Below are 56775 nucleotides of genomic sequence, written 5' to 3'. Positions count from 1 at the left end.
ACTAGCGGTCACTGGTCGTTGCCTGAGCTGTACTTGTTTTTATAAAAAGCAAAAATAGGCTGGTCATTTCTTGGGATGGCTGGTTTTTTGATGCCGCTCGAATAAAACGTTAGTATCTATCGTCCCTAATATGCGGTGATATTTGCTAGTGCGATGGTGGGTCTTCGGCCGTGTACGCCCCTAAAGCTCTCCAACTGATCCGTAAACAGATCAACGACCTGCGCGAGCGTGCTACACTTCCGTGGTCGAAAAAGGTGGGCCGGCGTGGTGAGCCCCGGCCAACTCCAACCATGGAGCAAAATTTTCCCAGCCACCGAGGTTGGGGACCACGACGAGAGCGGACGTGCGCCGATTTCTCGTGGACTTTTTTGACTTGGCAACGCCGGTTCCCCGGCCGCGCCGGCGTTCCCGCGCGATCGACACACGTCCTTTGATGAGCTATTCGGCAAAAAAGGACGTTTCTTATGCATACTCCCATCCTCATCGTCGGCGGGTCCCTCGTTGGACTTTCCACCTCGCTGTTCCTCGGCTGGCACGGCGTGCCCCACATCCTCATCGACAAGCATCCGTGCAGTTCGCCCCATCCGCGCGCCATGGGCTTCACGGAAACCACGTTGGAGCATTACCGCGCGGTCGGCATCGCCGATCAAATCCCCCAGGTGCCCGCCGGCACCCGTCTGCGACGCGTGACGGTCGCCAGCCTGGTCGGCGAGTGGCAAAGCGAGCAAGCCTGGACGCCGGGCGAAGCGCCGCAGCGCCCGCTTGAGCAATCCCCGTGCACCGGCGCAGCCATCGCGCAGGACAAGCTGGAGCCGATATTGCGGGCGGCGGCTATCGCGCGTGGCGCGGAGCTGCGCGCCAGCACCGAGCTCATCGGTTTTCATCAGACCGAAGCCGGCGTGCTGGCACGGGTGCTCGACCGCTCCAGCGGCCACCGCTACGAGATCGGCGCGGACTACCTGATCGCCGCCGACGGCGCCAACAGCCCGGTCAGGGAGGCGCTGGGCATCACGCGCAGCGGCGTCGGCCATCTCGGCGTGCTTCGCAGCGTGCTGTTCCGTTGCCCCGAAGCGGATGCCTTCCTGCGGCGCGGCGCGCAGCAATTCTCCATCGAACAGGAGGGCTTCCGCGGCTTCCTCACCACGTACGGCGACAGCCGCTGGGTGCTGATGCTCGACGGCGACGAGGAGCGCACCGAAGCCGCGCTGAAAGCGGCGATCCGCCGCGCGCTCGGCGCCGACATGGCCTTCGACATCTTCACAACGGGGCGCTGGGAGATGGCGGGCCGCATTGCTGATACCTACCGCCAGGGCCGCGTGTTCCTGGCCGGCGACGCCGCCCACCAACTGCCGCCCACCCGGGGCGGCTTCGGCGCCAACACGGGGATCGACGACGCGTGGAATCTTGCCTGGAAATTGCAGCGGGTGATCCAGGGCGCGGCCGCGCCGGCCTTGCTCGACACCTACGACGCGGAACGGCGCCCGATCGGCTGGCTGCGCCACCAGCAGACCTTTTCCCGTCCCGACTACGCGGCGCGCGCCGGCGCCGCTTTCGTGCCGGAGGCGCTGTTCAGCAACGATGCGCTGGAGTTCGGCCAGCTGGTCCGTTCGCAGGCGGTGGCCGGGGCCGGGCCTGAGTTGCCGGCCGCCGCCACGCCCCGGCAATGGGCCGGCCAGCCCGGCACGCGGGCGCCGCACGTTTGGGTGGACCAGGCGGGACAGCGAAGGTCGTCACTGGACCTGTTCGGCCGGGAGTATGTGCTGCTCACGGCAAATCCGGACTGGCGGGCGGCGGTAGGGCGCCTAGGGCTGCGGTCCATCGATGTCGACCGCGAGCTTGTTTTCCCGCCGACGCAACCGTTCGCTGACGTCTTTGGTGTTCCCGCGTGCGGCGCGACATTGGTGCGGCCGGACGGCGTCATCGGCTGGCGTAGCCTTCCCGCGCCCGACGGGGAGGGCTTAGAGAGCCTCTCGGCCATTCTGCTTCGCACTTAAAATTTCCCACACCTTGAGCCGATATACACGCCCGATAGGTATGTCCTATCGGGCAAATAGATTTAAATTGATTGCGATTAGATCGTGCACTATGTAAAGTACACACATCGGCTCGCTGCGAACGAAACAGGTCACAGAAAGATCGCTAGCGATTCAATCGCTGGTTATCCAACGGTTATGCAGTGAGCCACCATCCAAACAATTTAAGGAGCCTTACCATGAAAAACGTCGCCATCGCCATGACCATCGCCCTGCTGTCCTCCTCGGCCGTGTACGCCCAGGAAGCTCCCCAACTGACCCGTGTCCAGGTTATCGCCGAATACAAAGCCGCCATCGCCGCAGGCCAGTTGCCGAACTCGGGCGAACTGTATTCAGGCTCCAGCCCAGAGGCCGTCTCGACCAAAACCCGTGATGAAGTGCGCGCCGAGGTGCGTCTGGCCCAGCAACGCGGCGAAATCGTCAGCGGCGAACAGTATCCGCGATTCGAGACCAATGCCGCCGCGCCGGCAGTCAGCCGCGCGCAAGTTCGCGCCGAGTTGGCCGCCTACCTCAAGGCCAACCCGCACCCTGTCGGCGAAGTTACGCTGTAATCGCGCTTAGTCATCGAACCGCTCCTCGGCGCGCAGCCTATTGCCGCGAAGGCAGCGCATAGCGCGCCAGGATGCGCGAGTAGGTCTGGTCCTTGCGCATGTCGATCAGCGCGCGGTTGAAGGCGTCGCGCAGGTCGCGGTTGCGGAAGCCGACCTTGAACCCGGTGGTGGCGTCGAAGATGGCATGGTAGTCGAGCGCCACCTGCGTGTTGAACTCGGCGCTGAACTGCTTGCGGTACCACTCGAAGACTTGCTTGTCGACGACGATGACGTCGACCCGGCCGAACCAGAACATCTTGTTTTGCGCTTCCTGGTTGGAGGGCTGGAAATAGTTAGCGGGGAAGCGGCCGGTGGCGCCCGGCCGGTAGCGCGCTTCAAAGGCCGGACCCAAGTCGCGCCAGCCGTTTTGCCAAATGGCGAAGGTGTAGCGGTCCAGGTCGCCGATCGTCTTGAGCACGATGTGCCGGTCGCGCCGCGAGATGGCGACGTTGTGGAATGTAACGAACTCGTCCGAGAAATACACGCCGCGTCCATCGCTGCCGCGCACGCTCACCGCCAGGTCGACGCCGTCGCCTTCCCTGAACGGCAGCAGCCGCACATTGGGCGTCTCGCGGAACGTCACGCGCCGGCCGGCGCGCCGCAGCGCTTCGGTGACCAGGTCTGCCTCGATCCCGCCGGCCTCGCCTTGGGTGTCGCGGAACGAGAACGGCGGCCGGCTGCCCTGATAGACCGCCACGAGCTCGTCCGTGCGCGCGAGGGCGCTCAAGCTCGCGAAGGCGAGCAGGCACAGTGCTGCCAGTCTTTTCATAATCCGCTCGTGTTGCAATTTTGCATTGTGACAATTAGAGATTTTTCACACCGACCCCTAATGGTACGATAATTCCTGCTGGCAATTCCGATATCGTTGTAGTCCCGACCTTTCCGCGTGCGGAAGTAAGTTTCTAGAGAACGGAATCATGAGCATTACTGCAGAAGTGACACGTCGTACTTTTTTAAAAATACTGGCCAGCGGCGCGACCGTCGGCCTGTCGGTGACCAGCCTGCCCGGCATGGCGATGAACGCCTCGCGGCCGCGCTTGACCGAGGTGCCGGCGTGGGCGCCGGAGCCGGGCCGGGCCCGATGGCGCATCGACGGCCTGCCCAAGGTGCTGGGACAAAAAATCTACGCGCGCGATTTCAAGGCGCGCGACTTCAAGGACTGGCCGCAGAACGAACAATTCCTGTACGCGGTACGCTGCGACCGCTACGACCAGGTGGTGACCGGGTACGACCTGGGCATGCTACCGGCCGGCTTGCGCCCGGTGGCGGTGATCGACGCCCAGGCCCTGGTCGACAAAAAGCTCAAACTGGCGGACGGCATGAACAGCCCGTTCCTGGCCACCATCGGCAAGCCGGCCGACTTTTTCGGCCAGCCGGTGGCGATGCTGATTTTCGCTAATTTCGACGCCTACCGCCGCGCCGTTAAAATCCTGCAATTTAATCCGGATGTGATCAAGTACGGCGCGCCGGCCGCCGCCGCGACCGGCACCTACACGCCGGTCACCAGCTATGTCCGCGACGACGCCAAGAACTTCAACTACGTCTACACGCCGAACTACGCGGCGGGCAAGGACGCCGTCGCCGCCGGCATCTCGGCGGCGATCGACGCCAAGACCTGGCCCACCTTCACGCGCCAGTTTTATACGCAGACCATCGATCCGATGTTCATGGAACCGGAGTCCGGCATGGCGTGGTACGACCCGGCCACCCAGCAGTTGAACCTGGTGTTGGGTACGCAATCGCCCAGCGGCGACCTGCGCAACGCGGCCGACATCTTCGACGGCAGCGCCTACCCGGTCAAGGACATCGATCTGCTGTCGTGCTACCCGGGCGGTGGCTTCGGCGGGCGCGACTCGTCGCTGTTTTCGATGTATCTGGCGCTGGCGGCGCCATTCTCCAGCGGGCCGCTGCGCTGGGCGCAAAGCCGCTTCGAGCAGTTCCAGGTCGGCCTGAAGCGGTGCGAGACGGATTTCAGCGAGACCCTGGCGGTCGACGCCAACGGCAAGATCCAGGCGCTGCGCTGCGACTTCACGCTCAACGGCGGCGACCAGATGAACCTGACGCCGTTCGTGGCGCAGCTGGCCGCGCTCAGTTCGATGAGCTGCTACAACATCCCGCGCGCGATCGCCAACGCCAGGTCGATGCAGACGCCGCAACTGATGGGCGGTTCGCAGCGCGGCTTCGGCGGGCCGCAGGCCTTCATGGCGATCGAGACCTTGCTCGACGAAGCGTCGCAGGCGCTCAACATCGATCCGTTCGAGCTGCGCCGGCGCAACCTGCTGGGCAAGGGCCGCGGCGCCACCGTGACCGGCGCGCCGATACTGCAGGACCTGCAACTGGAAGAGATGCTGCAGCGCCTGGAGCGCCATCCGCTGTGGCAAAACCGCAAGCTCACGCAGCAGGCCAGGCAGCGCCAGGGACTGTTGTACGGCGTCGGTTTCGCGCTGTCGAACGAAGCCTACGGCACCTCCGGCGACGGCATGTTCGGCGCCGTGCAGATCGAGCCGACCGGCACCATCACCATCTACACCCCTTATATCGACATGGGCAACGGCGCCGCCACCGCGCTCGGGCTGGCGCCGGCGTCCTACCTCGGACGCAACGCCAACAGCATCAACATGGGCGAGACCCAGCTGTTCGATGCACTGAACCTGACCACGACGCGCCCCAAGCCGCCCGCGCCGGTGCCGCAGAACTACGTGATCAAGGCGTCCGGCTCGGCCAGCGCCTGCCTGGGCGCCTTCTACCAGTACCACGTGGTGGAGCAGGCCGGGCTGGCGCTGGTGTTGCAGACCTTGCTGCCGGCGGCCAACGCCATCTGGGGCAGGGAAGTGCCGGCCGCCGCGCTGAGCTGGAAGGACAACCGGCTGCACGCCGAGGGCGTCAAATCGCTGCCGTGGTCTGCGCTGGTCAAGCAGGCCACGCGCATGCGGCTGCCGATGGTGGCGGTGGTGCACGCCAGTTATGTCGGCGGCTTCGCCACGGCGCCGTTCACCTTCCGCAGCGGCGCGGCGACGTTGCCACTCGACTATGTCGCCATGGGCCTGACGGTCGATACCTTGCAGCCGATTCCGCGCGGCGAGGTGGCCAATCCGCCGACCATCAACTTCCGCTTCGGCCGCACCACCTACGCGCCTTGCGGTTCGCTGGTGGCGGCCACGATCGAGCCGCGCACCGGCGTGGTCGCGGTCGAGTCGGTGGTGTCGGTGCTCAGCGCCGGCGTCCAGCATTGCCCGCAAATGGTGTCCGGGCAGTCGCAGGGGGCGATCGCGATGGCGCTGGGGAACGTGTTGCTCGAGCATTGTCCGAACGACCGCACCGGGCCGGGCAACGGCACCTGGAACCTGCACCGCTACGCCATCGCGCGCTCGACCGATATTCCGCGACAGGAATTGATCGTGCTGCCGCCGGCGCCGGGCGAGACCACCGCGCGCGGCATCGCCGAGGCGGTGATGTGCCCGATCGGTCCCTCCATCCTCAACGCGCTGGCGATGGCCACCGGCGGCAAACGCTATACGACGACGCCGGTCACCGCGCGCGCCGTCCTGGAGTCCCTGAAATGACGCAGCCCATCCGCTTCCACATCAACGACAAGCCCGTGCAGGCCGACGCCGGCGACGCCGACATGGCCCTGATCGACTTTTTGCATGAACGCCAGGACCTGACCGGCACCAAATTCTGTTGCGGCATCGGCGTCTGCCGCGCCTGCACCGTCGCCACCCGCGACGGTGCCGACGATGTGCTGGAAAAAACGCTGTCCTGTTCGACGCCGGTCAGCGCGGTCGAGAACATGTCGATCTACACCGTCGAAAGCCTGGGCTCGGAACAAGCGCTGGCGCCGTTGCAGCAAGCCTTCCTGGAAAACTTCTCGTTCCAGTGCGGCTACTGTGCGCCCGGATTCCTGATGGCCGCCACGGCCATGCTGTCGCACCTGAAGCGCGCGCCGGTGCCGGCCTCGCAACTCGACGAGGTCATGGAGACCTGGGTCGGCGGCAATCTGTGCCGCTGCACCGGCTACGTGCGCTACATGGAGGCGATCCGCCAGGTGGCCTTGCCGTACACGCAGGGCGGCGGGGTGAAATCATGAACTTGCTGTCTTTGATTCCGGCGCTGTTGCTGGCCGCCACCGTGGGCATGGCGCAGGCCGCACCCAAGGCCGCCGTCAGCAAGTACAGCAAGCAAAGCGCGGTCGAGTACGGCCAGGTGTGCGCCGACATGATCGGGCAGATTCCGGCCTTCAACTGTCTGGACGGCACCATCGTGCCGATCACCGTCGACGGCAGGACGCCGACCGAATACAAGCCGGGCATGACGTGCGACCGCCCGGCGCTGCTGCCGTATGGCGGCGATTCATTCGGCCAGTGCACGCGTATTCCCGCTTGCTCAATCTGTCGTACGGCAAGACGCAAATCTCGGCCATGTGCCGGCGCGAGCAGTTGCGCGATCCGAACAGCAAGTTCTTCGACGAAGTCGACATCGTCGCCCACAACGTCGACACCGGCGACACCTGCTGGTTCCATGCCGAGGGCAAGCCGGGCCAGAAGACCGGCTTCGACGCCTCGCGCGTGCCGCCGCCCAACGAAAAGGCGCCGCCGCCGCAGCGCATCGCCGCCGGCCAGTTCTGGTGGGCGCCGGCGGCCACCGCGTCGAAAAACTGCCTGAGCTGCCACGACGCCGATCCCTTCATGTACAGCCCGTGGATCGGCCAGCTGAAATACCTGTTGCCGGCCGATCCGCTGGGCCGCTATAGCAACATCGGCAAGGAATTCGCGCAGTGGCATTCGAACAGCATCAGCACGCGCGACAATACCTGTGTCGGTTGCCACCGCATCGGCGACCAGGCCAGCTGCTCGCAGTTCGTGCCGATGGCGGCCGGCAGGATCCCGGCCAAGGGCGGCAACGCGCTGGCCAACAGCTATCCGTTGAGCCACTGGATGCCGGTCAACAACGATCAAAGCAAGGAGTTCTGGGAGCAGGCCAACCTGGAATCGCTGAATCAGTTGCTGACCTGCTGCGCCGATCCGAAGAATCCGATCTGCACGATCAAGCCGATCGTCACGCCGCCCAAGCGCTAGCCTGAAACACGTTTTTCCGATTGTTCGATAATTTGGAATAGTGAGCTTTATTTTACCCCCATTATCTTCTTCGTTTTCGCTGTCATAGTGTGTGCACGGCGCCGAATTCACGGTGGCCACCTACAGGAGAAACTTCATGACAGCAGCAAATAAAGTAGCCATCGTTACCGGTTCGTCGCGTGGCATCGGCGCCGCCATCGCACAACGGCTGGCCAAAGACGGTTTCTCCGTCGTGGTGAACTTCGCCGGCAGCGCCGGTGCCGCCGATGAGCTGGTTCAGCGAATCGAGCAGGCGGGCGGGCGCGCGATCGCGGCGCAAGCCGATGTCAGCGATGCCGCCGCCGTGGCGCGCATGTTCGACGCGGTCGAAGCGGCTTATGGCGGCATCGACGTGCTGGTCAACAACGCCGGCATCATGAAGCTGGCGACCTTGGCCGACAGTGACGATGCGCTGTTCGACAGTCAGATCGCGATCAATCTGAAAGGCCCCTTCAACACCCTGCGCGAAGCGTCGCGGCGTTTGCGTAGCGGCGGCCGCATCATCAACTTGTCGTCGAGCGTGGTGGGCATGTATCAGCCTGGCTACGCGGTCTACGCCGCCACCAAGGCCGGTGTCGAAGCGATGACGCATGTGCTGGCCAAGGAGCTGCGTGGACGCGACATCACCGTGAACGACGTGGCGCCGGGCCCGACGGCCACCGCGCTGTTCCTCGACGGTAAGCCGCAGGACGTCGTCGATCGCCTTGCCAAGCTGGCGCCGCTGGAACGCCTCGGCCAGCCGGAGGACATCGCGGCGGTCGTGGCGATGCTCGCCGGCCCCGACGGCGCATGGATCAATGGCCAGACATTGCGGGCCAACGGCGGCATTATTTGACGCTGCGCTTTGCGGTCCTCGATCGCTTGCGTGCGGAGATGTTGCATCGCGTTGGCTTGTTCGACCTGTTGCAACCCCGGGTACTGGTCTGACCCGGGCCGCAAGCCCCCGCAACGACACCCCGGAGCATGCCCTGGAGTAACATGTGCGTAGGGGACCGTCTTATTTCCCCTACGCACGGTTGGAGTGGCACGCTGGCTAAGCTTGTATTTGAGATAAAATCTTGCTTCTCCAGCTATCTTGGTCCGCACCATGCCTAATAAAACGCTCGACGACGTCGGTTTCCGTCGTATTCTCGCCCGTAACATCACTTTGCCGCTGGCGGCCGGCGTCGTCAGCGCCGGTGTGTTCGTCGTGCTGCTGGTGTACCTGGTCACGACCATGAACTGGGTCGAACACAGCGAACGCGTGATCGGCAACGCCAGCGAGATCAGCAAGGAAATGGTCGACATGGAGACCGGCCTGCGCGGTTACATGCTGGCCGGCGACGAATCCTTCCTGCAACCCTACGTGCTGGCCAAGCCGAAGGTGGTCTCCAGCCTCGACAGCCTGGCCAAACTGGTGGCGGACAATCACGCCCAGGTCGACCGCCTGCGCCTGATCGAGGCCCAGCACAAGCAGTGGGACTTGTATGCGCAGGAAATGATACGGCTGCGCGCCGCCAACGGCGATGTGACCGGCCCGGTCAAGACCGGCCGCGGCAAGAACCAGTTCGACGAGATCCGCCGCCAGATCGACGCCTTCATCGAGGTCGAGATGCGCATGCGCCAGGACCGCAACGCCTCGGCGCGCACCGTGACCATCCTGGTGGCCGTGGTATATCTGCTGCTGACCTTGGGCGTGGGCGGCGCGCTGGCCTGGTTCGGACGGCGCGAGCTGCTGGGCCTGTCGAAAACTTATAACGAGGTGCTGCGCCAGCATACCGAGCACGCCGAACTGTTGCAGCAGCAAGCCTGGCTGCGCACCGGCCAGAGCGAGCTGGCGCAACAGGGCATCGGCCAGATGGCGCTGCCGCAACTGTCGGCGGTGCTGCTGCAATTCCTGGCGCGCTATATGGACGCGGTGGTCGGCGCGCTGTATTTGCGCAACCACGACGGTAGCCTGCGCCGCGTCGCGTCCTACGGCTTCAGCGCCGAGTGGGAGCGGCGCGACCAGCAACTCAGATCCGGCGAGAGCCTGGTGGCGCAGGCCGCGCTGGAACGGCGCCTGATCCGCCTCGACAAGGTGCCGGCCGATTACATCCAGGTCGCCTCCGGCCTGGGCGCCGGCACGCCGGCCAGCATACTGCTGGCGCCGCTGGACAACGACGGCCAGACCAACGGCGTGATCGAAATCGGCCTGCTGCGTCCGATCACGGTGCGCGACATGGATTTCCTCACCTTGGTCAAGGGCAACATCGGCAACGCCATCGAGGCCAGCCAGTCGCGCCAGCGCCTGCAGGAAGTGCTGGAGGAAACCCAGCAGCTCAACGAGGAATTGCAGGTGCAGCAGGAGGAATTGCGCACCGCCAACGAGGAGTTGGAAGAGCAGTCGCGCGTGCTGGAGGAATCGCAGGCCAGCCTGGAGAACCAGAAGGCCGAGCTGGAACAGACCAACGAGCAGCTGGCCGAGCAGGGTACCGCGCTGGACCAGAAGAACGCCGCGCTGATCAAGGCGCAGCTGGACCTGGAGGAGCGCGCCCGCGAACTGGAGCGCGCCAGCCAGTACAAGTCGCAGTTCCTGGCGAACATGTCGCACGAGCTGCGCACGCCGTTGAACAGCTCGCTGATCCTGGCCAAGCTGCTGTCGGAAAACACCGCCGGCAACCTCAACGACGAGCAGGTGCGCTTCGCCAACACGATCTACTCGGCCGGCAACGACCTGCTGAACCTGATCAACGACATCCTCGACATCTCCAAGGTCGAGGCGGGCAAGCTGGAGCTGGTGCCGGAGCAGCTGTCCTTGCGCCACGTGGTCGAGGGCATGGCGATGGTGTTCGAACCGCTGGCCCGGCAAAAGAAACTGGCGTTCCACGTGCAGGTGGCCGACGACCTGGCCACGCACATGGTCACCGACCGCCAGCGGCTGGACCAGATCCTCAAGAATTTGCTGTCGAACGCGCTCAAGTTCACCAGCAGCGGCCAGATCACGCTGGCCGTGCACGCCGCCGGCGAGGGCGCGGTCGGCTTCTCGGTGCAGGACACCGGCATCGGCATCCGCCAGGAAGACCAGCAGGGCATTTTCAACGCCTTCCAACAGGCCGACGGCACCACCAGCCGCAAGTACGGCGGCACCGGCCTGGGCCTGTCGATTTCGCGCGACCTGGCGCACCTGCTGGGCGGCGCCATCAGCCTGGTCAGCGAGCCGGGCAAGGGCAGCTGCTTCACCTTGACGATGCCGTTGCGCTGGACCGCGCCGGAGCCGGGCCCGCGCGTCGGCAGCGCCAGCGCGCCGGCCTCCATGGATGACAGCGGCGGCGTCGGCGCCTACGCGGCCACTTCGCTGGGCCTGGCCATCGCCGCGACCTCGCCGCCCGCCGCCCACGGCCACGGCCACGGCCACGGCCACGGCGCCGATGCCGGCGAGCAAACAGCGGCGCCGCGCGTGCGCGCCTTCGACGACGACCGCGAGCACCTGCCGCCCGGTGTCGACAACGCCCGCTCGGTGCTGGTGATCGAGGACGATCCCACCTTCGCCCGCATCCTGTACGACCTGGCGCATGAAAAACAATACCGCTGCCTGGTCGCCTTCGACGCCGACGAGGGCCTGGAGCTGGCGCGCCTGCACCGCCCCAACGCGATCCTGCTCGACATCCGCCTGCCCGACCGCTCCGGCCTGTCGGTGCTGCAAATGCTCAAGGACGACGCCCAAACGCGCCACATTCCGGTGCACGTGGTGTCCGGCTCGGACGCCGGCGAGGCCGCGCTGCACCTGGGCGCGATCGGTTTCGCGCTCAAGCCGACCACGCGCGAGCAGTTGATGGAAGTGTTCCGCCGCATCGAAACCAAGCTGACGCAAAAAATCAAGCGCGTGCTGCTGGTCGAGGACGACGACCGCCAGCGCGACAGCGTGGTGCAGCTGATCTCCGACGACGACGTCGACATCGTCGACGTCGGCAGCGGCGAGGAGGCGCTGGCGCTGCTGCGCACCACCATCTTCGACTGCATGATCATCGACCTCAAGCTGCCAGACATGCAGGGCAACGAGCTGTTGCAGCGCATGTCCGGCGAGCAGCTGGCGGCGTTCCCGCCGGTGATCGTCTACACCGGCCGCAACCTGTCGCGCGCCGAGGAGGCCGACCTGCACAAGTACTCGCGCTCGATCATCATCAAGGGCGCCCGCTCGCCGGAACGCCTGCTCGACGAGGTGACCTTGTTCCTGCACAAGGTCGAGGCCGACCTGTCGTCCGAGCGCCAGACCATGCTGCGCACCGTGCGCTCGCGCGACCGCGTGTTCGAAGGCCGCCGCATCCTGCTGGTCGACGACGACGTGCGCAACATCTTCGCGCTCACCAGCGCGCTCGAGCAGAAGGGCGTGCTGGTCGAGGTGGGCCGCAACGGCTTCGAGGCGATCGAAAAACTGGACCAGAATCCGGACATCGACCTGGTGCTGATGGATGTGATGATGCCGGGCATGGACGGCCTGGAGGCGACGCGCCACATCCGCGCCGACGCCCGCTTCGCCCGCCTGCCGATCATCGCCATCACCGCCAAGGCCATGAAGGACGACCAGGAGCAATGCCTGGCCGCCGGCGCCAGCGATTACCTGGCCAAGCCGATCGATTTGTCGCGCCTGTATTCCTTGCTGCGGGTGTGGATGCCCAACGGCGAGCGCGGCGCGTGATGGAAGTGAGAGCGTATGCAACATAGCGACACCGACATCGAGCTCAAAGTGTTGATGGAAGCCATCTACATGAAGTACAGCTACGATTTCCGCGACTACACGGGCGCCTCGCAAAAGCGCCGCGTGCTGCATGCGCTCAAGGAAATGGAATGCGCCAGCATCTCGGCGCTGCAGGCGCGCATCATGCACGAGCCGGCCGCGTTCAGCCAGTTGCTGCAGTACCTGACGATCCCGGTGACGTCGATGTTCCGCGACCCGAGCTATTTCAAGGCGCTGCGCGAGCACGTGGTGCCGGTGCTGCGCACCTATCCGTCGCTGAAGATCTGGATCGCCGGCTGCAGCACCGGCGAGGAGGTGGTGTCGATGGCCATCCTGCTGAGGGAGGAGGGTTTGCTCGAGCGCAGCATGATCTACGCCACCGACATCAATCCGCAATCGCTGGAGAAGGCCCGCAAGGGCGTGTTCGCGCTCGACGCCATGCGCGAATACACGGCCAACTACCAGGCCGCCGGCGGCACGCGCAGCTTTTCCGACTATTACACGGCGGCCTATAATGCGGCGTTGTTCGACAGTTCGCTGTGCGAGAACGTCACCTACGCCGACCACAGCCTGGCGACCGACGCCGTGTTCGCCGAGACCCATTTGATCAGCTGCCGCAACGTGATGATCTATTTTAAGAAACGCTTGCAGGAGCGCGCGTTCGGGCTGTTCCACGAATCGCTGTGCCATCGCGGTTTTCTCGGCCTCGGCAGCAAGGAAAGCATCGATTTTTCCGCCTACGCGCCCAGTTTCGAACCGGTGCAAAAGCGCGAGCGCCTGTTCAGGAAGCGTTAGGGATGAGCTCGACGGATTCGCCACCAGGTGTGACGACGGCGATCGCCGCCGCGCTGGCCGGCCGCCGGATCGAGGCGGTGGTGATCGGCGCCTCGGCCGGCGGCGTCGGCGCGCTGCTCAAGCTGCTGCCCGGCCTGCCCGCCGGTTACGGCCGGCCGCTGGTGGCGTTGCTGCACCTGCCGGAGAACCGCCAAAGCCAGCTGGCCGACGTGTTTCGCCAGCGCATGGCGCTGCCGGTGCGCGAGGCGGCCGACAAGGAACCGCTGTCGTCCGGGACGCTGTATTTCGGTGGTTCCGGCTACCATTTGTCGGTTGAGGCGGACCGCAGCTTCTCGCTCAGTTGCGAGGCGCCGCGGCACTTCGCCCGGCCCGCGATTGATTTTTTGATGGAATCGGCGGCGGACGCCTACGGCCCGGCTTTGCTGGGCATTTTATTGACCGGCGCCAATCAGGACGGCGCCGCCGGCCTGGCCGCCATCGGCCGCGCCGGCGGCTTGACCGTGGTGCAGGACCCGGACGAGGCCGAGGTGGCCACGATGCCGAAAGAAGCAATCCGTCTGCGGACGCCGGACCTGGTCCTGCCCCTGCATGCGATACACACAATGCTGTTGATGCTGGAGAATAACTAATGCAAGCCGAGCACCCGACCAAACTGCTGATCGTCGACGATCTGCCGGAAAACCTGCAAGCGCTCAACGCCGTCATCCGCGGCGCCGGGCGCGAGATCTTCCAGGCCGGCTCCGGCGAGGAGGCGCTGGCCTTGCTGCTGCAGCACGACTTCGCGATGGCCTTCCTCGACGTCCAGATGCCCGGCATGGACGGCTTCGAACTGGCCGAGCTGATGCGCGGCACCGAGCGCACCCGGCAAATTCCGATCGTCTTCGTCACCGCCGCCGGCAAGGAGCTGAACTACTCGTTCAAGGGTTACGAGGCCGGCGCCGTCGATGTGCTCTACAAGCCGCTCGACTCGCGCGCCGTGCGCAGCAAGGTCGAGGTGTTCGTCCAGTTGTACGAGCAGCGCGAGGCCACGCGGCGCCAGGTGCAGGCGCTGGAGCTGGCGCGGCAGAAGCAGGAGGCCACCCTGGCCGAACTGAACGCGGCGCAGACGCAGTTGCAGCGGGCGCTGTCGATGCGCGACGAGTTCATGTCGATGGTGTCGCACGAGATGCGCACGCCGCTCAACACCTTGTACCTGGAAACGCAGCTGCGCAAGATGCAGCTCGAGCGCGGCAACATGGCCGCCTTCGGCGCCGAGCAGTTGCAGCGCATGGTGGCGCGCGACGACCGCCAGATCCAGAGCATCATCCGGCTGATCGACGACATGCTTGACGTCTCGCGCATCCGCAGCGGCAAGCTGTCGCTGCGGCCGGGCTGGGTGGAGCTGTCGGGCCTGCTGCGGCGGGTGGTGCACGATTTGACGCCGCAGGCCAACACGGCCGGCTGCAGCATCAGCCTCGACGCCGACACGCCGGTCAGCGGCTGGTGGGACGAGTTCCGCATCGAGCAGATCGTCGTCAACCTGCTGACCAACGCGCTGCGTTATGGCGCGCAGCAGCCGGTGGCGGTGTCGCTGGTGGTCGGGCAGGACGCGGTGCGGGTCGAGGTGCGCGACCACGGTCCGGGCATCGCGCCCGACCAGCAGCAAAAGATTTTTGAACCTTACGAGCGCGGCGTCGGCAACGAAGTGCCGTCGGGCCTGGGACTGGGGTTGTATATTTCGCGCGAGCTGGCCGAGGTGCACGAGGGCACGTTGACCGTCGCCAGCATCCCGGGCGAGGGCGCGGTGTTCAGTCTGACGTTGCCGCGCCGCGACGCGCCGCCGGCGTAACAACCGTTGGCGTGTTCAGCGTGAGCCGGATTCTTCGCGGCGCTGGATCAGATAGGCGTTCAGGTCGTCGAAGCTGACGTTGCCGCGCTGCGCGGTGTCGATGCTGTCGAAGTTCTTGTCGACCACGCCCAGGCCGGCCTGGCGCGCCTCTTCGCGGTTCAATGTGCCGCTGTGGTCGGTGTCGGCGTCCTCAAAACGTTTCTTCAGCTTTTGCACCGTGGTGAAGCGCAGCAGCACCGGCCCCGGCGCGATGTCGCGCTGCGGCTGGCGCATCGAGCGCGGCACGTACGAATCGGAATACGGCGTGGCCACGCCCGCGGCGGAGGCCGCGCGGGCGGTGGGTGTCGGCGTTTCCGCTTGCGGGGTTTGGGCGCCGGCGCTGGCGCTGGCCAGCACGGCTGTCAGAAGGATCGGATGTAAAAGGTTCATGGTGGTCTCCCCGCCATCGGTCGATGCACGGCTCAGGTTGACACTTTGATCCGAATGCCCGAATTAATCAAACACCTTCTATTGTGCGCTGCGATTTTGTCGCCAGGAAACATCATTTTTACCGTGTAAGTCCTTGTTTTCGCAGGAAATTTTGTTTAAACGGTAAGTGTGCATTGTATGCCAGACGGCATTAAATCGGCGCCGTCCTGGCGGCGGGGGGGGCGGCGCCGCGGCCATGCGGCGCCGCCCTCGGCTGCGGGGAACCGCTTAGCAATTACGTATCTGCAGCATGCCGATCGCCAGCGGCCCCGGTATGGCCGGCAACGCGGCGGGGATCAGATCGACCTCGATCCAGTAGCTGTTGGCGGTGAAGTTGAGGGTGAACGCGCCGACGCAAGTGGTCGGGTTGCGGTACTCCCTGAAGCCGTTCGCGAGCGGGGCGGGGATGGGGCCGGGCGCGTCGCTATCGATGAACGCCACCTGGGTTGGCAGCGCGCCCGAGACCGGATAGGCAAACAGGCGCGCCGTGACCCGGCCGGGACTGATGTTGGTGTCCCGGATGTGCGCGAACAGGGCGCGGGTGGGCACGATCCCGCCAGGGGTGCCGTAGGTGTCGGTCACCTGGTAGCGCACCTTGCACGGGACCAGCAGGCCCGGCATCAGCCTCGCTTCGAAGTTTTCCATCTGCACGGCGAAGTAGCAGGATTCATCGACGATGCCGGTCGAACCCACCGACGTCCAGTTGCTGTTCGCCAGCGCGGCGCCCGGCGCGGCCAACGCCGCGATGGCCAGCAGGGCCAGGGGTCGCACCACGCGCGACGCTAAGAGTTTGGTAAGTGGAAGTGAGAACATGGCGACTCCTTGAAAAGGCAGACCAAACCGGCCTGCATGCCTTCAAGACTAGACCGTCGCGTACGCTTAGCTTTAAGGTGCATCAACGAAGTCACCGCGCCGAAAAGGGGCGCGCCGCGCGCTCCGCGTTGCCCGCCTTCCTCGTTTTTCCTTGCTTGTTTCGCCTCAGCTATTTGCGCCAGAAGCCGGCGTGGGCGGCGCGCGCCTCGTCCTCCCGCAGCGGACCGATGACTTCGGTCGGACGCTGGCCGCGCGCGAAGACGTCGCGGCACGGCAGCGACAGGGTCGGATTTTCGGGATCGCTACCGGTCAGTTGCAGCAGGCTCGCTTCCGACATCGCGTAGACGACCCGGCCGACGCCGCTCCAATAGGTGCCGCCGGCGCACATCGCGCACGGTTCGGCGTTGGCGTACAAGGTGGCGCCGGCCAGCTGCGCCGGGCTGTGGCGTTGCGAGGCCATGCGCAGCGCGTTCATCTCGGCGTGCGCGGTGCGGTCGGTGCTGGAGGCGTTCATCGCCTCGGCGATGACGCTGCCGTCGGCGGCGACCACCATCGCCGCGAACGGGTGGTGGCCCTCGTCGCGCGAGCGCTGCGCCAGCGCCAGCACGCGGGTGAGGAAGTCGTGGTCCTGCGCGGTAGGTGTCGTCATAAGGTTCCTTGGTTCAATCGTCGCGCAGCACGCCGTAGCGCAGGTTCTGCCGCTTCAGGTAGCCGCGGTAGGCCAGCGACATGCGGTCGCACGCCACCGACACTTCGGCGCCGGGGAGCAGCGGCAGCCGCGCCGGGCTCTGGCTTTCCAGGATCGGCAGGTCCTGCAGGAAGATGGTGTCCTGGAAGGCGCGCAACGCGTCGTCGTCGGAGGTGAAATCGTCCAGCGCCATGATGATCCACACGCGCGTGGACGTTTCCGTCAGCGGCTGCGGCAGCAGCGCGATCGCTTCGACGATGCCGCCCGGCGGGTGCTTGGTAAGGATCGCCGTCAGCGGCCGCACCACGCGGTAGGTGTAGTCGATGTCGCTGCCGCCGGTGGCGGCCTTGCTGGCCTGCGGCTGCCACGCGCGGCATTGTTTGGCCCACACGCCGCTGCCGTAGTCGGCGTCGTCGAAGGTCTCGACCGTGTAGTCGGCAATCGCCGCCTGTTCCGGCACGCCCAGGATGCCGTCGTGGACAAAGGCGAAGTGCGCCATGTCGAGGAAATTCTCGACGATGCGCGGCCCGCTGCCTTGCACCTCGTACGGGCCGCACCAGACCTTGCGCAGGCGTTCGTCCGCGAATTCGGGAAAGCGCGGGGGGCCGGATTCGGAGGGCGACCCGATGCACACCCATACCATCCCGTATTTTTCCAGCGCGTGGAAGGTGCCGACACGCGCTTTGAGTCGGTCCGGCTCCAGCGCCGGCAGCGCGGGAATGTGCCGGCAGCGGCCTTCGCCGTCGAAACGCCAGCCGTGGTAGGCGCAGCGCAGCGTGTCGTTGTCCACCGCGCCCATCGACAGGCGCGTGCCGCGATGCGGGCAGCGGTCCTCCCATGCGTGGACGTTGCCGGCGCCGTCACGCCACAAGGCGATGCGCGTGTCCAGCAGGTCGGTGGCGGTGATGGCGCCGGCCACGATCCGCGTGGACTGCGCCACCGGATGCCAGTCGTTGAATAAAACGGGATCGGTCGTCATGTCTGTCGCGGTGGGCGGGGCGTGATGCCCCGCCGTCGCCCTTATTTTGGAATCGCGCCGTCCACGCCCTGCACGTAGAAGTTCATCGACAGCAGGTCCTTGAGCGGCACGGCCACGCCGGCCGCGTACTTGACCGCGCCCGACTGGTCCTTGATCGGACCGGTGAACGGATTGAAGGTGCCCGCCGTCAGCGCGGCCTTTTTCTCCTCGAAGATTTTGGCCGCGTCGGCCGGAACCACGGGGTTCAGCTTCGACATCTTGACCATGCCTTCCTTCAGGCCGCCGCGATAGTCGCCGGTTTTCCAGGTGCCGGCGAGGACCGCCTTGGCGGTGTCGGTGTAGTAGCCCGACCAGTCGTTGGTGGCGGCGGTCAGGTGGGCCTTGGGCGCGAAGCGCGACATGTCCGAGTCCCAGCCGAAGGCGTACACGCCTTTTTCCTGCGCGACCTGCAGGGTGGCCGGGGAGTCGGTGTTCTGCGCCATGACGTCGGCGCCTTGCGCCACCAGCGTTTCCGCCGCCTGGCGTTCCTTGGCCGGGTCGTACCACGAGTTCACCCAGATCACCTTGGTCTTGATGCCCGGGTTGACGCTTTGCGCGCCCAGGGTGAAGGCGTTGATGTTGCGGATCACCTCCGGCACCGGGAAGGAGGCGATGAAGCCCAGCGTCTTCGACTTGGTCATCTTGCCGGCCAGGATGCCGTCCAGGTACGCGCCCTCGTACAGGCGCGATTCGTAGGTGCCGAGGTTCTTGGCGGTCTTGAAGCCGGTGGCGTGCAGGAACACCACGCCCGGCGTGGACTTGGCCACTTTCTCGGTCGGGTTCATGTAGCCGAACGAGGTGGTGAAAATCAGCTTGTTCCCTTCGGCGACCAGCTTGCGGATCACGCGCTCGGCGTCGGCGCCTTCCGGCACGTTTTCCACATAGGTGGTTTTGACTTTGCCGGCCAGCGCTTTTTCCATCGCCAGGCGGCCCTGGTCGTGGGCATAGGTCCAGCCGGCGTCGCCGACCGGGCCGACGTAGACGAAGCCGATCTTCAGCGGTTCGGCCGCCAGCGCGGGAAGGGCGGTCGCGCCGAGGGTGGCGGCCAGCGCGGCGAGCGCGATCAGTGTGCGACGATTCATCATGCGGTTTCCTTTAGCGGTGAATGGAGTGGATCAAGGTGGATCAGAAGTGGTATTCCGCGCGGACCATCGGCGTTCTGGCCGTGGCGCCCGGGTTGTTCTTGTCCGAATTGCCGAATTTGTTTTTCCAGTACTGATATTCGACGCCGACCTTGAAGGTGTTCTTCGGCGCGCTGACGATGGCGCTGGCGTCGTACATGATTTGCAGGTCGATGTTGGTTTCGCGCGCGGTGTCGCCGCCGAATTCGTCCTTGCCCTTCTTGGCGATGAAGTTGGCGTAGCCTTCGAACGACAGCGGAATGCCGATGTTGAACGGGATGCCCCAGGCGGCCGTCAACATGGCGTGCGTGTCGTAGCGGTAGCGCGGCGTGGCGACGTTGGTGAAGGTGTTGAACGGCGCGTTGCTCTCCCATAGCGCCAGCAGGCTGACGTCGAGGAAGCCGGGAACGTCCATCATCAGCGTCGGGCCGGCGACGACCATGCGCTTCTTGGAGTTGTAGCCGGCGTCGGTTTTGCTGTTGTAGTCGAAGCCGGCGGTCAGGCCGACGCCGCGCACCGGGCCGAAGGCCAGCGTGCTGCCGCTGATTTTGCCCAGGTCGAGCGTGTGGCGGTAGACCGCGTACGCCTCGTGCGCCCCGCTGGCCGCGCCCGCCGACGACGGGTCGTCGTGCGACGACATCAGGAAGTCGACGTTGAAGAAGTTCTTGCCGTATTTGTAGCCGGAGACGTGGCTGAAGTTGACGATGTTCTTGGTGATGTCGGTGTCGTTGAACGGCTCGGCGAAGCGGGTGCCGTAACGGTAGCCGACATAGGTGTCGCTCCAGTCGGCGGCTTGGGCGGCGCAGGCGCAGCCGGCGAGAAGTAGTAGTGCTGCCGCTTTGCGGGTTACGAGGTGAGACATCATGCGAACTCCAGTCAGTGGGTGAAGGTGCGGTATGAAAGAACTATTTTTGTATCCAATTTTGCGGGGCGATTGGATTCAATCTCGTTGTCTTTTCTAGCAAGTAGTGGGCCAGGGCCAGAGCGGGCCATGCCGGCCGGATGTTTGCACGCGCCTAAAAGCCCGACAGCACTTCGGCCAGGTTGACCTTTTTATGGGTGGTGTCGAGGTGCAGGCGCGCTTCGATCTCCAGCAGGTGGTGCTCGATCAGGTGGGTCGCCGCGGCGACTTTTCCCTGCTCGATCAGGGTCGCCAGATCCTGGTGTTCGTGGTTGCCGCACATCGGCGCGCCGGGCGTTTCGTAGAGCGCGATGATCAGCGAACAGCGCGACACCAGTTCGGCCATGAAGCGTTGCAGGACATGGTTGCCGGCCAGTTCGGCGAGCAGGATGTGGAACTCGCCGCCCAGGCGTATCCAGCCGGCGCGGTCGCCCGTGCGGCGCGCCTGGTCCTCCGCTTCGAGCGCGGCGCGTATCTGCCGCAGCGAGGCCGGCGTGGCGTTGCGTATAACCAGCGGCATGATCTCGCGCTCGATGGCGCGGCGCGCGGCGAAGATGTCGCGCGCCTCCTGTGGGGTGGGCGAGGCGATCACCGCGCCGCGATTCGGTCGCAGCTCGATGATGTGATCGTGCGCCAGCCGTTGCAGGGCCTTGCGCACCGTGGTGCGGCTGACCTGATAGAGCTCGCAGAAATCGGCCTCGCCCAGATGGGTGCCGGGCGGCAGGCGGTGGCTCATGACGGCGGTGACGACGGCGCGGTAGATGCGCATGTCGACACCGGTGGTGCCGCGCTTTTGCGGCGTACCGTTGCCTGTGGCGGCGATGGCCGGTTCGGCCTTGCCTGCGCTGGCGCGTTTGCCTTGTGGGCGTGCGGGACTGGTGGATGACATCGGTTGAATCTCCGTTGAATGGATATGGCTGTATAAGCAGGAAGTGTGCTCACCACGGCATGCGGTTTGTGTACAACCGGGGGCATGCAGCGCACGTTTTTGGTGATGTTTGTGTCACCTTTGGTGCGTCGTGCGGTCCGGCGGCGCGCGCCGCGCGGGGCAGCGCGTGGCATGCTAATTGCGTCTGAAGCCGTAACTACTTTGTATACGATGAGGACAGCGGATGAAGCAAGCCCCCCGCCTGCAGATGCTCGGCATCTCCAAGATTTATCCGTCCGTGGTGGCCAACGCCGGCGTCGACCTGACCGTGATGCCGGGCGAGATCCATGCGGTGCTGGGCGAGAACGGCGCCGGCAAAAGCACGCTGATGAAGATCATTTACGGCGTGACGAAACCGGATGACGGCCAGGTGATCTGGGAGGGACGCCAGGTCCATATCAATTCGCCGCACGACGCGCGCAAGCTGGGCATCGGCATGGTGTTCCAGCACTTCGCGGTGTTCGAGACCTTGACGGTGGCCGAGAACATCGCGCTGGCGCTGGACGAGAAGGTGACGCCGGCCGAACTGGCGCCGCGCATCCGCGCCGTCTCGGAACAATACGGCCTGCCGCTCGATCCGCAGCGGCTGGTGCACAGCATGTCGGTGGGCGAGCGCCAGCGGGTGGAGATCGTGCGCTGCCTGCTGCAATCGCCACGGCTGCTGATCATGGACGAGCCGACCTCCGTGCTGACGCCCGACGCGGTGCTGAAATTATTCGAATCGCTGCGACGCCTGGCCTCCGAAGGGGTGAGCATCCTGTATATCAGCCACAAGCTCGACGAAATCCAGTCGCTGTGCGACAAGGCGACGGTGCTGCGCGGCGGGCGCGTCTCCGGCACCGCCAACCCGAAACAGGAAAGCGCGCGCTCGCTGGCCGAGTTGATGATCGGGCGCGAGTTGCCGGTGTGCGTCAACACGCCGCGCGCGCCGGGCGAGGTGATGCTGTCCATCGAAGGCTTGACCGTCGACAGCGACGATCCTTTCGGCACGCGGCTCAAGGACATCAACCTGTCCCTGCGCGGCGGCGAGATCGTCGGCATCGCCGGCATCTCCGGCAACGGCCAGCAGGAATTGTTGAAGGCCATCTCCGGCGAGCGGCCGCTGCGCGCCGGCGCCAGCGCTGGTCGCATCCGCCTTGGCACCTTGGACGTGGGCGCGCTCGACGCCGCGCGCCGCCGCCAGCTCGGCCTGGGCTTCGTGCCGGAGGAGCGGCTGGGACGCGGCGCCGCGCCGGAGCTGTCGTTGGCCGATAACGCGCTGCTGACCGGCTATCTGCCGGCGGCCAGCACCGGCATGGTGAAAAACGGCCTGATACAGCGCGGCGCGGTGCGCGACTTCGCGCGCAGGGTGATCGCCCGCTTCAACGTCAAATGCGGCGGCGAGGGTTCGGCCGCGTCCAGCCTTTCGGGCGGCAACCTGCAAAAGTTCATCGTCGGCCGCGAGATCGCGCTGGCGCCCCGGGTGATGGTGTTCGCGCAGCCGACATGGGGCGTGGACGTCGGCGCCGCCATGCTGATACGCCAGGCCATCCTCGACATGCGCGACCAGGGCGTGGCGGTACTGGTCCTGTCCGAGGAGCTCGACGAATTATTCATGCTGAGCGACCGCATCGCGGTGCTGGCCGACGGCCGCCTGTCGCGCGCCGTGGCGGCCGCCGGCACCAGCATCAACCAGATCGGCGTGTGGATGAGCGGCGATTTCGATTACCAGGGAGCGGACCATGTCCAGGCTTGAAAAACGTCCAGAACCTTCGCGCCGCATGATGCTGGCGTCGCCGCTGATCGCGGCGGTGGCCATGCTGCTGACCGGCTCCGTGCTGTTCTTCTTCCTCGGGCAGGAGCCGCTGCACGCCTTCCACGTGTATTTCATCAAGCCGTGGACCACGCTGTACGGCGTCGGCGAATTGCTGCTCAAGGCGACGCCGCTGATCCTGTGCGGCGTGGGGCTGGCGATCGGCTTTCGCGCCAACGTCGCCAACATCGGCGCCGACGGCCAACTGACGATCGGCGCGATCGCCGCCGGCGCCGTTGCGCTGTACTTCGACCAGGTCGAGGCCTGGTGGGTGCTGCCGCTGATGCTGGCCGCCGGCGCGCTGGGCGGCATGCTGTGGGCGGCGATCCCGGCGCTGCTGCGCACACGCTTCAACACCAGCGAAATCCTGGTCAGCCTGATGCTGGTGTACGTGGCCTACCACCTGCTCAGTTATCTGGTGCACGGGCCGATGCGCGATCCGGACGGCTTCAATTTCCCGCAGTCGAAGATGTTCGGCGAGTCGGCCACCTTGCCGTTGCTGGTGGAGGGCTTGCGCGTCAACGCCGCCTTCATCCTGTCGCTGGTCGCGGCGGCGGCGGCCTGGTTCTTCTGCAAGCACACCTTCGCCGGCTACCGCATGCAGGTCAGCGGCATGGCGCCGGCCGCCGCGCTGTACGCGGGCTTCAGCGAACCGCGCAACGTGTGGCTGGCGTTCATGGTCAGCGGCGCGCTGGCCGGCGTGGCCGGCGTCGGCGAGGTGGCCGGTCCGCTGGGACAGATGCAGCCGTCGGTGTCGGCCGGCTACGGCTTCGCGGCCATCATCGTCGCCTACGTCGGGCGCCTGCATCCGCTGGGCGTGGTGTTGTCGGCGTTGTTGATGTCGTTGCTGTACATCGGTGGCGAGACCGCGCAGATAGAGCTGCAGGTGCCGTCGGCGATCACCGGCATGTTCCAGGGACTGCTGCTGTTCTACCTGCTGGCGGCCGACCTGTTCATCCACTACCGGTTCAAGCCGCGCAAACGCCCGATACCCGTCACCACCGCCGCCGTTGGAGAAACCGCATGATCGATACCGCGCTGTTAATCGCTTTCCTCGCCAGCACGGCGGGCGCCGCCACGCCGCTGGTGGTGGCCTCGATGGGGGAACTGGTGACCGAGCGTTCCGGCGTGCTCAATCTGGGCATGGAGGGCATGATGCTGGTCGGCGCCGTGACGGGCTTCGGCGTCACCCTGGCCACCGGCCAGATGTGGCTTGGGCTGCTCGCGGCGATGGCGGCGGGGATGCTGATGTCGCTGGTCTTCGGTTTCCTGGTGCTGACCTTGCAGACCAACCAGGTGGCCACCGGCCTGGCGCTGACCCTGTTCGGCATCGGCGTCTCCGCGTTCATGGGGCGCGGCTTCGTCGGACAGACGGTGGAGCGCATGCCGCAGCTGACCTTTCCACTGCTGTCGGAGATTCCGTTCGTCGGCCCGCTGCTGTTCCGCTTCGACGGCATGGTGTACGCGTCGGTGGCGCTGGTGGTGCTGATCGGCTGGATGCTGGCGCGCACCCGCCTGGGACTGGTGATACGCGCCGTCGGCGAGTCGCCGCACAGCGCCCACGCGATCGGCTTTCCGGTCATCGCGCTGCGTTACGGCACGGTGCTGTTCGGCGGCGCCATGGCCGGCCTGGGCGGCGCCTATCTGTCGCTGGCGCTGACGCCGATGTGGGTCGAGGGCATGACGGCGGGACGCGGCTGGATCGCGCTGGCGCAGGTGGTGTTCGCGACGTGGAAGCCGCGCGGCGTGCTGGTGGGCGCCTACCTGTTCGGCGGCGTGACGGTGCTGCAATTCCACGGCCAGGGGCTGGGACTGGCGATTCCGTCGGAGTTCCTGTCGATGCTGCCTTATCTGGCCACCATTGTTGTGCTGGTGATTATCTGCCGTAATCCGCAGACAATCTTGCTCAACAAACCAATGTCGCTGGGGCAGAACTTCAAGGCGGACTAAGCTGTTGTAGCGCGCCCACGGAACATTGCCGGGCCTGCCACGGTGTGCCCGGGTTTACCCGCTCCGGGGGCGCTTTGAAACAATTGGTGATAATTCCCGCAGGTACATTGTGTATGGTGGGGAATATAGCGGATGATTCCGCTATTTCGACGGCCCCCCGACCCCGGTTCGTCCATGTCCAAAAGTTTTTCCATAAAACATAAAGGGATGGGCCATGCGCACCAATACTCCAGTCACGCAAAACGAATACATCATGGACGATGGCAAGACCATCGTTTCCAGCACGGATTTGCAAGGCAATATCAACTACGCCAATCCCTACTTCATCGAGGTCAGCGGCTTCACCGAGGAAGAGCTGATGGGCGCGCCGCAGAACGTCGTGCGCCATCCGGACATGCCGGTCGAGGCCTTTGCCGACCTGTGGGCGACCATCAAGGGCGGCATGCCGTGGACCGGGCTGGTGAAGAACCGCTGCAAGAACGGCGACTACTATTGGGTGCTGGCCAACGTCACGCCGGTGATCGAGCAGGGCAAACCGGTCGGCTATCTGTCGGTGCGCACCAAGCCCACGCGCGAGCAGGTGCGCGCGGCCGACGAGCTGTACCGGCAGTTCAAGGCCGGCAATCCGCGCCGCATGCGCATCGTCAACGGCAAGGGCGTGTCGACCGGGATCGCGGCCCGCCTGGCGGGGTTGATGAAGGTGTCGCTGGCGACGCAGATCGGCCTGGCGTGCGCGCTGGTGGGCGGCACGCTGGCCTTGCTGGCCGCCTGCCTGCTGGGCATGGGCGGGGCCACGCTGGCCGGCGCCAGCAACTGGCTGGGCGGGCTGGCGTTGCTGGCGACGGCGGCCATGGCGCTGTTCGGCCGCAGCCTGTATGCGAACGTGGCGCTGCCGCTGGTGCACGCCACCAAGGCGGCGCGCATGATGGCCGGCGGCGATCTGACGGCGACCATCGAGGTGCGCCGCGACGACGAGGTGGGCCGCCTGTTGGCGGCGCTGCGCCAGACCAATATCAACCTGCACAGCATCATCGGCGACGTGCGCGCCAACTTCGACGAGATCTCGCAGGCCACCGGCGAAATCGCCAACGGCAACCTGGACCTGTCGGGGCGCACCGAGTCGCAGGCGTCGAGCCTGCAGCAAACCGCCGCCAGCATGGAGCAGTTGACGTCGACCGTGCAGCAGAGCGCCACCAACGTGGCCAGCGCCAACGATTTGGCCGACCATGCGAAACAGGTGGCGGCGCAGGGCGGCAGCATCGTCTCGCAAGTGGTGTCGACGATGGGCGATATCAGCGCCTCGTCGAACAAGATCCTCGACATCATCGGCCTGATCGACGGCATCGCCTTCCAGACCAATATCCTGGCGCTCAACGCCGCCGTGGAAGCGGCGCGCGCCGGCGAGCAGGGACGCGGCTTCGCCGTCGTCGCCAGCGAGGTGCGCGGGCTGGCGCAGCGCTCGGCCACCGCCGCCAAGGAGATCAAGACGCTGATCGACATGTCGATCTCCAAGGTGCAGGCGGGAACGGTGCTGACCAACAACGCCGGCGTGACCATGGGCGAGGTGATCGAATCGGTCAGCAAGGTGTCGGCGGTGATGGGGGAGATTTCCAATTCCACCCGCGAGCAGAGCACCGGCATCGGCCAGGTCAACCAGGCGGTGATCCAGATCGACGACATCACGCAGCAGAACGCGGCGCTGGTGGAGCAGGCGGCGGCCGCGGCCGGCAACCTGGCGCAGCAGACGCGTTGCGTGTCGCAGGCGATGGCGGTGTTCAAGCTGCAACACGTCAAGCGCGCGGCGCGCGCGCCGCTGCCAGCGGTTCAGCCGGCCGCCAAGGCCAAGCTCAAGCTGGTCGCGCACGGGTGATTGTCGGGGGCTGTATCATGCCGGTTTGACGATCTGGAATCGACGGCATGGGCGGCAAGGTGACATTGGCGGGGCAGGGCTGGAGCTTCGACGCGGCGGCGCCGGCGACGGTGCTGGAGGCGGCCGAGCGCGCCGGCGTGCGCTTGCCCAGTTCGTGCCGCAACGGCACCTGCCGCACCTGCATCTGCCTGAGCACGGGCGGCACGGTGCGCTACAAGATCGAGTGGCCGGGCCTGAGCCTGGACGAGAAGCGCGAAGGGTATATCTTGCCGTGCGTGGCCGTCGCCGAAGGCGATCTGGTGATCGTGGCGCCGGCGGCCAGGCGCCTGCCGTGACCCTACGCCGCCGGCCCCTTGCGCAGCCGGCTCAGCAGCGCGTCGGCCGATTCGCTGAGCGGCACGCCGTGGCGCCGCAACAGCTGGATGTTGAGCACCATGTTCTCCAGCACCAGCTTGGCCGCGACGGCCAGCAACGTCAAATGCTTGTCCTCGTCGCTGAAGTTCTCCATCGCGTCGGCCATCTCGCACAGGTGGTTCGAAATCAATCCGCGCAGATCATGTTCGTCGAACGGCAGGTCGGCGAAATCGATCGGATCCTCCTTCTCCACCTCTTGCATCAGCAGTTCCAGCTCTTGCGGCGTAATCGACATGCGGTGCTCCGGTAGTTGACGCGTTTTCATTTTAGCGAAACCGGCGCCAATCCGCGTTAGAATCTGTGTTGAATCCAGTCGACCAATGAGAAAATAAACATGGCGCAACTGATTTTTACCCAGCAACTGGGTCGATTCATGACCGTGCCGCAGGTGGAGACCGACGCGGCCGATCTGCGCGGCGCCCTGGACCAGGCGTTCGACGCCCATCCCAGGCTGCGCGGCTACGTGCTCGACGAGCAGGGCCGCCTGCGCGAGAACGTCGTCATCTTCGTCGACGGCCAGCGCACCCGCGAACGCGAACGCTTGAACGACGCGCTCGCGCCCCTGTCCAAAGTCTATATCTTGCAAGCTCTATCAGGAGGCTGATATGTCCGACCGCGCCTATCTGGCAACCCGCAAGGGATTGTTCGAACTGAACCGCACGCACGAGGCATGGCATGTGGACCGGCAGCATTTTCTTGGCGATCCGGTGTCGATGGTGCTGCCCGACCGGCGCGACGGCGCCCTGTACGCGGCGCTGAGCCTGGGCCACTTCGGCAGCAAGCTGCACCGGCTCGATGCGGGCGCCACCGAATGGACCGAGATCGCGGCGCCGGCGTTTCCGCCCAAGCCGGACGACAGCGACGACAAGGTCGAGTGGGCCGTCAAGCAGATCTGGTCGCTGGCGGCCGGCGGCCAGGACCAGCCGGGCGTGCTGTGGGCCGGCACGCTGCCGGGCGGCCTGTTCCGCTCGAACGACCGGGGCGACAGCTGGCATCTGGTGGAGGCGCTGTGGAATCTCCCCGAGCGCGGCCAGTGGATGGGCGGCGGCTACGACGTGCCGGGCATCCATAGCATTTGCGTCGATCCGCGCAACAGCCGGTCGCTGCTGGTGGGCGTGTCGTGCGGCGGCGCCTGGCTGACCAACGACGGCGGCGAGAGCTGGGCGCCGCGCGCCAGGGGCATGGTGGCGAGCTATATGCCGCCCGAGCTGGCCGAGGTGGAGGCGGTGCAAGACCCGCACCGCATCGTGCGCTGCCCGGGCGAGCCGGACAAGCTGTGGTGCCAGCATCACAACGGCATCTGGCGCAGCGTCGACAACGGCGCCCACTGGACCGAGGTGCGCGCGGCGCCGCTGTCGAATTTCGGCTTCGCGGTGGCCGTCCATCCGCGGGACGGCGAGACGGCGTGGTTCGTGCCGGCCGAGGCCGACAGCAAGCGGGTGCCGCCGCGCGCGGCGCTGGCCGTCACCCGCACCATCGACGGCGGGCGCAGCTTCACCGCGTGGCGCGGCGGCCTGCCGCAGCAGCATTGCTACGACCTGGTCTACCGGCACGGGCTGGCGGTCAGCGACGACGGCCAGTTATTGCTGATGGGCTCGACGACCGGCGGCGCCTGGCTGTCGGAGGACGGCGGCGGCCAGTGGCAGACCGTCTCCACCACATTGCCGCCGATTTACGCGGTCAGCTTCGCCTAATTGGCCGGGGCGGGCTCGCGCCCGCTGTCGCGGCCATAATAGGCCAGGAACATGTCGACGGTGGCGTCGAGCACCTTCTGCTGGGTGGCGGCGTCCAGCGGCGGCTGGTTCAGCGTGACCTGCGGCCAGAAGGCGAACGTCTTGAGCTGACCTTGCAGCATCTGCGACGCCAGTGCCGGATCGGCATCGCGCAGCTTGCCGTCGGCCTGGGCCGCGCGCAGCCATTGCGTGACGGCTTCCTCCTTGGCGCTCAGCCGCGCCACCATCTCGTGCGCGCGCGCCGGCGAGTGGATCGTCTCGGCGATCGCCACGCGCGCCAGGTCCAGGAAGTAGGCGTCCTGCAGCATCGCCATCTTTTTTCCCAGAATCTCCATTAGCTGTTGCCGCAACGGCAACCCCGCCACATACGGCGTTTCCATCAACGCCGCCGTGCTATTCCACAATTGATGCAATATTTGCGCGAACAGTTCGTCTTTACTGGGGAAGTGGTTGTAGACGGTGCGCTTGGATACGCCGGCGGTGGCGGCGATCTTGTCCATGCTGGTCGCTTCGAAACCGCTGGTGCGGAACTCGGCGATGGCGGCGTCGACGACGGCCTGGCGCTTACGGTCGGTCAGCTTGAGGGGAAGGTTCATGCCAATTATTTTACACTGTCTGGTTTACTTTCTCAAAAATTAGAACTACACTGTGTAGTGTACATTATCTGTCCTGGAGCGTTCCAATGACTTATCAAACAGCTATCGCCAAACCTCCCGCCGGTCTCGACGGCCTTGACGGCCTGTCCGTGCCGACCGCCCCGCGCACGCGCACCGGCAAGTTCCGCAATCCGGTCAAGATGCATGCGATGGGCTTGATGCAAGGCCTGAGCCTGATGTTGCGGGTGCTGTTCGATAAGCCGGCCGACACCGTGCCGCGCCAGGCCATTCCCGTTCACGCGATCACGCAGCGCCAGTTGTTGGATGCTCCGGATCGCACTTTGTTCCGCCTCGGCCACTCTACCGTGCTGCTCAAGCTCAACGGCAACTTTTGGCTGACCGATCCGGTGTTCTCCGAGCGCGCCTCGCCGGTGCAATGGGCCGGTCCCAAGCGCTTCCACAAGCCGCCGATCAGCATCGACGAATTGCCGCCGATCAAGGGCATCATCCTGTCGCACGACCATTACGACCATCTGGACAAGGCGGCGGTGATCAAGCTGGCCGCCAAGACCGAGCATTTCATCACGCCGCTGGGCGTGGGCGACCGTCTGGTCGCCTGGGGCATCCCGCGCGCCAAGGTGCGGCAGTTGAGCTGGTGGCAGAGCACCCAGGTGGCCGGCCTGAAGCTGGTGGCGACGCCGGCCCAGCACTTCTCGGGGCGCGGCCTGAACGACCGCAACAAGACGCTGTGGGCGTCGTTTGTGATCGAGGATCGGGGCGTAAAGGTGTTTTTCAGCGGCGATAGCGGCTATTTCGATGGATTCAAGGAGATTGGCCGCAAATTCGGTCCATTCGATCTGACCATGGTGGAGACCGGCGCCTATGATCCGCAATGGCCCGACGTCCATATGCAACCGGAGGAATCGTTGCAGGCGCACATAGACTTGCAGGGCAAGGTCATGCTGCCGATCCATAACGGCACTTTCGACCTGTCGATGCACGCGTGGCACGACCCGTTCAACCGCATCGCGCAACTGGCGGGCGAGCGCCGGCTGCCGCTGGCGACACCGGAGATCGGGCTCGCGCTCGATATCACCCGGCCCGCGCTGGATGGCAAATGGTGGGTGCCGCTGGTGGAGCGGGAAACGGCGGCGGCCGAAGCGGCCGCGGCGAGCGCCTAGGTCCGCCGCCGGGTTGGCAGTGGCCCGGCCGCGATGAGGTGGGGGCGCCATATATTCCCGGGGGCAGGCGACGGCGGACGACAGGCAACGGTCCGCCGAGTGTTGTATTTCTCAATGGAACAAGCGATCGCTGTGGCGGCGGGCTCGACCGCGCCGCTATAATCAATGATCAACATTGAGCGTTTCTCTATGAATCTTCAGCTCCTGGCAAAGTTTCTCGGCATGTCGAAGACTACTGTGAGCCGGGCGTTAAACGGTTACCCTGAGGTCAATGTCCGCACGCGCGAGCGTGTGCTGAAGGCCGCCAAGGAGGCCGGCTACCAGCCCAATCCGCTTGCGCGCAGCCTCGCGCTGGGCCGCACCAATGTGTTCGGCATCATTTATCCGCTGCTGCCGTCCGACCTGGGCGATCCGATGTTCCTGGACGTGGTGTCCGGCATGTCGGCCGCGCTCGAGGATGTCGGCAAGAACCTGATCATCGCGCCGGTGTCGCCGAACGCCGAGCAGCGCTCCTACCAGCAGACCGTGCTGGGACGCCGCGTCGACGGCCTGGTGGTGGCCCGCACCTTGGTGCGCGACGAGCGCGTCGCCTTCCTCAGCAAGTCCAAATTCCCGTTCATCGCCTACGGCCGCACCGAGCTCGACACGCCTTACGCGTGGTTCGACTATGACAACGCCTCCGGCACCAGCATGGCGATGGAGCGCTTGCTGGCGTGGGGGCACAAGCGCGTGGCGTTGATCAGCGCGCCGTTGGAGATGAACTTCGCGCGTCAGCGCCGCGACAGTTTCGTTGCCTCGATGGCGGCGGCGGGCCTGGCGGTCGATCCGCGCTACCTGGTCGATAGCAAGCTGGACCGACGCAGCGGTTACCAGGCGATGCAGCAATTGCTGGCGTGCTCGCCGCGTCCGAGCGCCGTCATCGTCGACAACAACATCGCCGGCATCGGCGCCGTGCGCGCCTTGCGCGACGCCGGCATCGAAATGGGCAAGGAAATGTCGATCATCGTCTGGGGCAGCATGGCCGACACGCTGGCCGGCGCCAACGTCACCACGATCGACCAGCCGGAGCCGGCCAAGGCCGGCGCGCGCATGATCCAGATGCTGCTGGCGCTGATCGACGGCACGCCGGCGGGCGAATTGCACGAGCTGTGGCAGCCGGTGTTCTTGGCCGGGACCACGGTCGGGCCGTGCCTACCGCTTTAAACGCCGGGGTCAAGTCTGACATTCGGACACGAACTGGACCGTTATGAGTTGATACGGCTGATCTCGTGTCCGATTGTCAGACTTGACCCCGGTCTGTTGGGACCGTTATGAGTTGATACGGCTGATCTCGTGTCCGATTGTCAGACTTGACCCCGGTCTGTTGTTCATCCGATCGCGGTCGCTTCGATCTCGAACAGCATGCCGTCCAGCGCCAGGCGCGGAACCGGAATCAATGTGCAGGCGGGGGCGGGATTGTCGCCCCACACGTCGACCAGCGCGTCGCCGAAAATGCGCAGGCGTTCTTCGCTGTGGTCGACGATCAGTACTGTGAGCTTGGCGACGTTGGCGAGACTGGCGTCGGCGGCGTTCAGCGCGGTTTGCAGGTTGCCCAGCGCCTGCTTCACTTGCGTTCCAAAATCCTCCGACAGCACGCCGTCAGCGGTTTCTCCGCCCTGTCCGGCGATATAGATCAGGCGCGCCGACGCCTCGGCGACGACGACGTGGCTGTAGCCGTTGGGACGCGGGTCGTACAAACCGGGTGGGTTGATGAATTCAAGCTGACGCATGGCGCCCTTTCGTGTGATGAATGTCCGAACACTATAAAATCTCAACTTAACTTGAGGTCAAGGATTTTATATGGCGTCTCCACCGAAGGAACTGGGCGTCGGCGAGTTGGCCGAGCGCGCCGGCGTGGCGGTATCGGCATTGCACTTTTATGAGGCCAAGGGCTTGATCCATTCCGTGCGCTCCGGCGGCAACCAGCGGCGCTACGCGCGCTCGGTGCTGCGCCGGCTGGCCGTGATCAAGGTGGCGCAACGGGTAGGCATGCCGCTGGCGGCTATCGCCGAGGCGTTGAATGCGTTGCCGTCCGGGCGCACGCCGACCGTGGCGGACTGGCGCCGGCTGTCGGCGGCGTGGAAGCTGGAGCTGGAGGAGCGCATCCGGACCTTGACCCAGTTGCGCGATCAACTGGACGGGTGCATCGGGTGCGGCTGTCTGTCGCTGAAGGCCTGCCCGCTGCGCAATGCACAGGATGCATTGGCGCAGGAGGGGGCCGGCCCGCATTTCAAACCGTAGCCGGCGGCGATACCGGCCTGCGGAAGCTCACATGTTGCGGCGGTACTGGCCGCCTACTTCGAACAGCGCGGTGGTGATCTGCCCCAGCGAGCAGACGCGCACCGCGTCCATCAGCTTTTCGAACACGTTCTCGTTGTCGATCGCCGCTTGCTGCAACGCCGCCAGCGCCTGCGGCGCGTGGGCCGCGTGAAGTTGGTGGAAGTCCTCCAGCCGCTTGAGCTGCGATTGCTTTTCGTCGTCGGTGGAGCGGGCCAGTTCGATCTTTTGCGGCTCGCCGGTCGCCTTCGGATTGCGGAAGGTGTTGACGCCGATGATGGGCAGCGTGCCGTCGTGCTTCTGGTGCTCGTACAGCATCGACTCTTCCTGGATCTTGCCGCGCTGGTAGCCGGTTTCCATCGCGCCCAACACGCCGCCACGCTCGGCGATGCGTTCGAACTCCTGCAGCACCGCTTCCTCCACCAGATCCGTCAACTCCTCCAAGATGAACGAGCCCTGGTTCGGATTCTCGTTCTTGGCCAGGCCCCATTCGCGGTTGATGATCAGCTGGATCGCCAAGGCCCTGCGCACCGATTCGTCGGTCGGCGTGGTGATCGCCTCGTCGTAGGCGTTGGTGTGCAGCGAGTTGCAGTTGTCGTAGATGGCGATCAGCGCCTGCAGGGTGGTGCGGATGTCGTTGAAGTCGATCTCCTGCGCGTGCAGCGAGCGGCCCGACGTTTGCACGTGGTACTTGAGCTTTTGCGAGCGGTCGTTGGCGCCGTACTTGTCGCGCATCGCCACCGCCCACAGGCGGCGGGCGACGCGGCCGAGCACCGTGTATTCCGGGTCCATGCCGTTGGAGAAGAAGAACGACAGGTTGGGCGCGAAGTCGTCGATGTTCATGCCGCGCGCCAGGTAGGCTTCGACGAACGTGAAGCCGTTCGACAAGGTGAAGGCCAGCTGCGAGATCGGGTTCGCGCCCGCTTCGGCGATGTGGTAGCCGGAGATCGACACCGAGTAGAAATTGCGCACCTGGTGTTCGACGAAGTACTGCTGGATGTCGCCCATCACCTTGAGCGAGAATTCGGTCGAGAAGATGCAGGTGTTCTGGCCCTGGTCTTCCTTCAGGATGTCCGCCTGCACGGTGCCGCGCACGTTTTGCAGCACCCATTCGCGCAGCTTGGCCGCTTCGTCGGCGTCCGGCTGGCGCTTGTGTTCTTCGACGAAGCGCTCGATCTGCTGGTCGACGGCGGTGTTCATGAACATCGCCAGGATGGTCGGCGCCGGGCCGTTGATGGTCATCGAGACCGAGGTGCTCGGGCTGCACAGGTTGAAGCCGTCGTACAGCACCTTCATGTCGTCGAGGGTGGCGATCGAGACGCCGGAGTTGCCGACCTTGCCGTAGATGTCCGGACGCGGCGCAGGATCGGCGCCGTACAGGGTCACCGAGTCGAACGCGGTCGAAAGGCGCTTGGCGTCCATGCCGGTGGAGACCAGCTTGAAGCGGCGGTTGGTGCGGAAGGCGTCGCCTTCGCCGGCGAACATGCGTGTCGGGTCTTCGCCCTCGCGCTTGAACGGGAACACGCCGGCGGTGAACGGGAACGAGCCGGGGACGTTTTCCAGCATCAGGAAGCGCAGGATTTCGCCGTGGTCCTCGTAGCGCGGTAGCGCGACCTTGCGGATCTTGGTGCCCGACAGCGTGTGCTGCACCAGGCGGGTACGGATTTCCTTGTCGCGGATTTTGACGACGTAGTCGTCGCCGGCGTAGGCGGCCTGCATCTCCGGCCAGCCGGCAAGCAGCTTCTTGGCGCCGGCGTCCATCGCCGCGTCGCGGTCGGCGATGACATCATCAAAATCGGCGCTTTTATGCGCCAGCGCCAGCATGCGTTTCGATTCCGTCAGTTGCTGGCGTTCGCGCGCCAGCGTCACCTGCTTGCGCGTGAAGCGATGGTAGCCACGCACGGTGTCGGCGATCTCCGCCAGGTAGCGGGCGCGCGCCGGCGGCACGATGACGTTTTTACCGCTGGAGTGGCGCAGCGACACCGCCGGCAGTTTGCCCGCCCTGGTCGGCAGGCCGAATTGCGCCAGCTTCGGCAGCAGTCCTTGATACAGCGCGGTGACGCCGTCGTCGTTGAAACGCGACGCCTGCGTGCCGTAGACCGGCATCTCCTCGGGGCGCACGCTCCACAGCTCGCGGTTGCGCTGGTACTGCTTGGCGACGTCGCGCAGCGCGTCCTGCGATCCCTTGCGATCGAACTTGTTGATCGCGATGAAGTCGGCGAAATCGAGCATGTCGATTTTTTCCAGCTGCGAGGCGGCGCCGAATTCCGGCGTCATCACATACATCGACACGTCCACGTGCGGCACGATGGCGGCGTCGCCCTGGCCGATGCCGGAGGTTTCGACGATGACCAGATCGAAGCCGGCCACCTTGCAGGCGGCGATGACGTCCGGCAGCGCCTCCGAGATTTCCGAACCCGCCTCGCGCGTGGCCAGCGATCGCATGAACACGCGGCTCTGAAGTTGGCCATTGGTTGCCCATGGATTGATCGCGTTCATGCGGATACGGTCGCCCAGCAGCGCGCCGCCGGATTTGCGGCGCGACGGGTCGATCGAGATGATGGCGATGTTGAGCGCGTCGCCCTGGTCGAGGCGGATGCGGCGTATCAGTTCATCTGTCAGCGACGATTTGCCGGCGCCGCCGGTGCCGGTGATGCCCAAGGTCGGCACGGGCAGGCCCTCGGCGGCGGCCAGGATTTCGGTGCGCAGCGCCGGCGCGGCCTTGTCGTTTTCCAGCGCGGTGATCAACTGCGCCAGCGGGCGGTGGCGCGAGGCCACGTCGCCTTCGCGCAGCGGCGCCAGCGAGGTCGGGGAATACTGCGACAAGTCGATGTCGCACTGTTGCACCATCCACTGGATCATGCCGACGAGCCCCATGCGCTGGCCGTCCTCCGGGCTGAAAATCCGCGTGACGCCGTAGGCATGCAGGTCGGCGATTTCGTCGGGGACGATGACGCCGCCGCCGCCGCCGAACACCTTGATATGCGCGCCGCCGCGCTGGCGCAGCAGGTCGATCATGTACTTGAAGTATTCGACATGGCCGCCCTGGTAGCTGGAGATGGCGATGCCCTGCACGTCCTCCGCCAGGGCGGCGGTGACCACCTCGTCGACCGAGCGGTTGTGGCCCAGGTGGACCACCTCCACGCCGTTCGATTGCAGGATGCGGCGCATGATGTTGATCGAGGCGTCGTGGCCGTCGAACAGCGAGGCGGCGGTGACGAAGCGGATTTTGTTGGCCAGGCGCGGTTGATCCGGCACTGCCGCGATGGTCGGAGCGGAGAGGTCGTTCATGGTGTCCCTTCTATTCTGTGCGTCGATCTATGTCGTACATTTATTATATGACGTTTACGTAAACGTAAGCTTTTACGATCAGGCGGCGCGCTGCTGGCCGAATTGCGCCATCAAGCGCGCCTTCTCGGCGTGGAAGAGCGCCACCGCCTTCTCCTTCACGTGACCGTAACCGCGCACTTTTTCCGGCAACCCCGCCAGTTCGACGGCCAGCGCGTGGTTTTCCACGGTAAGCCCCCCGATCAAAGCGGTGACCATCGCGCGATATTCGACGATCAGCGCGCGCTCCATCTTGCGCTCGTCGCTGCGGCCGAAGACATCGAACGCGCCGCCGCGCAAGCCCTTGAACTTGGCCAGCAGCTTGAAGGCGCTCCACATCCACGAGCCGAATTCCGCCTTCACCAAATGGCCCTTGGCGTCCTTCTTGGCGAACAGCGGCGGCGCCAGATTGAACTTGACCGAGAAGTCGCCCTCGAACTGCTGCTTGAGCTGCTCGACGAAGCGTCCGTCCGTGTACAAACGCGCCACCTCGTATTCGTCCTTGTACGCCATCAGCTTGAAGTAGTACTTGGCCACGGCGGTCGACAGCTTGTTCCCCAGTCCCAGCGCGGTCTCCCTGGCGCGCACCTGCGACACCAGTTGCTCGTAGGTGGCGGCGTAGGCGGCGTTCTGGTAGTCGGTCAGGAACTGCACGCGCTTGGCGACGATGTTCTCCAGGCTTTGCGGCATCTGCACCACGATCGCCTGCGTCGGCGTGGCCACGCGCTCGACGCGCTTCAGGTCCACGGCCGCGCGGCGTCCCCACAGGAAGCTCTTTTTGTTGGACGCGATGCCGACGCCATTGAGTTCGATGGCGCGCAGCAGCGACGCCTCGGTCAACGGAATCCGGCCCCGCTGCCACGCGTAACCGAGCATGAACAGATTGGCGGCGATGGAGTCGCCCATCAGCGCCGTGGCCAGTTTGGTGGCGTCGATGAAATCGGCGGCGCCGGGGCCGCCGACCGATTCCTCGATCAGCGCGCGCACCTCGGCGACCGGGTACTGCCAGTCGGCGTTCTGCGCGAAGGTGCCCGGCGGCTGCTCGTGCAGGTTGATGACCGCCAGCGTGCGGCCGGGACGCATCTTCGACACCGCGTCGGCGGCGCCGGCGGTCAACATGTCGCAGCCGAGGATGACGTCGGCCTCGCCGGTGGCGATGCGCTGCGCGCGCAGGTGCGCCGGCGTCTTCGCCACTTTGACGTGCGAGGTGACGGAGCCGTTTTTCTGCGACATGCCGGTCATGTCCAGCACCGACGCGCCTTTGCCTTCCAAGTGCGCGGCCATGCCCATCAGCGCGCCGACGGTGATCACGCCGGTGCCGCCGATGCCGTTGATCAGGATGTTGTAGGGCTGCTCGCACGATGGCAGTTCGGGTTCCGGCAGCGCGCCGAAGCCGTCATCGTTATCGGACTTGCCCACCCCGGTTTTGGTTTTCTTCAGCGTTCCGCCTTCGACGGTGACGAAGCTCGGACAGAAGCCCTTCACGCACGAATAGTCCTTGTTGCACGACGATTGATCGATGGTGCGCTTGCGGCCGAACTCCGTTTCCTTCGGCAGGATCGAGGTGCAGTTCGACTGCACGCCGCAGTCGCCGCAGCCTTCGCACACGGCTTCGTTGATGACCATGCGCTTGGCCGGGTCGGGGTATTCGCCTTTCTTGCGACGGCGGCGCTTCTCGGCCGCGCAGGTCTGGTCGTAGATCAGCACCGACACGCCTTCCACTTCGCGCAGCTCGCGCTGGACGGCGTCCATGTCCTTGCGGTCGTGCAGGCTGACCAGCGACGGCAGCGCGCCGCGATCGGTGTAGCGGCCCAGGTCCTCGGTCACCAGCGCGATGCGTTTGACGCCTTCGGCCGCCATCTGCTGGGCGATCATCGGCACCGACGTGATGCCGTCGACCGGCTGGCCGCCGGTCATCGCCACGGCGTCGTTGTACAGGATCTTGTAGGTCATGTTGACCTTGGCCGCCACCGCCGCGCGGATCGCCAGATAACCGGAGTGGAAATAGGTGCCGTCGCCGAGGTTCTGGAACACGTGCGGGATTTTGGAGAAAGCCGCCTGGCCGATCCACGGCGCGCCTTCGCCGCCCATGTGCGTGGTCAGTTTGTTGAACTCGGGGTAGATCGACGTCGCCATCACGTGGCAGCCGATGCCGGCCAGCGCCAGGCTGCCCTCCGGGACCTTGGTGGAGGTATTGTGCGGGCACCCGGAGCAGTAGAACGCCGGGCGGAACGGCGTGCTGATGGCCTTCTTCAGCACCGCGTCCTTGGCGTCGAGGAAGGTCAGGCGGGCCTTGATATGGTCGCAGGTGACCGGGTCGGAGATCAGGCGCTTGACGCGCGAGGCGATCACGCGCGCCACCTGCGAGACCGAGAAGTCGGCCTTGGAGGTCAGCAGCCATTCGCCGCGCGGCGCCACCCACTCGCCTTTTTCGTCGAACTTGCCGATCACGCGCGGGCGCACGTCGTCGCGCCAGTTGTACAGCTGCTCCTTCAATTGGTACTCGACGATCTGGCGCTTTTCCTCGACCACCAGGATCTCGTCGAGGCCCTGGGCGAATTCGCGCACGCTGTCCGGCTCCAGCGGCCATGGCATCGCCACCTTGAACAGGCGCAGGCCGACATCGGCCGCCATGTTCTCGTCGATGCCCAGCTCCTCCAGCGCCTCGAGCACGTCCAGATACGATTTGCCCGACGCGATGATCCCCAGCTTGGCGTTCGGGCTGGTGATGGTGGTGTGATTGAGTTTGTTCTCGCGCGCGTACGCCAGCGCCGCGTAGATTTTATAGTCCTGCATCAGCGCTTCCTGATTGCGCGCCTGCTGGCCCAGCGGAATGCTCGACAGGCGGGCATTCAGGCCGCCCTCCGGCATGACGAAATCGAGCGGAATCTTGACATCGACGCGGAACGGATCGGCATCGACGGAGGCCGACGATTCGACCGTGTCGGCCAGCGCCTTGAACGCCACCGTGCAACCGGAAAAGCGCGACATCGCCCAGCCGTGGATGCCCAGATCGAGGTACTCCTGCACGTTACAGGGATACAGCACCGGGATCATCGACGCCGAGAACAGGTGGTCCGACTGGTGCGGCAAGGTCGACGAATAGGCGCCGTGGTCGTCGCCCGCCACCAGCAGCACGCCGCCGTGCTTCGAGGTGCCGGCGTGGTTCATGTGTTTGAAGACGTCGCCGCAGCGGTCCACGCCCGGTCCTTTGCCGTACCACATGGCGAACACGCCGTCGTATTTGGCCTCGCCGATCAAATCGACCTGCTGCGAGCCCCAGACGGCGGTCGCCGCCAAGTCCTCGTTCACCCCCGGCACGAACTGCACGTGGTGCGCTTCCAGATGCGGCTTGGCCTTCCACAGGTTCTCATCGAGGCCGCCCAGCGGCGAGCCGCGATAGCCGGAAATGAAGCCGGCCGTGTTCAAGCCGGCCGCCTGGTCGCGCACGCGCTGCATCATCGGCAGGCGCACCAGCGCCTGGATGCCGGACAGGAAGATGTCGCCGTGGGTCGCCGTGTATTTGTCGTCGAGGCTGACGGTCGTCAGTCGGGAAGGTGCTGCGGTGGCGCCATCGTCTCTTGCGGACGTTTCTGGGCCGGTTGCCGTGGTGTCGGGCATGGCGGGTCTCCGTTTTTGGTATCAGATCGCGCCCGTACCCGGTCACGCCGGGTAGGCGCGCCAGGATCGGGCCGGGGCCGCATGGTGAGCGGAATTGGACCTAGTATGGGCGTGAGTTGACGTATACGGAAATAGTGTTTGCCAATCGCCCCATAAGAAAAAATGATACCCCGGCGTGGGGCGACGGTTCAGATGATCGGGGTGGCGCCTGGCCAGGTGCCGGACTGGCACAGCTCGACGCTGACTTGCTGCACCAGCCGGCCGATGGCGCCGGCGGCGTTGGTCAGCGGGATGTTTTTCGAGGCGCACAGCACCACCGTGCGCGAGATGGTCGGCTGGCGGATCGGATGCGCGCGCATGGTGCCGCGTTGCAGTTCGTCAAGCACGGGCGCCGACGGCAGCAAAGTGGCGCCCATGTCGGCCAGGATCGCCGATTTGAGGATGGCGATCGAATTGATTTCGATGACGTTCGACAGCTTGAGCCCGGCCGCGCGCACCATGCTTTCGATGCGCGGACGCACGCCGTGCTGCGGACCCGGCAGGATCAGGGTGGTGCCCAGGGTCTGCTCCAGCGTCAGCGTCCGCTGGCCGAGGGCGTAGGCGGCGTCGGCGCGGCAGATGAAGCGCAACTCCTCCTCCACCAGCGGGGTGGTGGCGAACGGCGCCAACTGGCCGTCGTCGAACAGCACGGCCAGGTTGACCCTGCCGGATTTGAGCTGCTCGCTCAGGTTGCCGGTCAGTTCCTCGGTCAGCTGCAGCGTGATTTCGGGATAGGTGGCGCGCGCGGCCGTCAGCAGCGGCAGCGCCAGCGCGCCCGAGATGCTGTGCGGCAGCCCCAGGGTGACGCCGCCGCTGGGCCGCTCCGCTGATTGGGTGACGGCCGAGCGGGCGTCGGCCACCTGCTTGAGGATGGCTTGCGCGTGTTCGTAAAAGATCTTGCCGGCGTCGGTGCTGAGCACGCCCTGCGCCGAACGGTGCAGCAGTTGCACGCCCAGTTCCTCCTCGAGCTGGCGCAACTGCTGCGTCAGCGCCGGCTGCGCCACGTGCAACACCAGTGCCGCGCGCGACAGCGACCCGTGGTCGACGATGGCGACAAAATAACGTAGTTGGCGGAGTTCCATAGTGGTGGCGCGGCGGTCGACCCGGATTAGTCATGGACAAACACATGGTAGCACTTGCAAATATGATCCTGACAGGAAACTATTTGTTATACTGAATTCAGTCCATTCTCCTCTCCAGACTTTACGCAGGTGCATGTATGTTAAAGAAAGTCGACTCTTCCCAGCTCAAAGTGGGCATGTATATACATGACCTGAGTTGCGACTGGATGACGCACCCGTTTGTCCGCAACCGGTTTTTGCTGACCAGCGAAGATGAAATCCGCAAGATCCTCAACGCCGGCATCCATGACGTGGTCATCGACAGCGGCAGGGGCCTGGACGTGGAGGATGCGCCGTCGCTGGCCGAGGCGCAGGCGGCGACCGAGCGCGAAATCGTCGAAATCGCCGCCAAGACGCCCGTCGTCACCCGCGTGTCGCTGGGCGAGGAGATGCGGCGCGCGGTGCAGATCCGCCACCAGGCGTCGACCCTGGTGCGCACGGTGATGCAGGACGCCCGCCTTGGCAAGGCGATCGAACTGGACCAGGTCGAGCCGGTGGTGCAGAGCATCACCGAGTCCATCCTGCGCAACCCGGGCGCGCTGGTGGGCTTGCTGCGCATCAAAAACAAGGACGATTACACCTTTTTGCACTCCGTTAGCGTCTGTACGCTGCTGGTTGCGTTTTGCCGCTCGCGCAATATCGCGGCCGATATCACCCATCAAGCTGGTCTCGGCGGCTTGTTGCACGACACCGGCAAGGCGCTGGTGCCCGACGCCATCCTCAACAAGCCGGGTCCGCTGACCGACGAAGAGTTCGCCATCATCAAGCGCCACCCCAGCGACGGCTACGACATCCTGCGCAAGACGCCGGAGGTCGGCCCGATTCCGCTGGATATCACCTTGCACCACCACGAGCGGCGCGACGGCAGTGGCTATCCGGGCAAGCAAGCGAACGAGGAGATCAGCGAACTGGCCCAAATGGCGGCCATCGTCGACGTCTATGACGCCATCACGGCAGATCGTTGTTATCACAAAGGCATGTCGGCGGCGGCCGCGCTGCGCAAGATCTATGAGTGGAGCAAGTTCCACTTCAACCCGCAGTACGCGCAGGAATTCATGCGCTGCGTCGGCATTTATCCGGTTGGAACGATGGTGATGCTGGAGTCGGGCCGCCTCGGTGTGGTGATTGAGCCACACGAGACCAATTTGCTGGCGCCCAAGGTCAACGTGTTCTTCAACACCAAGCAGAATTTGTATATCAAGCCGGAAACGGTCGATCTGTCGCGCGGCCTCGGCTTCGGCGGCGGCGACAAGATCGTCGGCCACGAGTCGGCGGCCAAGTGGAATGTCGATCCGATGCGGTTTTTAACGCTGGCCTAGAAGAATTCGGCCGTGTCGTTCGACGCGGTGGTCTGCAACAGGCCGCCGCTGAGCAATTCGTCGTAGTGGCACACCAGGTTGCGGCCGTGGCTCTTGGCGTAGTACAGCGCCTGGTCGGCGTGCCCCAGGATGATCACCGGCGCCTCCAGCGCGCTGATGCTGACAAAGCCCACGCTCACCGTCACCTTGCCCACTTGCGGGAAATCATGCGACGCCACGTTCTGGCGGAAGCGTTCGATGATCTTTTTGGCATTGTCGAGCGTGGTCGAGCGCAGCAGCACGACGAATTCCTCGCCGCCGAAGCGGAACACGCGGTCTTGCGCGCGGAACGACGACGTCAGCAGGTTGGCGATCAGGATCAGCACCTCATCGCCGTATAAATGGCCGAAACGGTCGTTAACATGCTTGAAATGGTCGACGTCGACCACCGCCAGCCATTGCTTTTCCTCGTCGCCGTGTTGGCGCCGTTCCGGTTCGCCCGGCAAGGTGACCGAATCCTGCTCGATGCTGGCGGCCAGCATCTTGGAGAGCTGGTCGTCGAAGGTTTTGCGGTTGAGCAGGCCGGTGAGCGAATCGCGCTCGCTATAGTCGAGCAGGTTCTGGAAGTTGCGGTAGACGCTGACGATGCCGCCGATGATATGGATGGTGTCGCTGGTGTAGGGCGTCGGATTGACGATCTCGAGGCAGGTGTCGGCCTTGTCGCCGAGCCAGATCGGCAGCCACAACGTGTGCTCGCCGGCGTCGTTGGCGACGTCGGCGCCGGACTCGTGCTGGGCGATGCAGTGCGCCAGCGCCGGGAAGTTCTCGATCGGCTCGCCCGGGTTGTGCAGGTCGGTGTTGTCGACCATGCAGGCCGGCTCGCCGGCGACGACGATGGCGCGCGCGCGCACGAACACCTTGCCCCGCACGGTGGCCAGGGTCAGCACCCGGGCCTGGCTGGCGCGGGCAAGCTCCTGCACCGCCGAAATCACGGAGATGTCGAGCATCGTGTGATCTCGGTGGCCGGTCATGTCCACCATGTGTTTCAGTAGGGAATCCATTTTCTTCTCTGGAAAATTAACACACAACCTTGCGGTCAGCCACGCTTTGTTCACGCCTATCAAGCACGATTTCTCTGATAGTCAGGCGCACGGTAAGGAAGCAGTACGGGGCCTTTCCAAAGAACAGCTAAGCAGGATAATAGTTTTTTGCAATCAAGGCAATTCTTGTGTGTGAAAAAAAATGTCTTTGACGCCGATTGCCGCCATTCTTGCAACCATTTTCATACAGCAAGCCGAGTCCCGGGACCGCTTTCAGCGTACAAGCGGGCAACACCCCCCAGTTTGACATAGGGCAGCACCGGGGCGCGCCGCGCATCGCCTGCTTGATCAAAACGACCAAAATAGTTCCCTGCGGAAAACTTGCGTCATGTCAATTCCTATAAAGCTGCTAGCCGTATAGTAATTCCAATGGCGCGGAAACGGCGGTCTGCAGGCCGGCCGTCCGTACCAGGGTAACAGAGGTTTTTTTATTAATCGACTCAACTAGGGAGTACATCATGAACTCACTTATCGCAGCAGCAAAGGCGTTTGCGTCGGACGAAGAGGGGATCACGGCCATCGAATACGGCTTGATCGCCGCGGTGATGGCTGCCGCCGTCGCCGTGGTCTTCGGCACCCTGGCGGACGCATTGGAGGGCGGCTTCGGCAAAATCGCCTTGCTGATCAACCCTGCCTGATCAATCCAGCCACGCAAGCCACCGGGCTTTCCAGCGCAGTCCGGCTGGAAAGTCTTTTCCTTCCGAAAGTTCCCCATGTTGAACGCCATCGAAGTCATTCTGATCTGTCTGGTCGCGCAGGCGGCCGTGACCGATCTGGCCATGCGCAAGATACCCAACGTCCTCATCTTAAGCGGTTTGCTGTTGGCGATGATACTGCATCTGCTCGGCGGGCAACCGTGGGCGCCCCTGTCGCAATGGCTGGCCGGCACTCTAGCTGGCTTTTTTTTATTTCTGCCCTTGTATTTGCTGCGCGGCATGGCCGCCGGCGACGTCAAACTGATGGCCATGGTCGGCGCCTTCGTCGGCCCGTCGGCCGCGGTGCAGATCGGCTTGCTGGCCTACGTGATCGGCGGCGTGCTGGCGGTGCTGCTGCTGCTGTGCGGCGGACGACGGCGCGAAGGCTGGCGCAATGTCGTGCTCGTCTGCAAGCCGCTGCTGTGGCGCCTGCTCGGCCTGCCGCTGGCGCCGGTGCCGCTGGCCTCCATCGCCAGCGTCGGCGGGATTCCCTATGGCGTGGCCATCGCGCTGGGCACCTCCGGCGTTGTGGCATGGGCGCATCGCTGACCGGCACGCTTGGTCGCCGTTTGCTGCGCATCAATGTCCATCGGGCACCGCTCGATAAACTTGATTCCTTAGTGAAACAATTCAGTCTTGCGGAGACCTCCATGCTCAGCCTCGATCCCTCACCCTATGCATCCCCCGCGGAGACCGAGCCGGGCCACGCGCTGCCGCCCCAGCCCAAAACCTTGCGCGACACCGGGCTGCCGCAGCAACTGGTCGTCGAGCTGATCGCCAAGGCCATCTACGTCGGCGGCAGGACCCATCTGCCGGTGCTCACCACCAAGCTGCACCTGTCGATCAACGTGCTGCGCGAGGCGCTCGACTTCCTGGTCGCCGAGCACGTGGCCGAGGTGGCGTGGCGCGGCGAGTCCGACATCGACGTCCAGTACCAGCTGACGGCCGGCGGCAAGCAGCGCGCCAGCGCGTGGATGGAGCGCTGCCGCTACGTCGGCCCGGCGCCGGTCACGCTGGAGGTCTACCGCGCCATGGTCGAACGCCAGGCCAGCCTGGCGCCGCAGCTGTGCGCGGACGATCTGGCGGCCGAATTCTCCGACGATCTTCTGCCGCCGTCGGTGCAGCAGATGCTCGGCGCGGCGATGTACTCGGGCCGCACGATGCTGCTCTATGGTCCGTCGGGCGGCGGCAAAACGACCCTGGCGCGGCGCCTCGGCGCCATGCAGCAGGGACTGGTGGCGGTGCCGCACGCGTTGATGGTGGGGCAGGACATCATCCAGGTCTACGATCCGGCGCTGCACCGCGCGCCGTTGCCGCGCCAGGTGCGCCAGGCGCCCGAGCGGCGCAGCGGCGATCCGCGCTGGGTACTGTGCCAGCGGCCCGTGGTGGCGCTCGACGGCGACTTGAGCGAGGACATGCTCGACCCGCAGCCGGATGTGCCCAACGGCTGCTACCGCGCGCCGCCCCAGCTGATGGCCAACAACGGCCTGCTGATCGTCGACGACCTGGGTCGCCAGCGCATGGCGTCGACCGATGTGTTCAACCGCTTCTCGCAGGCGCAGGAGCTGCAGCGCAGCCAGTTGTCGCTGGCGGGCGGCTACCATTTCAGCGCGCCGTGCCGGATGCGGCTGCTGTTCGCCACCAGCCAGGCGCCGGAGGCGCTGCTCGACACCTCGGCGCTGCGCCGCGTCGGCTACAAGATCGCGGTCGGCGCGCTGAGCGCGGCCAACTACCGCGCGCTGTTCCGCCAGGGCTGCCTGAGCGCCGGCGTGGCCTACGACGAGCCCGCGCTGCGTTACCTGATCGACGAATTGCACGCGGGCGGCGGCTTGCCGTTGCTGGCCAGCGGCCCGCAGGAGATCATCGGCCGCATCGTCGATTTCGCCGGCTTCAACGGCGAATCGCCGCGCCTGACCGTCGCCACCATCGACCAGGCCTGGAGCAGCATGTTCGCCGGCGGCGCGCGGCCGGCCAGCATCGGCGGCGACGCCATCGACCAACTGGCCCAGCACATCCTATGAAAAACCGACGCGCACTGTGGATGATGGCGCTGGCCGTCCTATTCGGGCTGGGGGCGGTGCTGATGGCGTCGCGCTGGCTGCTGCGGCAGACGCCGACGACGGCCAACCGCATCGTGGTGGCCGCCGCCGATGTCAACCTCGGTCAGCGGCTGACGCCGCAGATGATGAAATCGCTGGACTGGCCGGCCGACAGCCTGCCGCGCGGCGCGCTGCTCGACCCGTCCAAGCTGGTGGGGCGGGTGCTCAAGACCAGCGTGCTGCGCGACGAGCCGTTGAGCGAAGCGAAGCTGGCGCCCGCCGGCACGGTGGGCGGGCTGTCGGCGCTGATCACCGAAGGCAAGCGGGCCATCACGGTGCGCGTCAACGACGTGGTGGGCGTGGCCGGCTTCGCGCTGCCGGGTAATTTCGTCGACATCCTGGTCAACACGCAGTCGGCGGGCGGCGGCCACGAGAACGCCATCTCCAAGATTGTGCTGGAACGCATACTGGTGCTGGCCGTCGCCCAGGAGGTCGGTCGCGACGAGACCAAGCCGCGCGTGGTCAACGCCGTCACCCTGGAAGTGACGCCGTCGCAGGCCGAGAACCTGGATCTGGCGCGCAGCGTCGGCACCTTGTCGCTGGTGCTGCGCAACCAGGTCGATCCGCGTCCCGGCGTCACCGACGGCGCCACCAAGTCCTCGCTGCTCGGCGTCGTCGCCAAGCCTGCCGAGCCGGCGCCCGTTGCCGAACCGGTGGTGGCGGCCAAGCCCCGCCCCCAGGTGGCGGCCGCTCCACGCGCGCGCGCTTGCACCGGCGTCATCGCCGGCGTGCAGCGCACGCAGGAATGTCTGTGAGGACGCCATGAACCATCCACTTCGCCTATCGATGCTGTTCGTACTCGCGGCGGCAGCGCTGCCTCTGCGGGCCGTCACGCCGGCCGCCGTGGGCGCGCCGGCGCCGGCGCCGGCCTTCCCGTCCGCGCCCCCGTCCGCGCCGGCCGCCGCGCCCGCGCCGAAAGCCGCCGCCGCGACCGTCGCCAGGCCGGTCCCCGCCGCCCCGGACGAAGGCAAGGGCTTGCGGTGCGGCGGCCAGGCCGCCGCGCCGGGCGGCATGACACTGCAGTTGGGGAAGTCGACGTTGATGCGCATGCCCGAAGCGGTGCAGGCGCGCAGCGTCGGCAATCCGGCCGTGCTGCAAACCATGCTGGTGGCGCCCGACACCTTGTATGTGGTCGGCGTCGACATCGGCACCAGCAATATGATCGTGCAGGGCCGCAGCGGCATGTGCAACGTGGTCGAAGTGGTGGTCGGCATCGATCCGTCGGCGCTGCAGGCGTCGATCGCCGCGCTGATGCCGGAGCAGAAAAACATCCACATCAGCGCCGCCGGCGACACGCTCGTCATCAGCGGCATGGTCGACGACGCGCAGACCGCGGCGCGCGTGCTCGATCTGGCCGCCGCGTTCGTGCGCCGGCCGGCGCAGCCCTTGCATGGCGCCGGCGAAAAGGGCGCGCCGGCGGCGCCCGCCGAGGCCAAAGGCGCCGGTGCCGCCGGCAGCACGCGCATCGTCAACTTCCTCAACATCAGCGCGCCGCAGCAGGTCATGCTGGAGGTGAAGATCGCCGAGGTGTCCAAGACGCTGCTCGACAAGCTGGAGGCGGGGCTGCTGGTGAGCGTGGGCGGCGGCGGCTGGGCCACCACCCTGGCGTCGAACTTCGTCAGCGGCACGCTTAAAGGGATGCTGGGCATGGGCCGTCCGGACGGCAACCGCGTAAGCGTCGAAGCGGACCGCAAGGAAGGCATGGTGCGCATCCTGGCCGAACCGACGGTGATGGCGATCAGCGGCCAGGAAGGCAGTTTCCTGGCCGGCGGCAGGATCTTCGTCCCGGTCGCGCAGGACAACAACAAGGTGACACTCGAGGAGAAGGAGTTCGGCGTCGGTCTGCGCTTCACGCCGACGGTGCTGGCCGGCGGCCGTATCAACCTGCGGGTGGCGCCGGAAGTGTCGGAGATTTCGCGCGAGGGCGTCGGCGTGGCGGCGATCGGCTTCGCCGGCACCGCCGTCCTGCCGTTGATCACGACGCGGCGCGCCTCCACCACGGTGGAACTGTTCGACGGCCAGAGCTTCGCCATCGGTGGCCTGATCAAGAACAACCGCACCACCAACATCCACGGGCTGCCGATACTGGGCGAAATACCGGTGCTCGGCGCGCTGTTCCGCAGCACCGACTTCCAGCAGGACCGCACCGAGTTGCTGTTCGTGGTGACCCCGCACCTGGTCAAGCCGCTGCCGCCCGACTACAAGCTGCCGACCGACGGCGCCACCGCGCCAAGCCGCGCGGCGCTGTTCCTCGGCGGGAAAATGGAAGGCGCGCCGCCCGCGCCCGCGCCGGCGGCCTTGCCGGCGCCACGTACCGAAAAACCTTAATCACCCCTGGGACCGACTATGCGAATCTTAATCAGCATGCTGGCGGTATGCGCGTTGGCCGCCTGCGTCAACACGCCGCTCGGCAAGAGCACGCCGCAATGGGACCGGCAGTTCGGCGGCGCCACCCGCACCGCGCTGGCGCAGCAGATCATCGATCCGGCGCCGCGCCGCGGCGACGGTGCGGTGGCCGGCATGGACGGCAAGGCCGCGCAGGGCGCCTACGAACGGTATCAACGCACCTTCAGCGGGACGGCACCGCCGGCGCCGACGTTCATGATCAGCAGCGACTCCAAGTAAGGACCCACCATGAAAGCATTGATGATCAGCAGGGACAGCCTGCTACACGCGGAAATCGCCGCACAAGGGTCGGCGCGCATGCCGGCGGTGCAGCTGGTGGCGTCGCGCAACGGCCTGCGCGACGCCGTCGAGCGGCAGCTGCCGGAGTCGCCGGAGCTGGTGATCTTCGACGCCAGCGACGTCGAACCCGGCGAGGCCGACCTGGTCGAACGCCTCGGCAAGACCTATCCGTCGGCGTCGTTCATGCTGCTCACGCGCGAGCCGCAGCAGGATTTGCTGATCCGCGCGATGCGGGCCGGCATGCGCGAGGTGCTGCAGCTGCCGCTGGTGCACAAGGCCTTCCACGAGTCGATGGACCGGATCGAGGTGGCGGCCGGCGTCAGCCAGATGCGCGACGGCAAGGTGCTCGCCTTCATCTCGTGCAAGGGCGGCAGCGGCGCCACGTTCTTGTCGACCAATTTCGGCTATGCGCTGGCCGCGCTGGCCGACAAGAAGGTGCTGCTGATCGACCTGCACGGCCAGTTCGGCGACGCCACGCTGTACGTGTCGGACCAGAAGCCGGCGATGACCCTGTCCGACATCTGCGGCCAGATCAGCCGGATGGACGGCTCCTTCCTCGACTCCTGCCTGGTGCACGTGGCGTCGAATTTCGGCGTGCTGGCGGCGGCCGACGATCCCAACCACCTGGTCGACATGAAGCCGGAGCACATGGACGCCATCCTGCGCGTGGCGCGCCAGCACTACGACTACATCGTGCTCGATGTCGGGCGCCAGATCGACGCCATCTCGCTGCGCGCGCTCGACCAGGCGGACGCCATCTACCCGGTGCTGCAACTGGCGCTGCCGGATATCCGCGACGGCCGCCGCCTGCTCGACATCTTCCGTTCGCTGGGCTATCCGAGCGAGCGCACCCGCCTGATCGTCAACCGCTACGAAAAGGGCGGCAAGCTGCGGCTGATGGACCTGGAGCAGGCATTGGGCGCGGAAGTGATGCACACGGTGCCCAACGATTACATGTCGGCCACGGACTCGGTCAACCAGGGCATCCCGGTGCTGCAGCTGTCGCGCAGCAGCGCGGTGGCGCGCAGCCTGGCCGACCTGGTGGAGCTGGTGACGGCGCGCCGCGTTTCGGAAAGCAAGGGCCTGTTCGACCGCCTGTTCGGGCGCACCGACAACGATTGATTTGCTGGAGCAGAAAATGAGCTTACGCGAGCGTTTGGCCAGCGGCGAGGACGGGCGGCAGGGCAACAGCGGTCCGCCCGGGCTGGCCGCCGCGGCCTACCAGGAACTGAAGAAGAGCATGCACCAGACGATCATGGACCGGATCGACCTGGAACGCCTGCAGCGGCTCACGCCGGAGCAGTTCAAGCACGAGCTGGCGCTGCTGGTCCAGCGCATCATCGAGGAGGAGCGCATCGTGCTGAACCAGCACGAGCGCCACAACCTGGTGCTCGACATCCAGCACGAGATGCTCGGCTTCGGCCCGCTGGAGCCGCTGCTGGCCGATCCCGGCGTGTCGGACATCCTGGTCAACACCCACGCCAAGGTGTATGTCGAGCGCGCCGGCCGCCTGGAGCTGACCGGCGTCACCTTCAACGATAACGCCCACCTGATGAAGATCATCGAGAAGATCGTCTCGCGCGTGGGGCGGCGGGTGGACGAATCGAGCCCGATGGTCGACGCCCGCCTGCCGGACGGCTCGCGCGTGAACGCCATCATTCCGCCGCTGGCGATCGATGGCCCGATCCTGTCGATCCGGCGCTTTTCCGTCAACCCGCTGACGATCGAGAACCTGCTCGACAACCGCAGCCTGACGCCGCCCATGGTGCAGGTGCTCAAGGCGCTGGGCCACGCCAAGATCAACATCCTGATCTCCGGCGGCACCGGCAGCGGCAAGACCACGATGCTCAACGTGCTGTCCGGGTTCATTCCGGCGTCCGAGCGCATCGTCACCATCGAGGACGCGGCCGAGCTGCAGATGCGCCAGCCGCACGTGGTCCGGCTCGAGACGCGCCCGCCCAACATCGAGGGCAAGGGCGAGGTCAATCAGCGCTCGCTGGTGCGCAACGCGCTGCGGATGCGGCCCGACCGCATCATCCTCGGCGAGGTGCGCGGCGCCGAGGCGCTCGACATGCTGCAGGCGATGAACACCGGCCACGAAGGCTCGCTGGCAACGGTCCACTCGAACACCCCGCGCGATGCGCTGGCGCGGCTGGAGAACATGGTCAGCATGGCCGGCGTGAACCTGACCTCGCGCGCCACGCGCCAGCAGATCTGCGCCGCCGTGACGGTGGTGATGCAGGTCTCGCGCCTGACCGACGGCACGCGCAAGCTGGTCAGCCTGCAGGAGGTGACCGGGATGGAAGGGGAGGTGATCGCCATGCACGAGATTTTCCGCTACGAGCAAAAGGGCGTGGACGCCAACGGCAAGGTGCAAGGCATGTTTTCCGCCACCGGCGTGCGGCCGCGCTTCGCCGAGCGCCTGCGCATGTTCGGCGTACCGGTGCCCGATTCGGTCTTCGATCCCGACCGGATCTACGAGTAGGCGCCATGGACGCCGTCTTCTCCTCCTTTGCGGTGCTGCTGTTCGCGGCCGTGATCCTGATGATCGAGGGCGCGTGGCTGTGGTGGTCCGGCGCCCATGGCCGCGGCGCGCGGCGCATCGCCAAGCGCCTGCGCCTGATGGCCGAGCGCGGCGAGGGCGGCATCGAACGTGTCGATATCCTCAAAGGGCGCACCTACAGCAGCCTGCCGGCGCTGGAACGGCAACTGCGGCGCATCTCGCGCCTGGGTGCGCTCGACAATCTGCTGCTGCAGGCGGGCGTGCGCTGGTCGGTGGCGCAGTTCCTCGGGTGCTCGGCGGCGATGCTGGCGCTCGGCGTGGTCGGCGCGCGCATGCTGGATATGCCGACGCTGGCGGCATGCGCCATGGTGGCGCTGGCGCTGGCCACGCCGGGGATACTGTTGATGCGCACGCGGCGCGCGCGCCTGACCAAGCTGGAGGAGCAATTGCCGGAGGCGGCCGATTTCCTCGGCCGGGCGCTGCGCGCCGGCCACTCCTTCGCCAACGTGATGCAGATGGTCGGCGAAGAAATGCCCGAGCCGATCGCCGGCGAATTCAAATTCGCCTACGAGGAGATCAACTACGGCGTGCCGATGAACGAGGCGTTGCACAACCTTGCGGTGCGGGTGCCGTTGACGGACCTGCGCTATCTGGTCATCGCGGTGCTGATACAGCGCGAGTCCGGCGGCAACCTGGCCGAGGTGCTGGGCAATATCAGCCGGCTGATACGGGCCCGCCTCAAGTTGCTGGGGCAGGTGCGGGTGATGTCCGCCGAAGGCCGGATGTCGGCCTGGATACTGGGGTTGCTGCCGCTGGCGGTGATGCTGCTGATGACCGTCACCAGCCGCGATTACATCCAGGTCCTGTGGACCGATCCGATCGGCGTGCGGCTGATGTGGTACTCGAGCGCGGTCGCCGCGGGCGGTGTCTTGTGGATGCGGAAAATGATACGCATCAGGATATAAAAGGAGCGCGACATGGATGGACAGCAGATCATCTTCCTGGCGATAGTGTTCATCGTCGTCGCTGGCATCGTGATGCTGGCGCTGAGGACTTTTTCGCCGGTGCAGGTGCGCGAGCGGCTGAACGACGTGGTGGAGCCGGAGCAGGCGGCGCCGGAGGCCGCCGGCGGCTGGGCAGAGAAGATCGCGCATGCGGCGCAACCGTTTTCGCGCCTGTCGTTGCCGGAGGACGGGTGGGAGCGCTCGCCATTGCGCACCCGCTTCATGAACGCCGGCTGGCGCAACGCGGCGGCGCCGTCGTTGTACTTCGCCGCCAAGACCGTCCTGGCGCTGGGATTGCCGGGCGTGACGGCGCTGCTGGTCATCACCGCATCGCACGGCGGCCCGCCAAAAGGCTTCCTGTACCTGCTGCTGCTCATGGCGGGCATCGGCTATTACCTGCCCAACGTGGTCTTGACGCGCAAGGCGACCGACCGTTGCCGGGAGATCTTCGAGACCTTTCCCGACGCGCTGGACCTGCTGACCGTGTGCGTGGAGGCCGGACTGAGTCTGGAGCGCGCGCTGGCCAAGGTGGCCGGCGAGATCCATATCAAGAGCATGGCGCTGGCGCAGGAGCTGCAACTGGTGTTGATGGAGATGCGGGCCGGCTTCAGCAAGGAGCGCGCCTTGCGCAACCTGGCCTTGCGCAGCGGCGTCGAAGATGTCGATACGCTGGTGGCGATGCTGATCCAGTCCGAGCGTTTCGGCACCAGCATGGGCGATTCGCTGCGCGTGCATTCGGATAATTTGCGCAGCAAGCGTAGCGTGCAGGCCGAGGAAGCGGCCGCGAAGATCGGCCTGAAGCTGTTGTTCCCGCTGATCTTTTGCATCTTCCCGACGTTGATGCTGGTGCTGGTCGGGCCGGCCGGGATACAGATATACCGTTCGGTATTGCCAACCCTTGGAAACCATTAGGAGTCCGACATGAAGAAAACACTGTTGGCGACAGCCGCCGGCCTGGCGCTGATCGCATGCGGCGGCATGCAGAAGCAGGCGCCGTCGATCGAGCCGCCAGCGGCCGTGGCGCCGGGCGGCCAGGTCGTCACGGCGCTGGAGCGGGCCTGCCTGTCCGACCCGATGGACGCGGCCAGGTGGGAGGCGCTGGCGGCGGCGCTGGAGTCGGACGGCCAGCGCGAGCGGGCACGCACGATGTATGGGCAGGCGGCCACCTTGCGCGCGCACGATGTGCGGCGCGACTACGCGCTGCTGCAGGAGAAAGCCGCCGCGCCGCGCGACGCCGCGCCGGAGCCGTCGGCGTCGATGCCGCGCACCGAGGTGCGCCGGCTGGGCGGCGCGCTGGTCGAGGTGCTGCGCATCGTGCCGGTGGCGGCGACAGCCATGGCGATGCCGGCGCCGATGCCGGCGCGGATGCCGATGCCGGGCGCGCCGGCAAGTCCCGCGGCGGCCTTGCCGGTGCGTCTGGAAATCAGCAACGGCAACGGCATCAATGGCGCCGCCGCGCGGCTGGCGCGCTCGTTGAGCGTGGAGGGATTGAAGACCGTGCGGCTGACGAACGTGAAGAACTTCGGCGTGCCGGTCAGCCGTATCGAATACCAGATGGAGCAGCAAGCGATGGCGGAATCGCTGTCGGAGCGTTTGGGCCTGCCGCTGACGGCGAAAAACGAAAAGTCGTCGCGCGCCGACATGCGCATCGTCCTTGGGCACGACGCCGCCGTGGGCGGCCGCTTCAAATAAAAAAACCGTCCGGGTGGAGATCATCCTCCCGGACGGAAAAAAACACACCCATGTGTTTCCTGTTGCTGCCGGCGCTATACCAGCGCCCGGCGCGTTCCTTACTGCCAGCTCACGCTGCCCAAACCGTTGGCGACGGACTTGCGATTGGTCGGGTTGCCGTACACGGTGGCCGAACCGAGACCGCTCAGGGTGAGCTTGGCGGTGTTCCGCGCGTACACCGACGCGCTGCCAAGGCCGGACATGTTGACGTCGACCGTTTCGGCGCGCAGCTGCTGCGCATCGAGGCTGCCGACGCCACCGAGGCTGGCGTTCAATTGCTTGGTCTGGCCGATCATCTCTATGCGGCCAGCACCGTTAAGATGCAGTTCGACGTTGTCGCTGTTGCCGGTGTTGACGGTCATGCCGCCTACCCCGCCCAGCTTGACGTCGACATTGCGGTATTGGGCGTTGACCTTCACCGAGCCGGCGCCTTCCAGCGCCAGGCGCAGGTTGTCGCCGCTGAATCCCGTCACTTCGGTGGCGCCCACGCCGCCCGATGCCAGCGCGCGCAGGTTCGGCAAGGTCAACTCGGCGCGCAAATCCTTTTTGCCGCCGATGTTGATGGTGTTGGTCTTGGCGGTGCCAATGCGCAGGGTGTCGCCGCTCTGCTGCACCGTCACCTTCTTCAGCGCGTCCGGTTCGCCGTACAAGGTCAGCGAAGCGACCGCGCCCTGTTTGATTTTCAGGCTGATGACGCCATCGAGATCGACGTTGACGGCGCGCGCATCGACACTGCGGCTCTCGCTGACGACGTCCGCGGCCAGCGCGGCGCCGGCGCCGCTGCACAACGCCGTGGCCAGCATCGCGGCCTTCAGGTATTTTTTCATGATGCGCTCCATCTTCGTCGGTGGGGATTACAGTGGAATCACAGCGCGGCTTTTTCGGCGGCCGTCAGGCGCTTGGCGGTGACCGTCACCACCTGCATGGCGCCGGTGCCGGCCTTGGCGACGACTGCCGCCGCCGGCGCGGTGGCCGGTGCGACTGCGCGGGTTGCCGGCACGGCGGCGGTGGCGAAGCTGGTGGCGCAGGCGACCATGATGGTGGCGACGAAGATGGCTTCCATGTTTTTTGCGATGTTCATTTTGAGCTCCTTGGGTTGATTAGTTCGTTGCGTTGAGTGAACTATAGACAAGGGCTACCTGTACATCCACCGGGATGTGACGAACTGCAAAAAGGAGGGGCCAGACTGCGTTTTGACGGGGTCTACGCGCGGCTGGGCGGGCGGCCTAGCGGTTGTTGAGCCCGGCGCCGCACAGCGCGTCCTGGTGGCTGGCGTACAGCTGCGTCAGCCAGGCGGAGACGGCCTTGAAGCGGGCGATCGATCCGGCGTCGCGATGGCTCAGCAGCCAGATGTCGCGCTGCACCTCGACGCCGGCGCCGATGCGGCGCAAGCCTTCCGGCTCGCCCATGATGCACGGCAGCAGCGCCATGCCGACGCCGGCGCGGCAGGCGCGCACCATCGTGCTCAGGCTGTTGACCTTGAGCACGCGGCGCGGCTGCGGCTCCATCGCCGCCAGCCATTGCATTTCGCCGGTGCCGGCCAGCGCGTCGTCGTAGGCGATCCACGGCTGCGTGCCCCAGCAGGCGCGCGGCGTGTCGGCGTAGCGCGGGTGGCCGTAGACGGCGAAGCCGAGGTCGCCCAGCTTGCGCATCACCAGCGCCGCGTCCTCGCCCGGCTTGCCCATGCGCAGGGCGAAGTCGGCCTCGCGCCGCGTGAACGACAGGTTCTGGTTTTCCGCCTGCAAGGTCAGTTGCAGGTGCGGATGCTGCGCGTGCAAGTCGGGCACGTGGTCCAGCAGCCAGTAGTCGAACAGGAAATCGATCGAGGTGATGTTGACCGGGCCGGCGGTGGCGTCCGCCTCCTGCGACGACGCTTGCAGCATGCTCTGGACACTGCCATAGACGGTCTCGCCGTGGGCGACGAAGACGCGGCCGGCGTCGGTCAGCTGGTAGCCGGTGTTGTCGCGGATGAACAGGCGCAGTTTCAGGGACTTCTCGGCGGCGGCGATGCGGCGGCTGATGGTCGACGCGTCCACGCCCAGCTGGCGGCCGGTGGCGCTCATGCTGCCGCTGCGGGCCAGCGCCAGGATCAGCGGGATATCGTTCCAGTCGAAGTCGTTACTGCTTGGCATCTGTGTCGGCGTAGGGGTGGGGTGGGAGCTGTGCATTTCTGCAAAGCCGGCTTGCATCGCTGTCTGTTCCACAAACGCGGTGGCGGGCATAAGATTCATCCCATCGCAAGGCCAAACTTGCAAAGAATCGTAGCACAAACAGCTATATCCAAACATCAACTAAAAGGAAGAACATCATGAACAACGCCGCTGACACCACCACTGTGAACCTTTCCCGCCGCACCGCTCTGTTCAGCAGCGCCGGCGCCGCTGCCGCCGCCGTCGCCGCCGTCGCCGTGCCACTGGCAACGATGAGCGCCGCCGCCGAAGCGGCCCCGGTCGCCAAAGGCGGTCCGGTGGCCCACTCGGTGAGCACCATCACCACCCGCGACGGCGTGGAGATCTATTACAAGGATTGGGGTCCGCGCACCGGCCAACCGGTCGTGCTCAGCCACGGCTGGCCGCTGAACGCCGACAGCTGGGAATCGGCGGCCTTCCACTTGGCCAACAACGGCTTCCGCGTCATCACCCACGACCGCCGCGGCCACGGCCGCTCGAGCCAGCCCTGGGACGGCAACGACATGGACCACTACGCC

The 56775-nt window shown here is 65.7% G+C and carries 51 protein-coding genes; 33 read left to right on the top strand and 18 right to left on the bottom strand.

All coding sequences use genetic code 11. From position 1 onward, the window contains the following. Window positions 1-464: 464 nt before the first annotated feature. Window positions 465-1994 (top strand): FAD-dependent monooxygenase, encoded by a 1530-nt coding sequence (locus BMX85_RS29130; RefSeq protein ID WP_090328010.1) that lies wholly within the window; start codon window positions 465-467, stop codon window positions 1992-1994. Between the two features lie 218 nt (window positions 1995-2212). Continuing rightward, on the top strand, window positions 2213-2584 hold the full coding sequence (locus BMX85_RS29125; RefSeq protein WP_090328007.1) for a DUF4148 domain-containing protein: 372 nt from the start codon (window positions 2213-2215) through the stop codon (window positions 2582-2584). A 37-nt stretch (window positions 2585-2621) separates the two neighbouring features. Here the strand turns inward: BMX85_RS29125 and BMX85_RS29120 are convergent, their stop codons facing one another. Continuing rightward, window positions 2622-3392 (bottom strand): substrate-binding periplasmic protein, encoded by a 771-nt coding sequence (locus BMX85_RS29120; protein ID WP_090328003.1) that lies wholly within the window; start codon window positions 3390-3392, stop codon window positions 2622-2624. A 148-nt stretch (window positions 3393-3540) separates the two neighbouring features. Between BMX85_RS29120 and BMX85_RS29115 the strand changes: the two genes are divergently transcribed. The 8 genes from BMX85_RS29115 (at window position 3541) to BMX85_RS29080 (ending at window position 15056) form a co-directional block, all read left to right on the top strand. Further along, on the top strand, window positions 3541-6186 hold the full coding sequence (locus BMX85_RS29115; protein ID WP_090327998.1) for a xanthine dehydrogenase family protein molybdopterin-binding subunit: 2646 nt from the start codon (window positions 3541-3543) through the stop codon (window positions 6184-6186). Continuing rightward, window positions 6183-6710, top strand: a complete 528-nt coding sequence (locus BMX85_RS29110) for a (2Fe-2S)-binding protein (RefSeq protein WP_090327994.1) — start codon at window positions 6183-6185, stop codon at window positions 6708-6710. The genes BMX85_RS29115 and BMX85_RS29110 overlap by 4 nt, the downstream gene beginning before the upstream one ends. Window positions 6711-6984: 274 nt before the next feature. After that, on the top strand, window positions 6985-7698 hold the full coding sequence (locus tag BMX85_RS29105; protein ID WP_143068096.1) for a hypothetical protein: 714 nt from the start codon (window positions 6985-6987) through the stop codon (window positions 7696-7698). A gap of 136 nt (window positions 7699-7834) precedes the next feature. After that, a complete protein-coding gene (locus BMX85_RS29100; RefSeq protein ID WP_090328049.1) occupies window positions 7835-8572 on the top strand; it encodes an SDR family oxidoreductase in 738 nt (245 codons plus the stop codon). Window positions 8573-8824: 252 nt separating this feature from the next. Continuing rightward, window positions 8825-12394 (top strand): response regulator, encoded by a 3570-nt coding sequence (locus BMX85_RS29095; RefSeq protein WP_090328044.1) that lies wholly within the window; start codon window positions 8825-8827, stop codon window positions 12392-12394. A 15-nt stretch (window positions 12395-12409) separates the two neighbouring features. After that, window positions 12410-13228: a CheR family methyltransferase gene (locus BMX85_RS29090; protein ID WP_090327987.1), complete on the top strand. Its 819-nt coding sequence runs from the start codon at window positions 12410-12412 to the stop codon at window positions 13226-13228. 2 nt (window positions 13229-13230) lie between these two features. Beyond that, window positions 13231-13857, top strand: coding sequence for a chemotaxis protein CheB (locus BMX85_RS29085; protein ID WP_090327983.1), 627 nt, complete (start codon window positions 13231-13233; stop codon window positions 13855-13857). Next, window positions 13857-15056, top strand: a complete 1200-nt coding sequence (locus BMX85_RS29080; RefSeq protein ID WP_090327978.1) for a hybrid sensor histidine kinase/response regulator — start codon at window positions 13857-13859, stop codon at window positions 15054-15056. Before BMX85_RS29085 ends, BMX85_RS29080 begins: the two co-directional genes overlap by 1 nt. A 15-nt stretch (window positions 15057-15071) precedes the next feature. On the opposite strand, the gene BMX85_RS31255 is transcribed toward BMX85_RS29080, so the two are convergent. The 7 genes from BMX85_RS31255 to BMX85_RS29045 form a co-directional block, all read right to left on the bottom strand. Further along, complete coding sequence (locus tag BMX85_RS31255) at window positions 15072-15485, bottom strand: EF-hand domain-containing protein (protein ID WP_229210725.1); 414 nt, start codon at window positions 15483-15485, stop codon at window positions 15072-15074. Between the two features lie 267 nt (window positions 15486-15752). After that, on the bottom strand, window positions 15753-16337 hold the full coding sequence (locus BMX85_RS29070; RefSeq protein ID WP_143068095.1) for a hypothetical protein: 585 nt from the start codon (window positions 16335-16337) through the stop codon (window positions 15753-15755). A gap of 169 nt (window positions 16338-16506) precedes the next feature. Next, complete coding sequence (locus BMX85_RS29065) at window positions 16507-16986, bottom strand: nucleoside deaminase (RefSeq protein ID WP_090327970.1); 480 nt, start codon at window positions 16984-16986, stop codon at window positions 16507-16509. A gap of 13 nt (window positions 16987-16999) precedes the next feature. Next, complete coding sequence (locus tag BMX85_RS29060) at window positions 17000-18004, bottom strand: aromatic ring-hydroxylating dioxygenase subunit alpha (protein ID WP_090327966.1); 1005 nt, start codon at window positions 18002-18004, stop codon at window positions 17000-17002. Between the two features lie 41 nt (window positions 18005-18045). Continuing rightward, complete coding sequence (locus tag BMX85_RS29055) at window positions 18046-19128, bottom strand: BMP family ABC transporter substrate-binding protein (RefSeq protein ID WP_090327962.1); 1083 nt, start codon at window positions 19126-19128, stop codon at window positions 18046-18048. 40 nt (window positions 19129-19168) lie between these two features. Beyond that, the gene (locus tag BMX85_RS29050; protein ID WP_090328032.1) at window positions 19169-20026 is read right to left on the bottom strand and encodes an outer envelope protein; all 858 of its coding nucleotides are present in this window, start codon (window positions 20024-20026) and stop codon (window positions 19169-19171) included. A gap of 154 nt (window positions 20027-20180) precedes the next feature. Continuing rightward, the gene (locus BMX85_RS29045) at window positions 20181-20954 is read right to left on the bottom strand and encodes a GntR family transcriptional regulator (protein ID WP_229210724.1); all 774 of its coding nucleotides are present in this window, start codon (window positions 20952-20954) and stop codon (window positions 20181-20183) included. Window positions 20955-21177: 223 nt separating this feature from the next. Between BMX85_RS29045 and BMX85_RS29040 the strand changes: the two genes are divergently transcribed. From BMX85_RS29040 to BMX85_RS29020, 5 genes are all read left to right on the top strand, one after another. Then, the gene (locus BMX85_RS29040; protein ID WP_090327957.1) at window positions 21178-22728 is read left to right on the top strand and encodes an ABC transporter ATP-binding protein; all 1551 of its coding nucleotides are present in this window, start codon (window positions 21178-21180) and stop codon (window positions 22726-22728) included. Continuing rightward, window positions 22715-23812 (top strand): ABC transporter permease, encoded by a 1098-nt coding sequence (locus BMX85_RS29035; protein WP_090327952.1) that lies wholly within the window; start codon window positions 22715-22717, stop codon window positions 23810-23812. The genes BMX85_RS29040 and BMX85_RS29035 overlap by 14 nt, the downstream gene beginning before the upstream one ends. Further along, window positions 23809-24735, top strand: a complete 927-nt coding sequence (locus BMX85_RS29030) for an ABC transporter permease (protein WP_090327947.1) — start codon at window positions 23809-23811, stop codon at window positions 24733-24735. Before BMX85_RS29035 ends, BMX85_RS29030 begins: the two co-directional genes overlap by 4 nt. Window positions 24736-24949: 214 nt before the next feature. Next, window positions 24950-26605: a methyl-accepting chemotaxis protein gene (locus BMX85_RS29025; RefSeq protein WP_090327944.1), complete on the top strand. Its 1656-nt coding sequence runs from the start codon at window positions 24950-24952 to the stop codon at window positions 26603-26605. Between the two features lie 47 nt (window positions 26606-26652). Next, window positions 26653-26940 carry a 2Fe-2S iron-sulfur cluster-binding protein gene (locus BMX85_RS29020; protein ID WP_090327940.1) on the top strand — a complete coding sequence of 96 codons (288 nt, stop codon included), beginning with the start codon at window positions 26653-26655 and terminating at the stop codon, window positions 26938-26940. A 2-nt stretch (window positions 26941-26942) separates the two neighbouring features. Here the strand turns inward: BMX85_RS29020 and BMX85_RS29015 are convergent, their stop codons facing one another. Next, complete coding sequence (locus tag BMX85_RS29015) at window positions 26943-27254, bottom strand: hypothetical protein (protein ID WP_090327936.1); 312 nt, start codon at window positions 27252-27254, stop codon at window positions 26943-26945. 99 nt (window positions 27255-27353) lie between these two features. Here BMX85_RS29015 and BMX85_RS29010 point away from each other — a divergent pair, with 99 nt between their 5' ends. Continuing rightward, window positions 27354-27623 (top strand): MoaD/ThiS family protein, encoded by a 270-nt coding sequence (locus BMX85_RS29010; protein ID WP_090327932.1) that lies wholly within the window; start codon window positions 27354-27356, stop codon window positions 27621-27623. A 1-nt stretch (window position 27624) separates the two neighbouring features. Further along, window positions 27625-28713, top strand: a complete 1089-nt coding sequence (locus BMX85_RS29005) for a WD40/YVTN/BNR-like repeat-containing protein (protein ID WP_090327928.1) — start codon at window positions 27625-27627, stop codon at window positions 28711-28713. On the opposite strand, the gene BMX85_RS29000 is transcribed toward BMX85_RS29005, so the two are convergent. Next, on the bottom strand, window positions 28710-29348 hold the full coding sequence (locus tag BMX85_RS29000; protein WP_090327923.1) for a TetR/AcrR family transcriptional regulator: 639 nt from the start codon (window positions 29346-29348) through the stop codon (window positions 28710-28712). The two genes, BMX85_RS29005 and BMX85_RS29000, sit on opposite strands and share 4 nt — an antisense overlap. A gap of 86 nt (window positions 29349-29434) precedes the next feature. On the opposite strand from BMX85_RS29000, the gene BMX85_RS28995 reads away from it, so the two are divergent. Then, window positions 29435-30529, top strand: a complete 1095-nt coding sequence (locus BMX85_RS28995; protein WP_090327919.1) for an MBL fold metallo-hydrolase — start codon at window positions 29435-29437, stop codon at window positions 30527-30529. Between the two features lie 189 nt (window positions 30530-30718). Next, entirely contained in the window at window positions 30719-31732 is a 1014-nt protein-coding gene (locus BMX85_RS28990) for a substrate-binding domain-containing protein (RefSeq protein ID WP_090327914.1), read from the top strand. Window positions 31733-31896: 164 nt separating this feature from the next. Here the strand turns inward: BMX85_RS28990 and BMX85_RS28985 are convergent, their stop codons facing one another. Next, entirely contained in the window at window positions 31897-32298 is a 402-nt protein-coding gene (locus BMX85_RS28985) for a RidA family protein (protein WP_090327907.1), read from the bottom strand. A 70-nt stretch (window positions 32299-32368) separates the two neighbouring features. On the opposite strand from BMX85_RS28985, the gene soxR reads away from it, so the two are divergent. Next, complete coding sequence (soxR, locus tag BMX85_RS28980) at window positions 32369-32809, top strand: redox-sensitive transcriptional activator SoxR (RefSeq protein WP_090327904.1); 441 nt, start codon at window positions 32369-32371, stop codon at window positions 32807-32809. Between the two features lie 27 nt (window positions 32810-32836). Here soxR and icmF read toward each other — a convergent pair whose 3' ends face one another. The 3 genes from icmF to BMX85_RS28965 form a co-directional block, all read right to left on the bottom strand. Further along, window positions 32837-36136: a fused isobutyryl-CoA mutase/GTPase IcmF gene (gene icmF / locus BMX85_RS28975; protein ID WP_090327901.1), complete on the bottom strand. Its 3300-nt coding sequence runs from the start codon at window positions 36134-36136 to the stop codon at window positions 32837-32839. A gap of 78 nt (window positions 36137-36214) precedes the next feature. Next, a complete protein-coding gene (locus BMX85_RS28970) occupies window positions 36215-39793 on the bottom strand; it encodes an indolepyruvate ferredoxin oxidoreductase family protein (protein WP_090327897.1) in 3579 nt (1192 codons plus the stop codon). A gap of 188 nt (window positions 39794-39981) precedes the next feature. Next, a complete protein-coding gene (locus tag BMX85_RS28965) occupies window positions 39982-40914 on the bottom strand; it encodes a LysR substrate-binding domain-containing protein (protein ID WP_090327894.1) in 933 nt (310 codons plus the stop codon). Window positions 40915-41051: 137 nt separating this feature from the next. On the opposite strand from BMX85_RS28965, the gene BMX85_RS28960 reads away from it, so the two are divergent. Next, window positions 41052-42272 (top strand): HD-GYP domain-containing protein, encoded by a 1221-nt coding sequence (locus BMX85_RS28960; protein ID WP_090327890.1) that lies wholly within the window; start codon window positions 41052-41054, stop codon window positions 42270-42272. Here BMX85_RS28960 and BMX85_RS28955 read toward each other — a convergent pair. After that, a complete protein-coding gene (locus BMX85_RS28955) occupies window positions 42269-43312 on the bottom strand; it encodes a GGDEF domain-containing protein (protein WP_090327886.1) in 1044 nt (347 codons plus the stop codon). The genes BMX85_RS28960 and BMX85_RS28955 overlap by 4 nt on opposite strands. 497 nt (window positions 43313-43809) lie before the next feature. Between BMX85_RS28955 and BMX85_RS28950 the strand changes: the two genes are divergently transcribed. The 11 genes from BMX85_RS28950 to BMX85_RS28900 all read left to right on the top strand — a co-directional run bounded on the left by BMX85_RS28950 (window position 43810) and on the right by BMX85_RS28900 (window position 54029). Then, a complete protein-coding gene (locus BMX85_RS28950) occupies window positions 43810-43989 on the top strand; it encodes a Flp family type IVb pilin (protein ID WP_090327882.1) in 180 nt (59 codons plus the stop codon). Between the two features lie 75 nt (window positions 43990-44064). After that, window positions 44065-44595 carry a prepilin peptidase gene (locus BMX85_RS28945; protein WP_090327878.1) on the top strand — a complete coding sequence of 177 codons (531 nt, stop codon included), beginning with the start codon at window positions 44065-44067 and terminating at the stop codon, window positions 44593-44595. Window positions 44596-44696: 101 nt separating this feature from the next. Further along, on the top strand, window positions 44697-46067 hold the full coding sequence (locus tag BMX85_RS28940) for a P-loop NTPase family protein (protein ID WP_090327874.1): 1371 nt from the start codon (window positions 44697-44699) through the stop codon (window positions 46065-46067). Continuing rightward, window positions 46064-46900 carry a Flp pilus assembly protein CpaB gene (gene cpaB, locus BMX85_RS28935; protein ID WP_090327869.1) on the top strand — a complete coding sequence of 279 codons (837 nt, stop codon included), beginning with the start codon at window positions 46064-46066 and terminating at the stop codon, window positions 46898-46900. Before BMX85_RS28940 ends, cpaB begins: the two co-directional genes overlap by 4 nt. Window positions 46901-46907: 7 nt before the next feature. Beyond that, entirely contained in the window at window positions 46908-48473 is a 1566-nt protein-coding gene (locus tag BMX85_RS28930) for a type II and III secretion system protein family protein (protein ID WP_229210723.1), read from the top strand. An 18-nt stretch (window positions 48474-48491) separates the two neighbouring features. Beyond that, entirely contained in the window at window positions 48492-48770 is a 279-nt protein-coding gene (locus BMX85_RS28925; RefSeq protein WP_090327861.1) for a hypothetical protein, read from the top strand. 9 nt (window positions 48771-48779) lie between these two features. Then, window positions 48780-49952 (top strand): CpaE/TadZ family protein, encoded by a 1173-nt coding sequence (locus tag BMX85_RS28920; protein ID WP_090327857.1) that lies wholly within the window; start codon window positions 48780-48782, stop codon window positions 49950-49952. Between the two features lie 16 nt (window positions 49953-49968). Next, entirely contained in the window at window positions 49969-51315 is a 1347-nt protein-coding gene (locus tag BMX85_RS28915) for a TadA family conjugal transfer-associated ATPase (RefSeq protein WP_090328022.1), read from the top strand. A gap of 5 nt (window positions 51316-51320) precedes the next feature. After that, complete coding sequence (locus BMX85_RS28910) at window positions 51321-52298, top strand: type II secretion system F family protein (protein ID WP_090327853.1); 978 nt, start codon at window positions 51321-51323, stop codon at window positions 52296-52298. Between the two features lie 12 nt (window positions 52299-52310). After that, window positions 52311-53249, top strand: coding sequence for a type II secretion system F family protein (locus BMX85_RS28905; protein WP_090327848.1), 939 nt, complete (start codon window positions 52311-52313; stop codon window positions 53247-53249). A gap of 9 nt (window positions 53250-53258) precedes the next feature. Next, window positions 53259-54029, top strand: coding sequence for a LytR C-terminal domain-containing protein (locus BMX85_RS28900; protein ID WP_090327845.1), 771 nt, complete (start codon window positions 53259-53261; stop codon window positions 54027-54029). Between the two features lie 98 nt (window positions 54030-54127). On the opposite strand, the gene BMX85_RS28895 is transcribed toward BMX85_RS28900, so the two are convergent. From BMX85_RS28895 to BMX85_RS28885, 3 genes are all read right to left on the bottom strand, one after another. Then, complete coding sequence (locus tag BMX85_RS28895) at window positions 54128-54895, bottom strand: head GIN domain-containing protein (RefSeq protein WP_090328019.1); 768 nt, start codon at window positions 54893-54895, stop codon at window positions 54128-54130. Window positions 54896-54933: 38 nt separating this feature from the next. Beyond that, window positions 54934-55149: a hypothetical protein gene (locus BMX85_RS28890; protein ID WP_090327840.1), complete on the bottom strand. Its 216-nt coding sequence runs from the start codon at window positions 55147-55149 to the stop codon at window positions 54934-54936. A 145-nt stretch (window positions 55150-55294) separates the two neighbouring features. Continuing rightward, window positions 55295-56200 (bottom strand): LysR family transcriptional regulator, encoded by a 906-nt coding sequence (locus BMX85_RS28885; RefSeq protein WP_090327835.1) that lies wholly within the window; start codon window positions 56198-56200, stop codon window positions 55295-55297. Between the two features lie 176 nt (window positions 56201-56376). Here BMX85_RS28885 and BMX85_RS28880 point away from each other — a divergent pair. Further along, on the top strand, window positions 56377-56775 hold a 399-nt coding region (locus BMX85_RS28880), incomplete at its 3' end, for an alpha/beta fold hydrolase (RefSeq protein WP_143068094.1).

It is taken from the genome of Duganella sp. CF517, assembly GCF_900110275.1.
GTDB lineage: Bacteria > Pseudomonadota > Gammaproteobacteria > Burkholderiales > Burkholderiaceae_D > Rugamonas.
The sequence above is the reverse complement of the archived record's forward strand: the minus strand, read 5'-3'. Positions and strand labels throughout refer to the sequence as shown.

Bases quoted from the DNA above. Each gene is read 5' to 3' on its own strand.
- BMX85_RS28890 (WP_090327840.1), bottom strand. From the start codon at position 55,149: ATGAACATCGCAAAAAACATGGAAGCCATCTTCGTCGCCACCATCATG.
- icmF (WP_090327901.1), bottom strand. From the start codon at position 36,136: ATGAACGACCTCTCCGCTCCGACCATCGCGGCAGTGCCGGATCAACCG.
- BMX85_RS29065 (WP_090327970.1), bottom strand. From the start codon at position 16,986: ATGACGACACCTACCGCGCAGGACCACGACTTCCTCACCCGCGTGCTG.
- BMX85_RS31255 (WP_229210725.1), bottom strand. From the start codon at position 15,485: ATGAACCTTTTACATCCGATCCTTCTGACAGCCGTGCTGGCCAGCGCC.
- BMX85_RS29115 (WP_090327998.1), top strand. From the start codon at position 3,541: ATGAGCATTACTGCAGAAGTGACACGTCGTACTTTTTTAAAAATACTG.
- BMX85_RS29045 (WP_229210724.1), bottom strand. From the start codon at position 20,954: ATGTCATCCACCAGTCCCGCACGCCCACAAGGCAAACGCGCCAGCGCA.
- BMX85_RS28885 (WP_090327835.1), bottom strand. From the start codon at position 56,200: ATGCCAAGCAGTAACGACTTCGACTGGAACGATATCCCGCTGATCCTG.
- BMX85_RS29085 (WP_090327983.1), top strand. From the start codon at position 13,231: ATGAGCTCGACGGATTCGCCACCAGGTGTGACGACGGCGATCGCCGCC.
- BMX85_RS29100 (WP_090328049.1), top strand. From the start codon at position 7,835: ATGACAGCAGCAAATAAAGTAGCCATCGTTACCGGTTCGTCGCGTGGC.
- BMX85_RS29050 (WP_090328032.1), bottom strand. From the start codon at position 20,026: ATGTCTCACCTCGTAACCCGCAAAGCGGCAGCACTACTACTTCTCGCC.
- BMX85_RS29130 (WP_090328010.1), top strand. From the start codon at position 465: ATGCATACTCCCATCCTCATCGTCGGCGGGTCCCTCGTTGGACTTTCC.
- BMX85_RS29110 (WP_090327994.1), top strand. From the start codon at position 6,183: ATGACGCAGCCCATCCGCTTCCACATCAACGACAAGCCCGTGCAGGCC.
- BMX85_RS28965 (WP_090327894.1), bottom strand. From the start codon at position 40,914: ATGGAACTCCGCCAACTACGTTATTTTGTCGCCATCGTCGACCACGGG.
- BMX85_RS29000 (WP_090327923.1), bottom strand. From the start codon at position 29,348: ATGAACCTTCCCCTCAAGCTGACCGACCGTAAGCGCCAGGCCGTCGTC.
- BMX85_RS29035 (WP_090327952.1), top strand. From the start codon at position 22,715: ATGTCCAGGCTTGAAAAACGTCCAGAACCTTCGCGCCGCATGATGCTG.
- BMX85_RS28960 (WP_090327890.1), top strand. From the start codon at position 41,052: ATGTTAAAGAAAGTCGACTCTTCCCAGCTCAAAGTGGGCATGTATATA.
- BMX85_RS28925 (WP_090327861.1), top strand. From the start codon at position 48,492: ATGCGAATCTTAATCAGCATGCTGGCGGTATGCGCGTTGGCCGCCTGC.
- BMX85_RS29025 (WP_090327944.1), top strand. From the start codon at position 24,950: ATGCGCACCAATACTCCAGTCACGCAAAACGAATACATCATGGACGAT.
- BMX85_RS28910 (WP_090327853.1), top strand. From the start codon at position 51,321: ATGGACGCCGTCTTCTCCTCCTTTGCGGTGCTGCTGTTCGCGGCCGTG.
- BMX85_RS29090 (WP_090327987.1), top strand. From the start codon at position 12,410: ATGCAACATAGCGACACCGACATCGAGCTCAAAGTGTTGATGGAAGCC.
- BMX85_RS29055 (WP_090327962.1), bottom strand. From the start codon at position 19,128: ATGATGAATCGTCGCACACTGATCGCGCTCGCCGCGCTGGCCGCCACC.
- BMX85_RS29060 (WP_090327966.1), bottom strand. From the start codon at position 18,004: ATGACGACCGATCCCGTTTTATTCAACGACTGGCATCCGGTGGCGCAG.
- cpaB (WP_090327869.1), top strand. From the start codon at position 46,064: ATGAAAAACCGACGCGCACTGTGGATGATGGCGCTGGCCGTCCTATTC.
- BMX85_RS28900 (WP_090327845.1), top strand. From the start codon at position 53,259: ATGAAGAAAACACTGTTGGCGACAGCCGCCGGCCTGGCGCTGATCGCA.
- soxR (WP_090327904.1), top strand. From the start codon at position 32,369: ATGGCGTCTCCACCGAAGGAACTGGGCGTCGGCGAGTTGGCCGAGCGC.
- BMX85_RS29120 (WP_090328003.1), bottom strand. From the start codon at position 3,392: ATGAAAAGACTGGCAGCACTGTGCCTGCTCGCCTTCGCGAGCTTGAGC.
- BMX85_RS28905 (WP_090327848.1), top strand. From the start codon at position 52,311: ATGGATGGACAGCAGATCATCTTCCTGGCGATAGTGTTCATCGTCGTC.
- BMX85_RS28950 (WP_090327882.1), top strand. From the start codon at position 43,810: ATGAACTCACTTATCGCAGCAGCAAAGGCGTTTGCGTCGGACGAAGAG.
- BMX85_RS29015 (WP_090327936.1), bottom strand. From the start codon at position 27,254: ATGTCGATTACGCCGCAAGAGCTGGAACTGCTGATGCAAGAGGTGGAG.
- BMX85_RS29030 (WP_090327947.1), top strand. From the start codon at position 23,809: ATGATCGATACCGCGCTGTTAATCGCTTTCCTCGCCAGCACGGCGGGC.
- BMX85_RS29020 (WP_090327940.1), top strand. From the start codon at position 26,653: ATGGGCGGCAAGGTGACATTGGCGGGGCAGGGCTGGAGCTTCGACGCG.
- BMX85_RS29005 (WP_090327928.1), top strand. From the start codon at position 27,625: ATGTCCGACCGCGCCTATCTGGCAACCCGCAAGGGATTGTTCGAACTG.
- BMX85_RS28920 (WP_090327857.1), top strand. From the start codon at position 48,780: ATGAAAGCATTGATGATCAGCAGGGACAGCCTGCTACACGCGGAAATC.
- BMX85_RS28990 (WP_090327914.1), top strand. From the start codon at position 30,719: ATGAATCTTCAGCTCCTGGCAAAGTTTCTCGGCATGTCGAAGACTACT.
- BMX85_RS28970 (WP_090327897.1), bottom strand. From the start codon at position 39,793: ATGCCCGACACCACGGCAACCGGCCCAGAAACGTCCGCAAGAGACGAT.
- BMX85_RS28895 (WP_090328019.1), bottom strand. From the start codon at position 54,895: ATGAAAAAATACCTGAAGGCCGCGATGCTGGCCACGGCGTTGTGCAGC.
- BMX85_RS28930 (WP_229210723.1), top strand. From the start codon at position 46,908: ATGAACCATCCACTTCGCCTATCGATGCTGTTCGTACTCGCGGCGGCA.
- BMX85_RS29070 (WP_143068095.1), bottom strand. From the start codon at position 16,337: ATGTTCTCACTTCCACTTACCAAACTCTTAGCGTCGCGCGTGGTGCGA.
- BMX85_RS29095 (WP_090328044.1), top strand. From the start codon at position 8,825: ATGCCTAATAAAACGCTCGACGACGTCGGTTTCCGTCGTATTCTCGCC.
- BMX85_RS29080 (WP_090327978.1), top strand. From the start codon at position 13,857: ATGCAAGCCGAGCACCCGACCAAACTGCTGATCGTCGACGATCTGCCG.
- BMX85_RS28955 (WP_090327886.1), bottom strand. From the start codon at position 43,312: ATGGATTCCCTACTGAAACACATGGTGGACATGACCGGCCACCGAGAT.
- BMX85_RS28995 (WP_090327919.1), top strand. From the start codon at position 29,435: ATGACTTATCAAACAGCTATCGCCAAACCTCCCGCCGGTCTCGACGGC.
- BMX85_RS29010 (WP_090327932.1), top strand. From the start codon at position 27,354: ATGGCGCAACTGATTTTTACCCAGCAACTGGGTCGATTCATGACCGTG.
- BMX85_RS28945 (WP_090327878.1), top strand. From the start codon at position 44,065: ATGTTGAACGCCATCGAAGTCATTCTGATCTGTCTGGTCGCGCAGGCG.
- BMX85_RS29040 (WP_090327957.1), top strand. From the start codon at position 21,178: ATGAAGCAAGCCCCCCGCCTGCAGATGCTCGGCATCTCCAAGATTTAT.
- BMX85_RS28985 (WP_090327907.1), bottom strand. From the start codon at position 32,298: ATGCGTCAGCTTGAATTCATCAACCCACCCGGTTTGTACGACCCGCGT.
- BMX85_RS28940 (WP_090327874.1), top strand. From the start codon at position 44,697: ATGCTCAGCCTCGATCCCTCACCCTATGCATCCCCCGCGGAGACCGAG.
- BMX85_RS28915 (WP_090328022.1), top strand. From the start codon at position 49,969: ATGAGCTTACGCGAGCGTTTGGCCAGCGGCGAGGACGGGCGGCAGGGC.
- BMX85_RS29125 (WP_090328007.1), top strand. From the start codon at position 2,213: ATGAAAAACGTCGCCATCGCCATGACCATCGCCCTGCTGTCCTCCTCG.